Below are 53,314 nucleotides of genomic sequence, written 5' to 3' on the forward strand. Positions count from 1 at the left end.
CCGTCGGCGCCGACGGCCGAGGTGGTGTAGCTGAGCGCCACGCTCGGGCTCGGCTGCGACGTCGCCTCGATCGCCGACGTGGCGCCGCCGCATCCGGCCAGGGCGGCTCCGGCGAGGAGCAGCGGGACGGCGACGAGAGGCGTACGACGGCGGGGCACGCGGATTTCCTACCCGACCGATCGACGCGGTTTCCAACCGGAAGCGCGGTCCTAGCGGCTGTTCATCCGATCGTCACGACCTGCTACCGCACCGTGCCCGAACCCGACGATCGAGGTTCCCCGTCCATTCACCCGGTGTCGAGAGTGTCCTGACGTTTGCCTTCGTCCAAGGAAAGGGAACCGCTTCCATGCACCTCCACCTCACCCGCCGCCGTCTCGGCGTCGGCATCGCGACCGCGTCGCTGGCGGCCGCGGCCGTCGCAGGCACCGGCGTGAACCTCGCCGCCAACGCGGACGGCACCCCCGCGGCCTTCACCGGCCTCATCCTCGGCGTGGGCGAGGACGAGACGTCCCGCACGCTGGCGTGGTACTCCTCGACCAACCCCACCGGCGGCGAGTCGGTCCAGCTGGCCACCGCGGCCGACTTCAGCAACGCCACGACCGTCACCGGCACGGTCGCGGCGAACACGACGGCCGAGTCGATCACGGCCCTGACGCCGTACAACGGCAAGGCCCTGCTCGACGGCCTCGCCGCGAACACCACCTACTACTACCGCGTGCTGGAGACCGGGACGTCGAACGCGTCGCAGGCCTACTCCTTCACGACCGGCACGTTCGGCGGCGGCGACTTCCAGTTCCTGTTCTTCGGCGACCCGCAGATCGGCTCGTCGGGCGACCCCGTGGCCGATGGCGAGGGCTGGGACTTCACGCTCGACCAATCGAGGGTCCAGAGCCCGAAGGCCGAGCTCTACGTCTCCGGCGGCGACCAGGTCGAGACCGCCAACAACGAGACCCACTGGAACAACTTCCTCAAGCCCGACGAGCTCCGCTCGATCCCCTGGGCCGCCACCATCGGCAACCACGACAACGGCGGTCGCGGCTACGACCAGCACTTCGCCCTCCCCGACACGAGGGACGACGCCAACGCGCTCTACTCGAACAACAACAGCGCCGGCACCAACACCGGTGGCGACTACTGGTTCACCTACAAGGGCGTGCTGTTCATCGACCTGAACTCCAACGCCTACAACGCGGCCAACGGCTCCGACCCGGCACACGTGCAGTTCGTCACCGACACGATCAACGCGGAGAAGAAGGGCGACATCACCCACGTCGTCCTCGTCTACCACCACTCGATCTACTCGCCGGCCGACCACGCCAACGACACCGACAACCAGCAGCGCCGCACCGACTTCACCACGGCGTTCTCCGACCTGGGCGTCGACCTCGTGCTCCAGGGCCACGACCACTCCTACTCGCGGACCTACGCGCTCAAGGGCACCACGACCGACGGCACCGCCACGACCGCGAAGGCCGACGCCACCGAGCACCCCGGCCAGCCCACGGTCGTCGAGGGCCCCGGCGGCGTCGTCTACGTCACCGCCAACTCGGCCTCCGGCTCGAAGTACTACGACCTGACGACGCCGGACTCCAGCAAGGGCGGCTACGGCGCCGACACGACGTACGTCGGCGGGCCGGAGACACTCGACACCACCACCGGCACGACGCTCGCGCACACGCGGCACTGGGCCAACTCGGTCGAGAACCAGGAGCACGTCCAGACCTACGTCGAGGTCACGGTCAACGACAAGGGCCTCCAGGTCAAGAACATCCGGGCCAACGACGACACCGGCCCCAACCCGGCGTACGACCTCGGCAAGGTCAAGACGCGCGGCGTCGACCTCTCCGGCAACCTCGCGCCGATCGGCTCGGTCCAGGACCAGTTCAGCCTCTTCCGCGACGACGCCGACATCTCGCCGATCGTGCCGCCCGCGGACGTCGAGAAGGTGACCGAGACGGTGACCGCCGAGCCGACGGCCACGCCGACGGTCACGGTCACGCAGACGACGACCGCCACCGCCACCGCGACGGCCACGACGACCGCGACGGCCACGGCGACCGCCACGGCCACGGTGGTGCCGCCGGCGCTCAAGCAGAAGGTCGCCGCGAAGATCGCCTCGCTGCAGAAGCAGATCAAGAAGGCCAAGGGCACGAGGAAGAAGATCCTCAAGGCCCAGCTCGTGGTGGTCCGCTCGCTCCAGAAGAGCCTGGGCTGACCATCGACGCCCTCGCACGACAGGCCCCGGGCTCGCGCCCGGGGCCTGTCCTCACCCTGCTCCTGCTCCTGGCCGCTCTCGGCTCGGCCGTCCTCTCCCTCGGTCTCGCCGGACCGGCGACGGCGCACGGCTTCAGCACGGTCGTCTACCTCGACGCGTCGGCGGCCGGCGACGACCACGTCCGCACCCGCGTGGGGCTGGAGTACGACCTGCTCGTCGTCTCGGTCGCCGACGCGCAGCGGGACGACCCGCTGTTCGAGACCGGCCAGCCCGCCTGGGAGGACGGCGACTTCGACGGCATGACGCGCGCCCTCGAGCAGCACGCCGACTCCGTCCTGGCCTACCTCTCCGACCGCCTGTCCATCGCGTACGCCGGCAGCCCCTGCGCGCCGAGCCTCGAGCCCGGGATCGCGGTCGCCATGAACGACGACCAGGGGGTGCCCTACGCGACCCTCGCGATCGACTGGGCCTGCCCGCACGACGCCGACGCCGACGTACTCGAGTCGGGGCACCGGATCCGGGCGGCGCTCTTCCCCGACGACGAGGGCTACGTGACGAGCGCCAAGACGATCGTGACCTACGACCTCGACGGCCGGACCGGCAGCGCGGCGCTCGACGCGAGCCATCCCGCCTTCTCGACCGCGCAGTCGGCCGCCCAGCGGTTCGCCGAGTTCTGGAGGCTCGGCGCGGAGCACCTGCTCAAGGGACTGGACCACCTGCTCTTCCTCACGGCGCTGATCGTCGGGTCCCGCCGGCTCCGCGAGGTCGTGCTGGCCGCCACGACCTTCACCCTGGCGCACTCGACGACCCTCATCCTGGCCGCCTTCGGGGTCGTGCACCTCTCCGCCGACGTGGTCGAGCCGCTCATCGCGCTCTCCATCGCCGCGACGGCGGCATGGTTCCTCTGGCGACTGTGGCGCCTCGGCCCGGGCGCCCTCGAGCTCGACGTGACGAGCACGAGCCACCTGGCGCTCGACCGCGCGGGCTGGTCGCGGCTGGGAGTCGTGTTCTGCTTCGGGCTCGTCCACGGCATGGGGTTCGCCGGAGCGCTGGGCATCGACCACGCCTGGTCGTGGACCCTGCTCTGGTCGCTGCTGGTCTTCAACGTCGGCCTGGAGACGGTCCAGATCGGCCTCATCATCCTCCTCTTCCCCGCGCTCGCCCTGCTGCGCCACCGGGCGCCGCGCACGGCCGCCTGGGTCGCCGGGCTGATCGCCCTCGCGGTCTCGGTCGTCGGGCTGGTCTGGTTCTGCCAGCGGGTGTTCGGCTTCACGCTCATCGGCGAGGGAGGCTGAGGGGCCCCTCCGGGGCGATGTCATTTCGGCGCCGCCGTACGCCGGATGGGAGACTGGACGCGTGAGCGAGGAGATCGGCGGGGCGGGCGCCAGGACGCCGGGCGAGACGCCCGAGGACGCGGCGATGCGCGGCCGCGCCATCCCGCTGGTCCTCACCCCGCCGAAGGGTCGCGGCAAGCCCCCGCGCCACCTCGCGGACCTGTCCCTCGCCGAGCGCGCCGCGGCGGCCGCGGAGCTGGGCCTGCCCGGCTTCCGGGCCAAGCAGCTCTCGGTGCACTACTTCGAGCGGCTGGTGCACGACCCGGCGCAGATGACCGACCTGCCGGCCGCGCAGCGCGCCGAGCTGGTGGCGGGCTTCCTGCCCGAGCTGCTCACGCCGGTCCGCACCCAGACCGCCGACCGCGGCACCACGGTCAAGACGCTCTGGAAGCTCTTCGACGGCGCGCTGGTCGAGTCGGTGCTGATGCGCTACACCGACCGCGCCACCATCTGCATCTCCTCCCAGGCCGGCTGCGGCATGGCCTGCCCCTTCTGCGCCACCGGCCAGGGCGGCCTGCAGCGCAACATGTCGACCGCCGAGATCGTCCACCAGGTCGTCGTCGCCGCCCGCGCGATGGCCACCGGCGAGGTGGCCGGCGGACCCGGCCGGCTCTCCAACGTGGTCTTCATGGGGATGGGCGAGCCCCTCCACGCCTATGCGGCCACCCTCGGTGCCGTACGCCGGCTCACCGATCCCGCGCCGGACGGACTCGGCCTCTCCGCCCGTCACGTGACGGTCTCCACCGTCGGTCTCGTCCCGCGAATGCGCCAGCTCGCCGACGAGGGCATCCCCGTCACGCTCGCGCTGTCGCTGCACGCCCCCGACGACGAGCTGCGCAACGAGATCGTCCCGATCAACACCCGCTTCTCGGTTGCCGAGACCGTCGACGCGGCCTACTACTACTTCGAGCGGACCGGCCGCCGCGTCTCGATCGAGTACGCCATGATGCGCGGCATCAACGACCAGGACCACCGCGCCGAGCTCCTCGCCGACGTCCTCTCCGCCGACGGCCGCGGCACCGGCTGGACGCACGTCAACCTCATCCCCCTCAACCCCACGCCCGGCTCGAAGTGGACCGCCTCGGACCCCGCTGACGAGCGTGAGTTCGTCCGCCGCCTCGAATCCCGCGGCATCTCCACCACCGTCCGCGACACCCGCGGCCGCGAGATCGACGGCGCCTGCGGCCAGCTCGCCGCCGCCGAGTCGTGAGCGTCCGCGCCGCGTTCGAGGCGACCGTGCAGCGACTGGTCGGGCTTCAGGTCCTGTCCGTGGACTACCGGGATCTCGACCCGCTGGACGGGGAGCTCGAGCACTGGGATCACGGCGACTGGCACAACGCGGTGATGGGCATCGAGCTCCACACGAGCGAGGGCACGCGCACCGTGACCTGGGGCTCGACGTTCGAGTGCTACGGGATCGAGATCATCGAGGGCGAGCTCGGGGAAGACCTGTGCCGCAACGGCCCCGAAGGCGACTCCTTCTGGAGCCGGGCCGCGGGTCAGCGGATCGAGGCGGCGACCATCGGTTGGCAGCGGTGGAAGGTCGGCGCGTCGTCGTGGGGGCCCATCCGCAGATGGTCCGACGTCGACGTGCCTATCGCATTGCGCCTCGACTTTGCCGCCGGCCCGGTGTGGCTCCTCGTCGCGGTGCCCGAGGAGAGCGGTGGTGCCTCCGTCGGCGGTGACGAGATGATGGTCGTCCTCTCCGGCGCGCTGATGCGTGACCTGGCATCGTTCGACGACCGCTCGTTCGCGCGGTGACGGGTCCCGATCGGGCAGCGGCTCCGCTTCACCGACGCGCGATCTCTTGCTGCTCACGCCATGTCTCGGGTGCAACCCGCAGCTGGCGGCCCTTCACCAGGACGCCGCGGCTGCGACGATGCGGTCGAGGGTTCTGTTGCCCCACTGGCTCATCGGTGGGTTGCTGAGCCGGTAGTACCAGACCAGCCCCATGGCCTGCTGGAATGCCCAAGCCATGCCTCGGAGCCATTGGTTGTCGAAGGTGGCGAGTTCGGAGCGAAACACGTCCCGCGGTGTTGCGGACAGCAGGTGCCAGCCTGCGACGAGGTCCAACGCGGGGTCCGCGGGGGCGAATCCTCCTGTGTCGAGCACGCCTGTCAGCCGCCCTTGGCCGACCAGGACGTTCGGTGGAGTGATGTCGCGATGGGACATCACGTCGGAGTCGACTCGTGGAAGCGTGCGCAGGTCCGCCCAGAGTGCCCGCAGGATTGGCACGTCGAGGAGGTCGACGCTCTCGTAGAAGCACTCGTCCATCCACGCGTCGTGATCGGGTAGATGGCCACCGCGCCCGCTGCCGTCGTACGTCCTGCCAGCAACACCGGTCCGGCGCAAGGACCCGATGAGGGCGGCCAGATCGACGGCGAACGGAATCGAGTTCGAAGCATCGTTCGCGACAGCGTCAGCGCCGACGACCCATGTCTGCACGCTCCAGGGAAGCGGATAGTGGGTGTCTGGCGCGCCGATCTCCACCGACTCTGGGCAGGGGAATGGGCAGTTCGAAGCGAACTCCGCCATCGCCGACGCCTCGTTCTCCAACTCGGCCTGGACGGCTATCGGGTCTGTTCCGAGCATCGGCAGACGAACAGCAAGCTCCTCGCCGAGGCGGAAGGTCCAGTTGACGGTTCCACCGCTTTCGACGGGTCGCACAGGAAGGCTCCGCCATTGCGGGAACTGCCGTCGGACCATGGCCCGCACGGATTCGAGACTGACCGTGTGCTGACCCGCGTGCATCACGAAGAACCTACCGACAGGGCAAGCCGGTGACGAACGACTATCTGAGTGCCGTCGGGGGCCTCCGTCAGAAGTGCGGATGGGCTATCTGCTCGTCGCTGTCGCCTGCCCTGACGAGCGTGTTCGCGAGCTTCGAGCGTCGGGCATCGCCAGCGATCGGGTGCTCGACCTCACCGTCTCCGGCGACGAGGTGACCGAGCACGGGAGCTGGTGGCGCGCGACGGTCTACTGGTCGGAGGACGACGCCTAGCCTGTCCGGCGCCGGAAGCCGATCGCGACGGCAGCGGCGAGGACGATGCCCGCCGTGCCCGTGAAGGCGGCCCAGGCGAAGCGGCTGCGGCCGGCGTCGCGGCAGCGGGCGGCGATGTCGCTCGCGTTCGACGGCGCCTCGCCGCCGGGGTAGTTGTCCGCGTGATTGAGCACCGTGTCGTACGGCGCGAGGCACTGGTAGCGGTCAACCCTGGGGGAGGCCGGTGCCGTGGCGCTGGAACTCCACCAGCCGCTCGTTCTCGTAGTCGATCCGGTCCAGGGTGCCCTCGAGGTGGCGGAACATCTCCTTGAGGTTGCGGATCCCCGGCGCCGACTGCCGTGCGACGGCCTCGGCGAGCTCGATCGCGGTCGCCTCCGCCTCATCCGTGGGCACGGCCCGGTGGGCGAGGCCGCTGGCGAGCGCCTCTGCGGCGCCGATCGGGCGGCCGAGGTAGACCAGCTCCTTCGCGCGGGAGAGGCCGATGAGCGTCGTGAGCCGTGCCGGCCCCACGGGTACGCCGAGGCGTGCCCCGGCCCACGCGAGCTTGAGGTTCTCTCCGGCGACCCGCAGGTCGCAGCCGGCGACGATCTCGGCGCCCGCCCCGACGCAGTTGCCGACGCACACGGCGATCGTGGGCACCGGCACCTCCTCGATCCGGCGGTACAGCTCCGCGAAGGCCTCCATCCGCCGCACCCCGCCGGCCGCGTCGAGCGTCTCGCCGACGTCCGCGCCGGCGCACAGGGCGGTGGTCGAGGTGGTCGACACCACCACGGCACGGACGTCCGGATCCGCCGCGAGCTCGGTCAGGGCGGAGTTCAGCAGCCCCAGCGTCGCCGTGTCGAGCGCGTTGCGCTTGGCCGGCCGGTCGATCCGCAGCACCTCGATGCCGCCGGGACGTCGTTCGCGAAGAAGGCTCATGGCAGTGAGTATCGCGGCTGCCGACGCGCGACATTCACCGGCAGGTCACTTTCGCCAACCTCGCTCGTCAGCCGCGCCGCCGACGCTGGAGGCATGAGCGATCTCCGCGTCCTGGTGGTGACCGAGTCCTTCCTCCCGCAGATCAACGGCGTGACCAACTCCGTCCGCCGCGTCCTCGAGCACCTCGAGACCGAGGGTCACGAGGCCGCCGTCGTCGCTCCCACCGGCCCGCCGGAGTACGCCGGCGCGCCGGTGCTCCGCGTACGCGGAGCGAGCCTGCCCTTCTACCGCGACTTCCGCGTCGGCCTGGAGACCCGCCGCCGGCTCCGGGCGATCTTCCAGCGCTTCGGCCCCGACGTTATCCACGTCGCCAGCCCGGCCACGCTCGGCTACCAGGCGATCAAGGTGGCCGAGGAGATGGGCATCCCCACGGTCGCGATCTACCAGACCGACCTGGTCGGCTTCGCCGAGCGCTACCCGCTGCTCGGCCACGCCGGTGGCGCGCGTGCCGCCGCCGCCCTCACCCGCGCGATCCACACCCGCGTCGACCGCACCCTCGCGCCCTCCACCGCCAGCCTCGCGCAGCTCGACGAGCTCGGCGTCGGCAACACCGCCCTGTGGCCACGGGGCGTCGACACCGAGCTCTTCGCCCCCGCCAAGCGCGACCACCGGCTGCGGCTGCAGCTCGGGGGAGGGGGCGAGACCATCGTCGGGTACGTCGGCAGGCTGGCGCCCGAGAAGGAGCTCGGCCTCCTCCAGGTCATCGACGAGGATCCGCGCTACTCGCTGGTCCTCGTCGGCGGAGGTCCCGAGGAGGAGCGGCTGCGGCGACTGCTCCCGAACGCCCACTTCCTGGGCGTGCTCCACGGAGAGCGGCTGGCGTCGGCGTACGCCTCGCTCGACATCTTCGTGCACACCGGCCGGCACGAGACCTTCTGCCAGTCGGCGCAGGAGGCGCTCGCCTCGGGCGTCCCGGTCGTCGCGCCGCGCCAGGGCGGCCCGATCGACGTCGTCGACGACCTCAAGTCCGGCTACCTCTACGAGCCCGGATCCGCGCCGGACCTGGCGCGCTACGTCCGGACGCTGCACGGCAACCCGCGGCTGGCCCGCCGGATGGGTCGCTTCGGCCGGGCCCGCGTCGAGGGCCGCTCGTGGCCCGCGATCAACGCCCTGCTCGTCGAGCAGTACCGCGACGTCATCGCCTCCCGCCGCGCGGCGACCGCCCGCCGCACCGCCGCCTGAGCCCTACCGGCCGGCGCTCCCGGGCAGCTAGGGTGTCGGCATCCTCTCGGTGACAGGACTCCGCGATGCGCGCCATCTCCCGCCTCCTCGTTGCAGCATGCGTCTGCGCCGGCCTCGTGACCTTCGCGCCGGCCGCGCAGGCCGCCGTGGGGTGGACGGCCATCGCCACCGGCGTGAGCGAGGACATCACAGCGGTGGACTACACCCCCACCCGGGTCGTCTTCGCCACCGGCAGCGGCAGGCTGCTCTCGGGGCCGCCGAGCGGGCCGTTCACCGTCGACGCCGACTACCCCGGGACCACGTTCACGGACATCGAGCTGAGCCCGGACGGCAAGCACGGCTACGCCGTCGGATCGCAGGGCGGGTCCGGGGCCGTCTACTACTGGGACGGCAGCACGTCGACGCCGAGCTGGGCGTTCGACGACCTGAGCGGGTCGACGTACGACGACAACGGCGCGTCCGCCGGGATCGGCCAGTGCACGCCCGGGACGCCCGGGACGAGCGCGGCGCCGCGACAGCCCCTCGTGGGCATCACCTGGGTCAGCAACTCGATCGCCTATGCCGTGGGGCTCGACGAGGGCGTCGTGCTCAAGGGCGGCCCCGGGTCGGTGTGGAAGGACGTCGGACGGCTGTCGTCGGGCGGCTGCCAGATCGACAGCGTCGTCACCGACGTGGTCGCCTCGCCGGGCAGCCTGTGGTTCGCCGACCAGAACTTCGGCTTCCTCTGGCGCAGCAACGACGGGCTCGCCAGCCCCGCCGTGCGGCTGACCGACGGCATGGTGAACCACTACAAGGGCCGGATGTCGCTCGCGGTGGACCCGACCAACACGTCGCACCTCCAGATGGTCGCCGACGACCCCACGGGCGGGCTGAGCTGGGGATACAGCACCGACGGCGGCGGCACGAGCAGCTTCGTGGAGCTGGCCGGCGGCGCCTCCACGCCGGCGCTGCGCAGCGTGGCGGGGTACGGCGGGACCTTCCTCGCGGTGGGTGACGGCGGCGCGATCCTGCGCTCGATCGACGGGGCGGCGGCCGAGGCGATCGGCGACGGGACCACGACCTCGTGGAAGGACGTCGACATGATCAGCGCGACGCAGGCCGTGGTGGTCGGCTCGGGCGGACGCCTCGTCATCACCGCCGACGCCCTCGGCGCCGCCGGGACCACGAGTGCGACTGCTCCGAAGCCGGGACCGCTCTCCGCGAGCGGCGCGGTCCCCGTCGTCGGAGGCGCGGCGTCGGCCTCGAGCCGCTCCGTGGTGGTCAGGGTGAGGGGCAAGCTCGGCCTGCCGTCCGGGGTCTCGGCCAAGGCGGGGTGCAAGGGCGTGGTGAGGCTGACCCTGGCGAAGAAGGGACGGACGATCGCCCGCAGCTCCGCGAAGGTCAAGAAGAGCTGCGTGTACACCAAGAAGATCCGGGTGCGGCGCTCGAAGGTCGGCGGCGCGACCCAGCTCGTGCTGAGGCTGAGGCTGACCGGCAACAAGGCGCTCGGCCGGGTGAGCGCGAGCTACGCGATCGGCGTCCGGAAGGCACGCTGAGGCTCGCCGGGCCTATCCCGGCGCCTTCCCGGTGAGGAGCCCGGCAGCCCCGGCGGCGCCGTCGACGAGGTGCACGTTCCCCTCCATCGGCGTCCCGCGGGAGAGCGACAGGAGCAGCGGCCAGACCGGCAGCTCGTGGGTCCAGTAGCGCTCGCCGACGAGCACCATCGGCGCCACGGACTCGGGCGTCGCGTAGTAGTTCTCGCACGCGTCCTGGAAGACCTCCTGCACCGTCCCGGCAGCACCGGGCAGGAAGACGATGCCGGCGTCGCAGATCTCCAGCAGGATCGCCTCGCGAGTGGCGTTGCGGAAGTACTTCGCGATCGCGTCGCAGAAGACGTTGGGCGGCTCGTGACCGTAGAACCACGTCGGGATCCCGAGCGAGGACGCCTCCGGCCGCTCGCCGCCCTCGCGGACGACCTCCAGCGCGGGCGCGGCCCAGGCCTCCACGGACGGCACGAACCCCGGTACGACGGCCAGCCGGTCGATCACCGCGGTCACCTCGTCCCACGGCCGGCTCCTCAGGTAGGCGCCGAGGTTGGCCGCCTCCATCGCACCCGGGCCGCCCCCGGTCGCCACGACGTGGGTCGAGCCGAGCGCGTGCCCCAGCCGCGCCGCCGCGACGTAGCCGGCGGAGCCGCGCAGTGCCGCGTGGCCGCCCATCACGCCCACCAGATGCCGCCCCGCGATCCACCCGTCGAGCGCCTCGTCGATCGCGAAGTCGTGCAGCGCCCTCACCTTCGCGCGCTCGTGGTCCTTCGGCAGGCGGGACCAGGCGTAGGCGCGGGCGTCCAGCGACTCGGCGTACGCGGGCGTGTCGTAGAGCTCGGTCGCGGTGTAGAGCGAGGAGCGCTCGGGATCGACCGGGCAGGTCGGCTCGGGGGCGGCGACCGGCTCGGGCCGGCGCCGGACGTGACGTCGGCTCACCCGCCCGACTGTAGGACCGGCCTCACCATGCCGCCGCCATCAGCTCGCCGAAGAGCGCCTCCTCGTCCGCGACGGCCGGATCGAGTCCGCGCTGCCGGAACCACGTGCAGACGTTGACGCAGTCGCGGTGGAGGAAGTCCGGCCCGGCGGCGTTGCCGGCGAGGTCGACGACCTGCGGGAGGTCGATGATCACCAGCCGCTCGCCGGCAGCGAGGATGTTGTAGGGCGACAGGTCGCCGTGCGCGAGTCCCGCCTCGGCCAGGGTCAGCATCGCCGAGCGGACCTGATCGAAGTAGGACGCCAGCAGGCCGGCGTCCGGGCGGGTCTGCGCCAGCCGCGGGGCGGTCTCCCCGTCGGCCTCGATCCACTCCATGAGCAGCTCGGTGCCGTCGATCTGGACGGGGTACGGGACCGACAGCCCGAGCTGCCAGCACCGGACCAGGGCGTTCCATTCCGAGGCGGCCCACTCGGACTTCGCCACCTCGCGTCCCCACGTCGACCTGCGTTTGAGTGCGCGCTCGTCGCGGGACCGCTTGGTGCTGCGGCCTTCGGTGTAGGTCGCGGCGCGGTGGAAGGAGCGATGCCGGTCGTCGCGGTAGCGCTTGGCCACCATCACCGCCGACTGCGCGGGGTCGTGCGGGTCGGTCCGATCGAGCAGGAAGGCGTCGGCCTCCTTGCCGGTCTTGAGGATGCCGAGCTCGGTGTCGACCGCACCCTGGGAGGTCACCACCCAGTCAGGTCGCGGCTCCGGGCCTCGGCACAGCGGCTCGACGGAGAGCCAGGTGGACCACCGCTGCCCGTCGCCGAGACGGTCGTAGGTGCGGAAGTCGAAGGTGAAGCGGGGGTCGATCCCCTGATCGGGGCGATCAGGATCGAAGGAGGCGTGCTCCTGGGTCATGCATGCTCCCAGTGTTCGGAGAGAGGGTGTCTGCGGGCAGGCCGATGACAACGACGGTCATGTGACGACTCCTCTCTCCGACGGCAGCGCGTGTCCGCGCCGCTCCGCGACACTCTCTCCTCGGCCCGGTGGGCGCGCAACCGAATATCGGGTCAGTGGCCGCCGAGCAGCGGCGCCATCAGCCGCGCGAGGACCGACGGGCGCCCGGTGATCCGCTCCTCGGTGTCGGCGAGGGTCATCGCGCGCAGGCCGGCGTTGACGCCCAGCCAGCGAAGGGGCTCGGGCTCCCAGCGGGGCGAGCGGTGGTCGACCCACGGGAGCACGGTGAGCGCGGACGGGGTGCCGAGGATGAGATCGCGCAGGGTGCGTCCGGCCAGGTTGGTGGTCGTGACCCCGTCGCCGACGTACCCGCCCGCCCAGGCCAGTCCGGACGCGCGGTCGAGGCCGACCGAGGCGCACCAGTCCCGCGGGATGCCCAGCGCCCCACCCCACGCGTGCGTCACGCGGGTGCCGCGCAGCACCGGGAACATCTCGACGAGCGTGGCGTAGAGCGAGGCGAACACCCGCGGATCGCGGTCGTTCTCCGGCGCGATCCGCGAGCCGAAGTGGTAGGGCGCGCCGCGGCCACCGAAGACGAGCCGGTCGTCGGCGGTGCGCTGTCCGTAGACGATGAGGTTGCGGTAGTCGCTGAACGTCTCGCGCCGCCCGAGCCCGATCTCCGCCCACACCGAAGCCGGCAGGGGAGCGGTGGCGATGACGAGGGAGTAGACCGGGATGACGTCGCGCTCGAAGCCGGGCAGGGTCGCGGTGTACCCCTCCGTGGCACGGACGACGACGTCGGCCGCGACCGAGCCGCCCGGCGTCGTGACGACGTGATCGGCGATCGACGTCACCGGGGAGGACTCGTGGATCGTGACCCCGCGCGCCTCGGCGGCCCGGGCGAGCCCGCGCACGAGCTTCGCCGGGTGGATCGCCGCGCAGTCCGGCGTCCAGGTGCCGCCCAGGGTGCCGGTGGCGTTGAGCAGCGCCCGGGCGGCCGGCTCGTCGAGCAGCTCGGCTCCGGAGTGGGCCGCGTCGGCCTTCGCCCGCTCCCACTGGGCGGCCGAGCGGGCGAGGACGACGGTGCCGCCCTTGGCGATGTCGGCGTCGATCCCCTCGGCTCCGGCGACGGAGATGACCTCGTCGATCGAGGCCCGCATGGCGTCGTCGAGTGCGGGGGAGCCGAGATCCCGCGGGAAGAGCGCCGAGAGCCAGCCGCCGTTGCGGCCGGACGCGCCGAAGCCCGCGATCTCCTTCTCGACCACGACGATCCGCAGGTCCGGTCGCGCGGAGGCGAGGTAGTAGGCCGTCCACAATCCCGTGTAGCCCGCGCCGACCACGCAGACGTCGGCGGTCAGGTCGCCCGCGAGCGCCGGTCGCGGGGTGAGCGGATCGCCGGCGGTCGCGTGCCACAGCGACAAGCCGGCGTACCCCGGAGAGGGCATCAGCGCACGCCCCAGTTGTAGACCTGCTTCGTGAGCTTGAGGTACATGAACGTCTCGGTGCTCAGGACTCCTGGGATGGCCCGGATGCGGGTGGAGAGGAGCTCGAGCAGGTGGTCGTCGGACTCGCAGACCACCTCGACGAGGATGTCGTACGGCCCGGCGGTGATCACGACGTAGTCGACCTCGTCCAGGGCGCCCAGGAGATCGGCCACCTCCTCCAGTGGGCCGGTGACCTTGAGCCCGACCATGGCCTGGCGGGCGAAGCCGAGCTGGAGGGGGTCGGTGACCGCGACGACCTGGAGCACGCCGGAGTCGACGAGCCGCTGCACCCGCTGGCGCACGGCCGCCTCGGAGAGCCCGACGACCTTGCCGATCGCGGCGTAGGAGCGGCGGCCGTCCTGCTGGAGCTGCTCGATGATCGCCTTGCTGACGTCGTCGAGGACGACGGCCGGGCGTGCGGTTTCCCTGGTCATGGGCGCCATTGTGGACGATGGTTTCCATTGTTTGGCACACCCCAGGCGACGCAGTTCGTTGCGTTTGTGTTTCCAGACCACGGATTCCCTTGTTTGCGTCCTTTGCTCCGTGACACGATCCGAGGCATGCGTCGACGGACCCTGATCACGGCCGGCGGGACCGGCCTCGTCGGCGCGGCCGCGCTCGGGTCGCTGCCGCTCTTCTCCACGCCGGACCGCCACCAGGACCCGGCCAAGCTCGTCGCCAAGGACCTCTCGGCCACCGACCCGGTCCTCACGATCAGCAACTGGCCGCTCTACATCGACGAGGATCTGCCCGACGACGACTACGTCTCGACGCTGACGGAGTTCAAGAAGACGTACGGCGCCCGGGTGAACTATCACACCGACGTGACCGACAACGTGGTCTTCTTCAACAAGGTGGTCAACCAGCTCGGGTCGGGCGCCTCGACCGGGCGGGACATGTTCATGCTCACCGACTGGATGGCCGCGCGGATGATCGGGATGGGCTGGATCCAGCCGCTCGACGCGGCCAAGGTGCCCAACCTGCACGCCAACATCATCAGCTCGCTCGAGGCCCCGGCCTGGGATCCGGAGCGGAAGTACTCCGCCCCCTGGCAGGCCGGCTTCACCGGGCTGGCCTACAACGCGAAGTACCTCGACAAGCCGCCGAGCACGATCGTCGAGCTGCTGACCCGCTCCGACCTCAAGGGCAAGGTCGCGGTGATGACCGAGATGCGCGACACCATGGGACTGGTGCTGCTCGGCCTCGGCTACGACCCGTCGGACTTCACCCAGGACCAGTGGGACGAGGCCATCGAGCTGCTGGAGAAGGCCAAGAGCTCGGGGCAGATCCGCGCCTTCTCGGGGCAGGAGTACACCGACGACCTCACCGCGGGGAACACCGTGGCCTGTCTCGCCTGGTCCGGCGACATGGCCGCCTCGGAGGACCCGAACCTCCACTTCGTCGTGCCCGACGAGGGGATGATGGTCTGGGCCGACAACATGCTCATCCCCAACCTGGCGCAGCACCAGGCCCTCGCCGAGAAGTGGATCGACTACTACTACCAGCCCGAGGTCGCGGCGAAGCTGGCCGACTACAACTACTACGTCAGCCCGGTCCAGGGGATCGAGAAGTACATCGAGGAGCTCGATCCCGACGTGCTCGAGGACGACGCGCTCCGGAACCTGATCCTGCCCGACGACTCCTACCTCGCGAAGACCCATGGCTTCATGGCGCTCGACGAGGTCAAGATCCGCGACTACGAAAGCGACTTCTCCCATGTCTCTGGCGTCTGAGCCCAGCGCACCTGCCACCTCCGGCGACCGCGACCTCACGCTGTCGCAGCTGGAGAAGACCTACGCCAACGGCTTCACCGCCGTGCACCCGCTCGACCTCGTGGTGCCGCAGGGGAGCTTCTTCGCGCTCCTCGGGCCCTCGGGCTGCGGCAAGACCACCACGCTGCGGATGGTCGCCGGCCTGGAGATCCCGACCGCCGGGTCGATCGCGATCGGCGACATCGACGTCACCTACGAGAAGCCCTACAAGCGCCCGGTCAACACCGTCTTCCAGAGCTACGCGCTCTTCCCGCACCTGACGATCGCCGAGAACGTCGCCTTCGGTCTCAAGCGCCGGCGCATCAAGGACGTCGCCAGGCCCGTGGCGGAGATGCTCGAGCTCGTCGAGCTCAGCACCCAGGCCGGCAAGAAGCCCACCCAGCTCTCCGGCGGCCAGCAGCAGCGGGTCGCGCTGGCCCGGGCGCTGATCAACCAGCCGGAGGTGCTGCTCCTCGACGAGCCGCTCGGCGCGCTCGACCTCAAGCTCCGCCGCGGCATGCAGATGGAGCTCAAGCGGATCCAGACCGAGGTCGGCCTCACGTTCGTGCACGTCACCCACGACCAGGAGGAGGCCATGACGATGGCCGACACCATCGCGGTGATGAACGCCGGCCGGATCGAGCAGCTCGGCTCGCCGGCGGAGCTCTACGAGAACCCCCAGACCACGTTCGTGGCGAACTTCCTCGGCCAGTCCAACCTGATCAAGGGCGTCGTCAAGGGCTCCGACGGCTCCGGCGACGGCGAGGTCGTGAAGGTCGACATGCAGGGGACGCTCGTCTCGATCCCGCGCGGCCGCGCCCACGTCGCCAGCGGCGCCGGCTGGGTCGGCATCCGGCCGGAGAAGGTTCTCGTCGCCCCCGTCGGGGAGCCGCTCGACGCCCCGGGCAACCACTTCACCGGCGGCACGATCGTCGACACGAGCTTCATCGGCGTCTCCACGCAGTACGTCGTGCGCACCTCATGGGGCCAGGAGATCCAGGCCTTCGAGCAGAACACCGGCGCCCGCGGCGTACTCGCTCCCGGGACGGCCGTCGACTTCACCTGGCGGCCGGAGTTCGCGTTCCTGCTCCCGGCCGACCAGGACGCGACCGCGGGCATCGAGGAGGACTGATGCGACAGAGTCGGCTGCTGCCGTACTGGCTGATCGCGCCCATCGGGATCTGGCTGCTGCTCTTCTTCCTCATCCCGTTCCTGTCCCTCGTCGCCACCAGCCTCTACGACCCCGAGGGGTCGGTGCTCACGGGCTACGACATGACGTGGCACGTGCAGAACTTCTGGCACGTCATCAAGGAGTACGGCCCGCACCTGTGGCGCTCGCTCTGGTGGGCGCTCATCGCCACCGCCTTCTGCCTCGTCCTCGGCTACATCCTCGCCTACACGATCGCCTTCAAGACCGGGCGCTGGAAGAACGTCGTGCTGGTCCTCGTCATCGCGCCGTTCCTCACCAGCTTCCTCATCCGCACCAACGCCTGGAAGCTCGTCCTCGGCGACCAGAGCTGGCTGGTCCACACCCTGCACTCGCTGCACCTGCTCGGCGCCGACGACCGCATCCTCGCCACGCCGGTGGCCGCCATCGCCGGCCTGACCTACAACTACATGCCGTTCGCGATCCTGCCGCTCTACACCAGCATCGAGAAGATCGACCGACGACTCCTCGAGGCGGCCGGCGACCTCTACGCCGGCGGGTTCACCACCTTCCGCAAGGTGACCCTGCCGCTGACGCTGCCGGGCGTCGTGAGCGCCACCCTGCTGACCTTCATCCCGGCGGTCGGCGACTACATCAACGCCCAGCTCCTCGGCTCGACCAGCGACCGGGTGATCGGCTCGGACATCCAGGCGCTCTTCACCTCCCAGGCCGACTACGCCTCGGCCGGCGCCCTCTCGGTGCTCCTGCTGCTGCTCATCCTCGCCTCGACGATCCTCTACGTCCGCAAGGCCGGGACGGAGGAGCTGCTGTGACCTCCTCCGTCTCCGTCAGCGAGCGCAAGCCGGTCAGCCTCGTCGTCGGCGTCGAGCTCGCGCGCCTCATGTCCGGCGTCGCCCTGCTCGGGCTGGTCCTGGCCGTGCTCGGCTTCTCGATCTACCGCTACTCCGTGCCCGACACCGCGCTCAACTTCGCCGGGCCGCCGTTCGCGTTCCTCATGCTCGTGCTGCTGGCGCTCGCGCTCGTGGCGGGCGTCGCGATCAAGGCCGCCGCCCGGACGCTCGACGCCGACGACACCGGAGCGCGCGACCGGCTCTTCGGCCTCGGGGCGGGTGGGGTCGTCGCCTCGGTGCTCGTCGCCGCCAAGCTCTTCGCCTCCGGCCCGGTGGCCGCGGGGTGGGTCGCCGTCGGGTGGGCGCTGCTCGGCGTCGTCTCGCTCGTGCTGATGTCGACCGCCGCGGCCAACACGTGGCTCGAGGGCCGCGCCCCGGCGCTCAACGTGCTGCGCTGGATCCGCGCCAACGTCATCGCCTTCATCGGGCTGCTCGTCCTGGTCTTCCTCTACATCCCCAACATCGTCGTCGCCGCGATGAGCTTCAACATCGAGCACGGCAAGAAGACGACCTACCAGTGGTACGAGTTCGGCGTCGGCAACTGGACGAACCTCTGCGCGCCGTCCCAGATGTGCGGCTCGGTCGTCACCTCGCTGTGGATCGGCGCGGTGGCGACGGTGATCGCGACGCTCATCGGCACCCTCGCGGCGTTCGCGCTGATGCGGCACCGCTTCGCCGGCCGCAGCGGCGTCAACACCGTCCTCTTCCTGCCGATGGCCACGCCCGACATCGTCATGGGCACCTCGCTGCTCGCGTTCTTCATCGCGCTGCGGATGGGCGGCCACCTCGGCTACGTCACGATCGTCATCGCCCACGTGACGTTCTGCCTCTCCTACGTCGTGGTGACGGTCAAGGCACGTCTCGCCGGGATGGACGCCACGCTGCAGGAGGCGGCGATGGACCTCTACGCCGACGAGCGCACCACCTTCTGGCGGGTCACCTTCCCGCTGGTGTTCCCCGGCATCCTGTCCGCGTCGCTGCTCTCGTTCTCGCTCAGCTTCGACGACTACATCATCACCAACCTCAACGCGGGCACGGTGACGACCTTCCCCATCTTCGTCTGGGGCGCCGCGCTGCGCGGCCTGCCGATGCAGGTCAACGCGATCGGCACGATCATGTTCCTGCTGGCGATCGCGATCGTCCTGGGCGGCGAGCTGCTGTCTCGCCGCCGGGCTGGCCGCGATGCATGAGTCCCTGCGGGACGCCGTCCGGACGTCGTACTGGCTCGAGGACGCGAGCCGTCCGGCGCCACTGCCGCCGCTGATCGGGGCCGCGGAGGCCGATCTCGTGGTCGTCGGCGGCGGCTACACCGGGCTCTGGACGGCGCTGCTGGCCCGCGAGCGGTTCCCCGACCGGAGCGTGACGCTGCTCGAGGCCGGGCAGTGCGGCGACCAGGCCAGCGGGCGCAACGGCGGCTTCGCGTCGGCCTCGCTGACCCACGGCTTCGCCAACGGGCTCGAGCGGTGGCCGGCCGAGCTGGAGGTGCTCGACCGGCTCGGGGCGGAGAACCTGCGCGAGATCGGCGCGACGATCGAGCGGCTCGGCATCGACTGCGACTGGCGGATGAGCGGCGAGCTGGCCGTCGCGACGCAGCCGCACCAGGTCGAGGAGCTCCACGAGCTGGCCGCGACCCTGAGCCGGCACGGCGTCGAGCACGACGTCCTCGACGCCGCGGCCGCGCGCGCCCGCGTCGACTCGCCGACCTACCTCGGCGCGCTGGCCCTCCCCGACGAGACGGCGCTGGTCGAGCCGGCCCGGCTGGCCTGGGGACTGCGCGCGGCCTGCCTCGACGCGGGGGTGGTCGTCCACGAGGGATCGCGGGCGACCTCGCTCGAGCGCGACGGCGCCGGCGGTGCCGGTGTGCGGGTCACGACCGACGCCGGCTGGGTGCGCGCGGGCCGGGTGGCGCTCGGCACCAACGCCTTCCCGTCGCTGCTGCGGCGGCTGCGGCTGATGACCGTGCCGGTCTACGACTACGTCCTCATGAGCGAGCCGCTGTCGGACGCCCAGCTCGCCTCGATCGGGTGGGCCGGCCGCGAGGGGATCGGCGACTCGGCCAACCTGTTCCACTACTACCGCCTGACGCGGGACAACCGGATCCTGTGGGGCGGCTACGACGCGGTCTACCACTACGGGTCCCGCATCTCGCCGGTGCTGGAGTCGCAGGGGAGGACGCACGGGCTGCTGGCCGAGCAGTTCTTCGAGACCTTCCCGCAGCTCGCCGGGCTGCGCTTCACCCACCGCTGGGCCGGCGTCATCGACACCTGCACCCGCTTCTCCGCCTTCTTCGGGACCGCGTACGCCGGCACGGTGGCCTATGCGCTCGGCTACACCGGCCTCGGGGTGGCCGCGACGCGCTTCGGCGCCCAGGTGATGCTGGACCTGCTGTCGGGGGAGTCGACCGAGCGGACCTCGCTGGAGATGGTGCGGTCCAAGCCGCTGCCGTTCCCGCCCGAGCCCTTCCGCTACGCGGGCATCAAGGCGATGACCGCCTCGCTCGAGGCCTCCGACCGCCACGAGGGCAGGCGCAACCTCTTCCTCCGCAGCATGGACCGGCTGGGCTTCGGCTTCGACTCCTAGGGTGCACCGAGGCGGGGGTAGACGCGGCGGACGTTCTCCTCGAAGACCTGCCGCCTGCCCGCCTCGTCCAGCGCCGAGGCCTCCACGTAGCGGCGGGTGTCGTCGAAGTGGTGCCCGGTCCGGGGGTCGATGCCCCGGACGGCGCCCACCATCTCCGAGCCGAAGAGCACGTTGTCCACGTCGACGACCGAGAGCAGCAGGTCGATCCCCGGCTGGTGGTAGACGCAGGTGTCGAAGAAGACGTTGCGCATCAGGTGCGTCTCCAGCGGCGGCTGCCCGAGCATGTCGGCCAGCCCGCGGTAGCGGCCCCAGTGGTAGGGGACCGCGCCGCCGCCGTGGGGGATCACCAGGCGCAGCGTGGGGAAGCGGGCGAAGAGGTCGCCCTGCAGCAGCTGCATGAACGCGGTGGTGTCGGCGTTGAGGTAGTGCGCGCCGGTCGCGTGGAAGGCCGGGTTGTCGCTCGCCGAGACGTGCACCATCGCGGGGACGTCCAGCTCGCACATGGCCTCGTAGAGGCCGAACCAATGCGGGTCCGTGAGCGGGGGCGACGTCCAGTGGCCGCCGCTCGGGTCGGGATCGAGGTTGAGCGCGACGAACCCCATCGTCTCCACGCAGCGGCGCAGCTCGGCGATGGCCGCGTCGAGCGGCTCGCCGGCCGCCTGGGGCAGCTGGCAGGCCGGGACGAACGCGTCGGGGAAGAGCCCGGCGACCCGCGCCACGAGGTCGTTGCAGGCGCGCGACCAGGCGACCGATGCCTCGAGCCCGCCCTCGTGGTGGCCCATCGCCGAGGCCCGGGGCGAGAAGACCGTCAGGTCGATGCCGCGCTCGCGGGCCAGGCGCAGCTGGTTGGACTCGATCGACTCGACGATCTCGTCGTCGCCGATGAGCGGGTACGCCGGAGCCGGCCTGCCCTCGCCGACCGCGGCGAGCTGCTCCTCGCGCCACCGGGTGTGCGCCGCGGGAGCGGTCGTGTAGTGGCCGTGGCAGTCGATGATCACGAGAGGTCTCCGTCGGGCTGGGTCTGCGGCTGGGTCTGCGGCTGGGTCTGCGGCTGGGGCTGGAGGTGGAGGGCGCGCCGGGCGTCGGGATCGGCGTGCCGGCGTACGGCGTCGAGGAGGTCGCCGAGGGCGGGCAGGTCCTCGGCCCGCTCCGGCAGCGGTACGCCGAGGGCCGCGGCCCACTCCTCGCGCCGGGCGGTCGCCGTCGCCATCCACGGGTCGACGCCGGTGTCGGCCACCATGCCGGCCGCCTGCTCCATCTCCTCGGCCCGCCGCCGGCCGTGGTGCAGTGAGCGCTCGACGAAGTAGGCCGCGATCCGCTCCCAGTCGGCCTCGGGGAGAAGTCCCGGGAGCGAGGCGAGGACCGCCCGCTCGACGCCGTGGGCCCGCGCGGTGAGCAGCGACTCGGCGAAGAGCGCCTCGAGGCCCTTGATGAGCACCGAGCGGGAGAGCTTGGTCGCCGCCGCCGTGCCGATCGGGCCGTCGACGACGGTCACATCGCTCATCCCGAGCTCCGCCGCCTCGGTGGCGAAGGCGGCGGCGCGCGGGCCGCCGACCAGGAACGGCGAGTCGAGCCGACGCGCTCCGAAGGCCGACATCAGCGCCGTCTCGACGTACCGGCCCCCGGCCGCCTCGACCGCGCGGGCCGCCGCGGCCTTGTGCCCGGGCGCCGAGGAGTTGAGGTCGATGAACCAGGCGTCGCGGGGGAGCGCGGGGGCCGCCGCCTCCGCCGCCCGTACGGCGGAGCCCGCCGTCACCGCGCAGAGCACCGCGTCCGCGTCGGCGAGCGCCTCGGCCAGGGCGCGAGGAGGATGGAGCGCGAGCCTCCGGGCGGTGCGCGCCGGGATCGAGTCGGGATCGGTGCCGGCTGTGTCGAACCACGTCACGCGGTGCCCGCGAGTGAGAAACTCCTCGGCAGCGAGGCCTCCGACCTCGCCCAGACCGATCAAGGCGATGTGGGCCACAACACCTCCCGCGATTGTTCACAACATTGTTGGCAGTTAGCATAGCCGGAAGCGCGAGAGGACAGACGGATGGCTGAGGCAGGACTGGAGACCGGCGTTCCGGACTCGGTGGCGGAGGCCATCCGCGCCGACATCCTCGCGGGCGAGCTCGTCCCCGGCCAGCGCCTCGTCGAGGCCGACCTGACGGAGCGGTACGCCGCCAGCAGGGGAGCCGTCCGCAACGCGCTGGCGCGACTCGACCACGCCGGCCTGGTCGAGCGCGTCGCCAACCGGGGAGCCCGGGTGCGGAGCGTGAGCGTGGAGGAGGCCGTCGCGATCACCGAGGTCCGGATGGTCGTCGAGGGGCTCTGCGGCGCGAAGGCGGCCGAGAACATCGCCGACGACGAGATCGAGGAGCTCCGCGAGATCGGCCGCCGGATGCAGGACGCCGTGGCCACGGGGGAGATCTCGACCTACTCGGCGCTCAACAGCCGGCTGCACGACCGGATCCGCGCCATCGCCGACCAGCCCGCCGCCACCGAGGTGCTCGAGCTGCTGCTCGCCCGCAACGTGCGCCACCAGTTCCGGCTCGCCATGCGCCCCGGCCGCCCGGCGGTCTCCCTGCCGCAGCACCTCGCGATGATCGAGGCGATCACCGCGCGCGACCCCGAGGGTGCCGAGCGCGCTGTCCGGGCCCACATCGCCAGCGTCATCGAGGCTCTGCGCGACCTCGCCTGATCGCCGAATGGGGCCTTGGGTCGGTCGATTGGGGCCTTGGGTCGAGCGAGTGGGGGCTCCCGCGAGCCGGAGCCCCTACTCGGCGGGATCGGAGGCCCTACTCGGCGGGATCGGAGGCCCCATTCGCCTGGAACGTGCCAATTTTCACGCCAATTTTGTTCTTCACATTGTCAACAATCTTCTGTAACGTCGGTCACACCGAGCCGGAGGGACGCGTCCGTCCTCCCGGCCCCTCGCCCCGAAGGAGTGACCCATGCAGCACACCCCCCGTCCCGGCGTACGGCGTCGCGCCGTCCTGGGCCTGGCTCTCGCCCTCCCGCTGGCGTTCGCCGGCTGCGGCGGCAGCGACGGCGGCGACTCCGCCGACGGCACCACCTCGATCTCGGTCGGCGTCATCCCGATCATCGACGTCGCCCCGATCTACCTCGGGGTGAAGCAGGGCTTCTTCTCCGACGAGGGGCTCGACCTGAAGCTCACCACCGCCCAGGGCGGCGCGGCGATCGTGCCCGGCGTGACCTCCGGTCAGTTCCAGTTCGGCTTCTCCAACGCCGTCTCGCTCATGCTCGCCCAGAGCAAGGGCATCGATCTCGACATCGTCGCCGCGGGCGTCGCCTCGACCGGCAAGGACGGCGAGGACTTCGGCGGCATCGTGGTGCCGGCGGACAGCGCCATCGCCTCGGCCAAGGACCTCGCGGGCAAGAAGGTCGCGGTCAACACGCTGAGCAACATCAACACCGTCACCACCAACGCGGCCGTGACCGCCGACGGCGGGGACCCGTCGTCGATCGACTACGTCGAGCTCGGCTTCCCCGACGCGCTCGCGGCGGTCAAGAGCGGCGACGTGGACGCCGCCCAGCTGGTCGAGCCGTTCCTCACCGCCGCTCTCAACGCCGGCGACAAGCTGGTCTCCTCCAACTACGTCGCCACCGCGCCGGACCTCCAGTTCGCCGACTACTTCACCTCGGCCGACTACGCCAAGGACCACGCCGACGTGGTCACGAGGTTCACCACCGCGATGAACAAGTCGCTCGACTACGCGCAGCAGAACCCCGACGCCGTACGCGCCATCCTCAGCACCTACACCGACCTCGACGAGGCCACCCAGGCGGCAGTGATCCTGCCGACGTGGTCGAGCGAGATCAGCACCGACTCGCTCACCACCCTGGCCGGGTTGATGCAGAAGGACGGACTCACCTCCACCGAGGTCGACCCGTCCACCATGCTGCCGTGACCGCTGCCCACCTCTCCACCCGCCGCGGGTACGACGCCGGCCTGGGCGTCGCGGGCCTGGCCTGCGTCGTCCTGCTGGGGGAGCTGCTGCCCCGCCTCGGCCTGGTCAACGAGGAGTTCCTGCCGCCGTCGAGCACGATCGCCCGCGCCCTGGGGGATCAGCTCGGCACGGCGGAGTTCTGGACCGCGCTCGGCCAGACCCTGCGCGGCTGGCTGATCGGCCTGTCGATCGCGATGGCGGTCGGCGTCGCGGCCGGCGTGGTCATCGGCAGCAGCCGCCTCCTGCGCGAGTACACCGCCTCGACGATCGAGTTCCTCCGCCCGATCCCGTCGGTCGCGCTGATCCCGCTGGTGGTGCTCGTCTACGGGACCCAGCCGTCCTCGGCCCTCGTCCTCGTGGTCTACGCGGCGACCTGGCAGGTGCTGGTGCAGGTGCTGTACGGCGTGGCCGACGTCGATCCGGTGGTGCGCGACACCGCCCGCTCCTACCGGTTCTCGCGGGTGTCGATCCTGCGCACCGTCGTCCTGCCGACGGCCCTGCCGTACATCGTCACGGGCTTCCGGCTCGCCGCCGCGGTGGCGCTCATCCTCGAGATCACCGCCGAGCTCGTGATCGGCGTGCCGGGGCTGGGCCAGCGCATCGGCGTCGCCCAGTCCTCCAACGCGGTCGCGATCACCTACGCGCTCGTCGTGGTGGTGGGCGTCGTTGGCGTCGGCGTCAACCTCGCGGCCCGAGCGGTCGAGCGCCGCGTCCTGCGCTGGCACCCATCGGTCCGGAGGGAGCAGTCATGAGCGTGCTGCGGAACGTGGCCGGCCACGCGCTGCGCCTGCTCGCGCTGCCCGTGGTCCTCGTCGCCGCCTGGTGGGTCCTCTCGGCGGACAACACCGACGTCTTCTGGCCCTCGCTGGAGACGATCGTCAAGGCCTTCCCCGACACCTGGACGCCCGACCGGATCCAGCACGACATCGTGCCGAGCGTCGTCCGGCTGGCCATCGGCTACGGCATCGCGCTCGTGGCCGGGGTCCTGCTCGGCGTCGCGATCGGCCTCAACCGCACCCTGCGCGCCTTCCTCGAGCCGACGCTGGAGTTCTTCCGCGCGGTCCCGCCGCCGGTGCTCGTCCCGATCATCGCGCTCTTCTCCGGCTACACCGGCTGGACGGCCAAGATCGTCACGATCGCGCTCGGCTGTCTGTGGCCGATCCTGCTCAACGCGGTCGAGGGCGTCCGCGGCCTCGACGAGGTGCTGGTCGACACCGCCCGCAGCTACCGGATGAGCCGGCGCACGCGGTTCGTCCAGGTGGTGCTGCGCGGTTCGAGCCCCCAGGTCGCCGCCGGCGCCCGCCAGGCGCTGTCGATCGGCGTGATCCTCATGGTGATCAGCGAGCTCTTCGGCGCCAACCGCGGGCTCGGCGCCTCGATCGTGCAGTTCCAGCGCAGCTTCGCCATGCCCGAGATGTGGACCGGGATCATCCTGCTCGGCCTGCTCGGCTTCGTCCTCTCGATGATCTTCCGGGTCGTCGAGCACTACACCCTCGCCTGGTACCGCGGCCTGCGCCAGGCCGACCGAGGAGCCTGACATGACCTCTCCCGTCCCCGTCCCCGCGAGCGGCCCCGGCGCCATCCTCGACGTCCGCGGCCTCCGCAAGGTGTACGCCGGCCAGGGCCGCTCCGTCGAGGCGGTGCGCGACCTCACCTTCGGCGTCGCTCCCGGCGAGCTGGTCTGCATCGTCGGCCCCTCGGGCGCCGGCAAGACGACGCTGCTGCGCTGCATCGCCGGCCTGCTCGACCTCACCGCGGGCAGCGTGGAGCTGTCCGGAAGGAAGGTCGCGGGGCCGCCCGAGGGCATGGCCGTGGTCTTCCAGGAGTACGGCCGCAGCCTGTTCCCGTGGCTCACCGTGCGGCAGAACGTCGAGCTGCCGCTCAAGGAGAAGGGCTTGGCCAAGGCCGACCGGCGGGCCAAGGTCGCCGAGGCGCTGGAGGCCGTCGGGCTGACCGACTCCGCCGGCGCCCACCCCTGGCAGCTCTCGGGCGGCATGCAGCAGCGCGTCGCCATCGCCCGCGCGGTGGCGTACGAGCCGCAGGTGCTGCTGATGGACGAGCCCTTCGCCGCCGTCGACGCCCAGACCCGCGCCGACCTCGAGGATCTCGTCCGCACGCTGTGGCAGCGGCTCGGGGTCACCGTCCTGTTCGTCACCCACGACATCGATGAGGCGGTCTACCTCGGCCAGCGCGTGCTGGTCCTCTCCAACCGCCCCACGGTGATCCTGGAGGACGTCAAGGTCGACCTGCCCGACGAGCGCGACCAGCTCAACACCCGTGCCACGCCGCGGTTCGCCGAGCTCCGGCACCACGTCTACGAGCTGATCCAGCAGGCCAAGCAGGGCAGGCGCCCCGACGGCGAGGAGGCACCGTGAGACGACTCGTCGTCACCGACGTCCCCCGCCCCGACGCCGAGCAGGTCGCCGCGCTCCAGGGCTTCGGCGTCGCGACCGTGCACGAGGCGCAGGGCCGTGTCGGCAGTCTCGGCGCCGCGCTGCGACCGATCCAGCAGGGCACCGCGATCGCCGGCCCGGCCGTCACGGCGCTCTGCTGGCCGGGAGACAACCTGATGATCCATGCGGCCGTCGAGCAGTGCCGGCCCGGCGACGTCCTGGTCGTCGGCGTCGCCGCCGCCAGCACCCACGGCTTCTTCGGGGACCTGCTGGCCACCTCGCTCGCCTCCCGTGGCGTCGCCGGGCTCGTCATCGACGGCGGCGTCCGCGACACCGAGGTGCTGCGCCGGATGGGCTTTCCGGTCTGGTCGCGTCACGTGAGCGCCGAGGGCACGGTGAAGGCGACCGCCGGCAACGTGAACCTCCCCGTCGTCATCGCCGATCAGGTCATCTCCGCGGGAGACGTGATCGTCGCCGATGACGACGGGGTCGTCGTCGTCCCTCGCCTCGAGGTGCCGCAGACCGTCGAGGCCTCCCGCGCCCGGGAGGAGAAGGAGACGGCCACCCGCGACGCGCTCGCCGGCGGCCAGCTCGGCCTGGACCGCTACGACCTGCGGCCCCTGCTCCGCGACCTCGGTGTGGAGTACGTCCGCTGGGATGAGCTGGCCGAGCAGGGCGGCGCTTGATGACCGGTCCCGGAGTGCGCGGTGCCCTGATGCGCGGCGGGACCTCCAAGGGCGGGGTCTTCCTCGCCTCCGACCTGCCTGCCGATCCGGCCGAGCGGGACGCTCTCATGCTCCGGATCATGGGCAGTCCGGACCCACGCCAGATCGACGGCCTCGGCGGCGCCCACCCGCTGACCAGCAAGGTCGCCGTGGTCTCGGCGAGCGAGCTCGACGGCGTCGACGTCGACTACCTCTTCCTCCAGGTCGTGGTCGACCGCGCGGTCGTCTCCACCGGACAGACCTGCGGCAACATGCTCGCCGCGGTCGGTCCGTTCGCCGTCGATCGCGGGCTCGTGCCCGCCGTCGACCCGGTCACCGAGGTCAGCGTCCGGCTGGTCAACACCGGCACCACCGCCCTGCTCCGCGTCCAGACGCCCGGCGGCGTCGTCACGTACGACGGCGACACCACCCTCACCGGGGTCCCCGGCACCGCGGCTCCCGTCGAGGTCGTCTCCACCCCCTCCGAGAAGCCGCTGCTGCCCACCGGCAAGGCCCTCGACGCCGTCGACGGCGTCGAGGTCACCTGCATCGACAACGGCATGCCGTCGGTCCTGATCCGCGCCGCCGACCTCGGCGCTCGCGGCGACGAGCCGCCCGAGGAGCTCGAGCACGGCCCGCTCGCGGACCGCGTGCGCGCGCTGCGGGCGGCGGCGATGCCGCTGATGGGGATCGACGAGGACCCGGATGCCACCACAGTGCCGAAGATGGTCCTGCTCGGTCCCCCGGGAGAGGGTGGTTCCGTGACCACCCGCAGCTTCATCCCCGAGCGGGTCCACCAGGCGATCGGGGTGCTCGGCGCGGCCTCGGTGGCCGCGGCCGTGATGATCCCCGGCACGATCGCGGACGGCATCGCCCTACTGCCCGAGGAGGGGCAGCCGCTGCGGATCGAGCACCCCACCGGCTTCCTCGACCTCCTGGTCACCCCTGGCGACGGGGACCACCCGATCGCCTCGACCTCGGTGCTCCGCACCGCCCGCATGCTCATGGACGGGGTCGTCTACCCGGGCCCCGACCGCCACCAGAAATCGGAGGACTCCTGATGTCCGGACGTCTGGGCGACATCGCCCACATCGGCAACGTCGAGCTGCTCACCCCGGAGCTGGAAGGGTCGGTGTGGTTCTTCACCGAGATCCTCGGGCTGACCGAGGTCGGTCGCGAGGGCGACTCGGTGCTGCTGCGCACCTTCGACGACTACGAGAGGACCAGCGTCATCCTGACCCCGCACGACCAGCCGGGGATCCGACGCTCGAGCCTGCGCGCCTCCAGCCCCGAGGCGCTGGACCGGCGGATCGAGGCGATCCGTGCCGCCGGCGGCGACGGCAGCTGGGAGGAGGGGCGCGCCGGCATGGGCCGCACCTTCGTCACCGTCGACCCCGACGGTCACGAGTTCGGCCTCTACGTCGACACTGAGTGGTATGTGGCGCCGGAGGAGCTGCGCCCCTCGCTGAAGAACCAGCCGCAGGCCAAGCCCAACCGCGGCGTCGGCGTACGCCGGCTCGACCACCTCAACTTCCTCGGCGCCGACGTGCTCGCCAACGCGGAGTTCCACGAGCACGTGCTCGGCGCGATGCCGACCGAGGAGATCAAGCTCGACAGCGGCCGCGTGGCCGCCCGCTGGCTGACCTACAGCAACAAGTCCTACGACGTCGTCTACACCGAGGACTGGACCGGCTCGCAGGGCCGGCTCCATCACATCGCCTTCGCGACCGACGAGCGCACCGACATCCTCCGCGCCGCCGACCTGTGCATCGACCAGGGCGTCGTCATCGAGACCGGGCCGCACAAGCACGCGATCCAGCAGACCTTCTTCCTCTACGTCTGGGAGCCGGGCGGCAACCGGATCGAGCTGTGCAACCCGCTGACCCGTCTCGTGCTCGCCCCCGACTGGAAGCTCGTCACCTGGACCGAGAGCGAGCGGAGGAAGGGCCAGGCCTGGGGGCTCAAGACGATCGACTCCTTCCACACGGTCGGCACCCCGCCCGTCTCGGGCGACGGCGCGCGCTGACGTCTCCGCCACTCTCACGGCGAACTCAGCGAGGGATCACGACGTACTCACCTTGATTGTGAACAATAAGGTCATGACAATCGCGAACAAGACCGGTGAGCCCGGCGCCTTCTCCCGACGAACTCTGCTGCAGGGCTCCGCCGCCGCCGTCCTCGGCGCACTCGCCCTGGCCGGCTGCTCCTCCTCGGACTCCTCCTCGAGCTCCGGGGCGTCCTCGGGCACGTCGGGCACGTCGAGCGCGACCGCCGACGGCGCAGCGGCGGCGGGCTCCGTGGCCGCCCTCGCGCAGGCCTTCTACAACACGCTGGACGACGACCAGAAGGCCGCGACCCTCCTCGACTACAGCCTCAGCAACGCGCAACGCTGGTCGAACCTCCCGCAGGGGCTGCTCACCGGCGGCGCCGGAGGAGCGGGCGGCGGCAGCATGCCGAGCGGCGGCACCGAGTCCGGCGGCACGCCGCCCAGCGGCGCCTCCGAGGGCGGTGGCACTCCGCCCACCGATGCCACCGGCGGCGGCGCGACCGCGTCGAGCGGTGGTGGCAGCAGCCAGGGCCGGCTGGGCATCAACCTGGGCGAGCTGAGCGACGACCAGCTCGCTGCCTTCACCGCCCTGCTGAAGGCGGCGACCGGCACCACCGCCGGACTCGGCTACGACGAGATCACGATGCATCTCGACGCCGACGACTACCTCGGTGAGAACGGCGGCGGCGACACCTACGGCCGCGAGAACTTCTACGTCGCCATCCTCGGCAGTCCGCAGGACTCCGGCACCTGGGAGTTCCAGTTCGGCGGTCACCACCTGGCCGTCGCCAACACCTACACCGACGGCGCCCTGGTCGGTGCCACCCCCTCCTTCCGCGGCATCGAGCCGTTCGGCGACTTCACCTGGGACGGCGAGACCGAGAACGTCTTCAAGGTCAAGGCCGCTGCCCTCACCGCACTGCTCGCCGGCCTCTCCGACGACCAGCTGGCCAGTGCGGAGCTCGCCGACGTCTACACCGACCTGGTGCTCGGTCCCGGCAACGACTGGGCGTTCCCGACCGACTACGAGGGCGTCAAGGTCTCCACCCTCTCCGCCGACCAGAAGAAGCTCGTGCTGGCCGCCATCGCGACGTACGTCGACGATGTCGCCGACGACGACGCGGCGACGATCCTGGCCTCCTACGAGGACGAGCTGGACGACACCTACGTCGCCTACTCCGGCACCACCGCGCTCACCGAGAAGAACGACTACATCCGGATCGACGGGCCGTCGGTCTGGATCGAGTTCTCGATGCAGAACGGCATCGTGCTCTCCGGAAACCACCCGCACTCGGTGTGGCGCGACCGGCAGGCCGACTACGGCGGCACGCAGAGCTGACGCCGGTGGTCTCGACACTCCCACGGGTCGGGCGTGCCCTCGCCGGGGCGGCGGCCGCGATGGTCGCCGCCCTGGTGGCGACCATCGCGCTCGCCCTCCCGGCGTCGGCGCACGTCGTCCCCACCTCGTCCATCCAGCTGGCCGTCACCGACGCCGCCATCGTGGCGACCGTCGACATCCCGCTCGAGGACCTCGAGGCGGCCAGCGGGATCGACCTCGGCGAGGGTACCCAGAGCGACGTCGACGCGCAGGCCGACGCGATCGAGGCCTACCTCCTCGACCACTTCGCGCCGACCTCCGACGACGGCGCGGCCTGGACGGTCACCGAGGGCGACCTCGTCGTCTCCGATGCCGGCAACACCGCGACCACCGGGATCTACGCCCAGCTCGAGACCACCTTCACGCTCACCCCGCCGGCCGGGAGCGACGTCGAGGAGGAGGGCTCCTTCGACCTCGGCTACGACGCGGTCGTCGACCGGATCGCGACCCACACGATCATCGTCACCGTCGACTCCGACAGCACCGACGAGGACTTCAGCGGGGCCTACGAGGTCGGCACGGTCAAGCGGAACACGGTGACCAACGAGGTCGCCGACCTGCACGTCGACCTCGGCGAGAGCGGCGGCCACACCGGCCTCGCCGACATGGTCGCCCTCGGGATGCAGCACATCCGCGAGGGCACCGACCACCAGCTCTTCCTCCTGACGCTGCTCCTGCCCGCGCCGCTGCTGGCTCGCGCCCGTCGCTGGTCCGGCGCGGTCGGGATCCGCGCCGCCGTACGCCGGATCGCCACCGTGACCCTGGCGTTCGCGCTCGGACACTCGGTCACCCTGGCGCTCGGCGCCCTCGGCGTCCCGGTGCCGCAGCAGCTGGTCGAGGCGGCCATCGCCCTCAGCATCCTGGTCGCCGCCGTGCACGCGATCCGGCCGGTCTTCCCCGGCCGGGAGGCCCTGGTCGCCGGCGCGTTCGGGCTGGTCCACGGCCTGGCCTTCTCCGAGGCGCTGCGGGCCCTGAACCTCGGTGGCGTGCACCTGGTCCTCGCGCTGCTCGGGTTCAATCTCGGCATCGAGCTGATGCAGCTGCTGGTCGTGGCGCTCGTCCTGCCGCCGCTCGTGCTGCTCGCCCGGACACGCCACTACGCGCGGCTCCGGGTGGCCGCGGCGACGCTCACCGGAGCCGCGGCGGTGGCATGGCTCGTCGCCCGGCTCGGCCACCCGAACCCCGTCGCCACCCTCGCAGACGGGCTGGGCGAACTGTCGATCCCCGTCGTCGCGGCGCTGTGGCTGGCGGCAGCGGTCCTCCGGCTCGGCGGGCGAGACCGCCCGGGACTCAGAGCATCGTCGAGGCCTTCTCCAGGACCACGCGGAGGATGGACTCGATCTCGTCGAACTCTCGCTGGCCGATGATCAGCGGGGGCGAGAGCTGGATGACGGGGTCGCCTCGGTCGTCGGCGCGGCAGTAGAGGCCCTCGTCCCACAGTGCCTTCGACACGTAGCCGTAGAGGATGCGCTCGCACTCCTCCTCGGTGAAGGTCTCCTTGGTGGCCTGGTCGCGGACCAGCTCGATGCCGTAGAAGTAGCCCGAGCCGCGCACGTCGCCCACGATCGGGATGTCGCGCAGCTTCGACAAGGTGGCATGGAACGCCGTCTCGTTCTCGGTCACGTTCGCGAGCAGACCCTCGGACTCGAAGAGGTCCAGGTTGGCCAGCGCGACGGCGCAGGAGACGGGGTGACCGCCGAACGTGTAGCCGTGGTAGAACACCTCGCCGCTCTCCTTGAACGGCTCGAAGAGCCGCTCGGAGGCGATCATCGCGCCGAGCGGGGAGTAGCCCGAGGTGAGGCCCTTGGCCGAGGTGACGATGTCCGGCACGTAGTCGAACTTCTCACCCCCGAACATGGTGCCGAGGCGGCCGTAGGCGCAGATGACCTCGTCGGAGACCAGCAGGACGTCGTACGCGTCGCAGATCTCGCGCACCCGCTGCCAGTAGCCGGCCGGCGGAGGGAAGCAGCCACCGGCGTTCTGCACCGGCTCGAGGAAGACCGCGGCGACGGTGTCGGCGCCCTCGTTGAGGATGGCGATCTCGATCTGGTCGGCGGCCCAGCGGCCGAACGCCAGTTCCGAGGCCGCGTCGGTGACATCGAGGAGTCCGCCAGTGATCTCCTCCGCGCGGTAGACGTTGGTGTTGGGCACCCGGAAGGTTGAGGGCACGAGCGGCTCGAACGGCGCCTTGAGGCCGGGGATGCCGGTGATCGAGAGGGCGCCCTGGGTGGTGCCGTGGTAGGCGATCGCGCGCGAGATCACCTTGTGCTTGCCGGGCTTGCCGGTGAGCTTGAAGTAGTTCTTGGCCAGCTTCCAGGCCGACTCGACGGCCTCGCCGCCGCCGCTGGTGAAGAAGACGCGATCGAGGTCGCCCGGTGCCGCGTCGGCGAGGCGGTCCGCCAGCTCGATCGCCGTCGGGTGGGCGTAGGACCACAGCGGGTGGAAGGCCAGCTGCTGCGTCTGGCGAGCCGCGGCCTCGGCGAGCTCGGTGCGACCGTGGCCGACCTGGTTGACGAAGAGGCCGGCAAGCCCGTCGAGCACCTTCTTGCCGGTCGCGTCCCAGATGTAGGCACCCTCGCCCTTGACGATGATGGGGACGTCGGACTCGGCGTAGGTCGAGTGCCGGGTGAAGTGCATCCAGAGATGGTCCTTCGCGGCGCGCTGCATCTGGTCGTAGTCGAGTGCCATGAGAGCGAGGCTACCGATTCGGTGGCAAATGTTCGACAAGCCAACGAAATCAGTTGTTACAACTACGTCACACGGTGCTGATGCGTAGCCTGGCTCGCTCTGATAGACAGCATCCATGAGCACGACGCTGTTCGCGAACGGGCCGGTCTTCGACGGCCGCCACTACCTCCTCGGGGTGGGCGGCGTCCTCGTCCGCGACGGTGTGATCGAGGCCGTGCTCTCGGCCGACGACCCGCTCCCCGGGCCCGGGGAGGTGGACGAGATCGTCGACCAGGCCGGCGGCCTGCTCACCCCCGGCTTCACCGACGCGCACGTCCACGCCGTCCAGGGCGGCCTCGAGCGGATCCGCTGCGACCTCTCCCAGCTCTACAGCCGCGACGACTACCTCGCCACCGTCAAGGCGTACGCCGACGCCCACCCGGACCTGCCGTGGATCGTCGGCGGTGGCTGGGCCATGGCGTGCTTCCCGGGCGGCGCCCCGCTCGCTGCGGACCTCGACGCGGTCGTGCCCGATCGGCCGGTCTTCCTGGTCAACCGCGACCACCACGGCGCGTGGGCCAACACCCGGGCGTTCGAGGTCGCCGGTGTCACCGCCGCGACCCCCGACCCGCCGGACGGCTACCTCGAGCGCGACGCCGACGGCGCCCCCACGGGCACCCTGCACGAGGGCGCGATGGCGCTCGTCGCCGACCACCTGCCCGAGACCACCGACGAGGAGCTGATGGCCGGGCTGCTCGAGGCGCAGGCCTACCTCCACTCCGTCGGCGTGACCGGCTGGCAGGACGCGATCGTCGGCGCCTACGCGGGCATGACCGACCCCGGCCCGACCTACGCCGCCGCGACCCGCGACGGCCTGCTCACCGCCGACGTCGTCGGCGCGCTGTGGTGGGACCGCGACCGCGGCGTCGAGCAGATCCCCGACCTGGTGGCGCTCCGCGCGTCCTACGACAGCCAAGCGGGCGGACAACCCGGATCGGCTCGTCCGGGCTTTCGCGCCACCAGCGTGAAGGTGATGCAGGACGGCGTGCCGGAGAACGGCACGGCCTCGATGAGCACGCCGTATCTCGACCGCTGCCACGGCCACCTCACCGCCAACTCCGGCCACTCCTTCGTCGACCCCGCCGTGCTGCGCGAGGCCGCGCCGCTGCTCACCGCCGAGGGGTTCCAGATCCACATCCACGCCATCGGCGACGGCGCCGTGACCGAGTCGCTGGACGCTCTCGAGGCGGCGATCGAGGCCTATCCCGGTGCCGACCGGCGCCACCACGTCGCGCACCTGCAGTTCGTCCGACCCGAGGACCAGCCGCGCTTCGGCGCCTCCGGCGTCGCGGTGAACATGCAGACGCTGTGGGCCTGCCACGACGACCAGATGGTCGACCTCGTCATCCCGCAGGTCGGGACCGAGCGGGCCGCCTGGCAGTACCCCTGGGCCACCATGCTCGCGGCCGGCGCCCGGCTCGTCGCGGGCAGCGACTGGCCGGTCAGCACTCCCGACCCCTGGCAGGCCCTCCACGTCGCGGTCAACCGGACCGACCCCGGTCGCGGCGGCGACATCAACCCCGATCCGCTCAACCCCGATCCGCTCAACCCGGAGCAGGCGATCCCGTTGGAGGCCGCGCTGACGGCGTACACGAGCGGGAGCGCGTGGGTGAACCACCGCGACGACGCCGGCCTCATCGCGCCGGGCATGACCGCCGACCTCGTGGTCCACGACCGCGACCCCTTCGCCACCGAGCCCGACGGCATCGCCGACGTCACCGTGGTCTCCACGTGGGTCGGCGGAGTCAAGGTCTACGACAGCACGGAGAAGTGATGAGATGCAGCAGCTGAGGAACGTCATCGACGGCGAGCTCGTCGACGCCGCCGACGGCACGACGTACGACGTCGTCGACCCCTCCACCGGCACGGTCTACGCCGCCGCGCCGATGTCGGGCGCCGAGGACGTCGACCGCGCCTTCAGGGCCGCCGAGCGGGCCTTCGAGACGTGGGGCGAGACCACCCCGCGCGAGCGCTCGGAGATGCTGTTGCGCCTCGCGACGCTCATGGAGGAGCGCGCCGAGGACCTGCTCGCCGCCGAGGTGAGGGACACCGGCAAGCCCTACGCGCTCACCAAGAGCGAGGAGATGCCCGCGACGATCGACCACCTCCGCTTCTTCGCCGGCGCCGCGCGCGTGATGGAGGGGACGGCCGCGGGGGAGTACCTCGCCGACCACACCTCGATCATCCGCCGCGAGCCGATCGGCGTCGTCGCCCAGGTCTGCCCCTGGAACTACCCGCTCAACATGATGGCGTGGAAGATCGGCCCGGCGCTGGCGGCGGGCAACACCATCGTGCTCAAGCCGTCGGACACCACGCCCGCCGCCTCCCTGCTCCTGGCCGAGCTCGCCCAGGAGATCCTGCCGCCCGGCGTGCTCAACGTGATCGCGGGCGACCGGGCCACCGGCGCCGCGATGACGACCCACCCCACGCCGCAGCTGGTCGCGATCACCGGCTCGGTCCGCGCGGGCATCGAGGTCGCGAAGGCCTCCGCCGAGGACGTGAAGCGGGTCCACCTCGAGCTCGGCGGCAAGGCGCCGGTGATCGTCTTCGACGACCTCGACGACGCGGGCATCGAGCGCGCGGCGACCGCGATCGCGGAGGCGGGCTACTTCAACGCCGGCCAGGACTGCACCGCCGCCACCCGGCTGCTCGTCCAGGACGGCATCCACGACGAGTTCGTCGCCGCGCTCGCCGAGGCCGCCCGCGCGACGCGTACCGGCCTGCCGTACGACGAGGACGTCTTCTTCGGCGCGCTCAACAACTCCGGGCAGCTGGAGCGGGTCGCCGGCCTGGTCGACGCGCTGCCCGACCACGCGAGCGTCGCCGCCGGCGGCCGACGTGCCACCGTGCCCGGGGGAGAGGGCGGCTACTTCTACGAGCCCACGGTGCTCGCCGGACTGCGCCAGGACGACGCCCTCGTCCAGGACGAGATCTTCGGCCCCGTGATCACCGCCCAGCGGTTCGGCGACGAGGCGCAGGCGCTCGCCTATGCGAACGGCGTGCGCTACGCCCTCGGCTCCTCGGTGTGGACGAAGGACCACGGCCGCGCGATGCGGGTCTCCAAGCGCCTCGACTTCGGCGTGGTGTGGATCAACACCCACATCCCCTTCGTCTCCGAGATGCCCCACGGCGGCTTCAAGCACTCCGGCTACGGCAAGGACCTCTCCCGCTACGGCTTCGACGACTACACCCGGATCAAGCACGTGATGTCGTACATCGGGGAGTGACCGGGTCAGGGGACGACGACGGAGAGCGGCAGGCCCGCGCACGCGTACGTCGTCCCCGGGCCCACCCGGTCGCCGGGTCCGATGTGGGGGTCGGCGGAGACGACGGCTCGGCCGTGCTCGCTCACCAGCGTGGCGCCGCTCGCCCGGAGTCCGGGCAGCAGCATCCGCTCGAGCGTCTCGACGAGGGTGTCGGCGCCGACCACGCCCACCATCCGCCCGTCGACCGTCACGGGCGCGGTGGCGGTCACGGTGTACTCGTCGGTGCAGACGAAGTCGACGTACGGCCCGGTCAGATGTCGGCGCCCGGTGCGCTCGGGCACCGTGAACCACGGCCGCCGGGTGTAGTCGAAGACCTCGGTGGCGGGGCCGCTGGGCTCGGCGAGCAGGGCGCGGTTGTCGCCCTGCCACCACGCGAGGTAGAGCGGACGGTCGGCGAGCGCGTCGCGAGCGGCGACGAAGCCGCCGCCGACCAGGCTGTGCGGGCCGTCGAGGAAGGCGAGCGCCCGGCCGATGATCGCGGTCGAGGCCATCGCCGCGGTGACCGGACCCGCCGAGAAGAGCTCGACCAGCGTGTCGGACCACACCGCGAGCTCGTCGTAGATCCGATGGAAGTGCCGCTCGACGGCGCCGACGGTCTCCTCCACCGTCGACACGGGCACGAGGGCGGGTCGCATGGGCGTCATCATCGCACCGCCGCATGGAGGTCGGCCAGACGCTCGAGCGCCTCGTGGAGCTGCTCCCGGGTGGTCTCCCGCGCCGTCGCGGTGTCGCCCGACTCCAGGGCGTCGGCCATGCGGGCCAGCCTCCGGCGGGTGGCCTCACGATGCTCGGCGTCGGCGAGTGGGAGGCGCAGCAGAGAGCCGAAGTCGGCCTCGAGCCGGATCACCTCCCGGGTCAGCCGGGCGGACTGCGTCAGTGCGGCCACCGCGAGGTAGAGCTCGGTCTCGGCGCGCCGCCAAGCGCCCACGTCGGCCTCGCCGCCGGGCTCCTCGGGCCGCGGGACGATGCCCCGGACGTACTCCACCTCCGCCGGGTCCACCCGCCCGGCCGCCAGCTCGGCGCACCCGGTGAGCACCACCACGTAGTGGCTGCCGCGGTCGCGCAGCTCGAGCCGCGACATCGACGCGAGCCGCGCCCCGGCCTGGTCCTCGCCGCTCTGGGCGGTGACGAAGCTGCCCCCGTTGCGGCCGCGCGTCGTCCTGACGAGGCCCTGCCGGCGCAGGGCGACCAGGGCCTCGCGGGCCGTCACGAGCGCCACGCCCAGCCGATGCGCCAGCTCGGCCTCGCTGGGCAGCCGCTCGCCCTCCACCAGCAGTCCCGAGCGGATCGCCTCGGCGATGCGCCGCTCCACCAGCAGGGCGCGACCCCCGTCGCCGAGCGGGGCGAAGATCGCGGCGCGTGCCGGGCTCGCCTCGTGGCGATGTCCGCCGGTGCCGGTCATCCGCGTCCTCCTCTCCCCGGTCCTACCGTCTCAGTTTTTACGACCCGCTGACACGAGACACGTCCAGAATTAACATATGACTCCATATGATTTCCGGACTCACAACGATGAGGAGGAGCCGATGACCGGCACGGCCATCCGGCTGAGCGGACTGAGCAAGACGTACGGCGACACCGCGGCGGTCGACGGGCTCGACCTCGAGGTGGCCGACGGGGAGTTCTTCTCGATGCTCGGCCCGTCCGGCTCGGGGAAGACCACCGTGCTGCGGCTCATCGCCGGATTCGAGCGACCGACGGCCGGCACCATCGAGCTCGCCGGCGCCGACGTCACCGCCGTCCCGGCGCACCGGCGCGACGTGAACACGGTCTTCCAGGACTACGCGCTCTTCCCGCACCTCACCGTCGGCGGCAACGTGGAGTACGGCCTCAAGGTGAAGAGGGTCCCGGCCGCCACGCGCCGGGCCCGCGCCGAGGAGGCGCTCGCCCAGGTGCGGCTGGAGGGGTTCGCGGGCCGCAAGCCGGGCCAGCTCTCCGGAGGGCAGCGGCAGCGGGTCGCCCTCGCCCGTGCGCTGGTCAATCGGCCCACGGTGCTCCTGCTCGACGAGCCGCTGGGCGCCCTCGACCTCAAGCTCCGCCGGGAGATGCAGCTGGAGCTCAAGGAGATCCAGCGCGAGGTCGGCATCACCTTCGTGTTCGTCACCCACGACCAGGAGGAGGCGCTGACGATGAGCGACCGCATCGCCGTCTTCAACGCCGGCCGGATCGAGCAGCTCGCGACGCCCGTCGGCCTCTACGAGCAGCCGGCCAACGCATTCGTCGCCGGATTCGTCGGCACCACCAACCTCCTCGACGGCGCGGAGTTCGCCCCCGCGTCGAGCGGCATCACCGGCCCGGTCGCCGTACGCCCCGAGCGGCTGCACCTCGGGACGCCCGCCGGAGGAACGCAGAGCGCGGACGGCGTGATCGCCGAGGTGGTCTATCTCGGCGCCGCGACCCACACCGTGGTCGCCCTCGATGTCGGCCCGACCGTCACGGTCTCCCAGCCCAACTCCGCCAGCGCCCACCTCGCCGCGCGCGGCGATCGCGTCACCGTCAGCTGGCGCCCCGACGACCTCGTCCCGCTCACCCACCACACCAGGAGTTGAAGATGCAGAAGTCACATCGCATGCGGGCCGGCGCCCTGGCGGCCGTCGGCGTGCTCGCCCTGTCCGCCTGCGGGTCCTCGGACTCGTCGGGGTCCTCGTCGTCGGGAGGCTTCGAGGCACCCGACGTCCCCATGGTGAAGTCCCTCGGGGAGAACGAGGGATCGGTGAGCATCCTGGCGTGGCCGGGCTACGCCGAGGACGGGAGCAACGACCCGGCGTACGACTGGGTGACGCCGTTCGAGCAGGAGACCGGCTGCGAGGCGACGGTGAAGTACTTCGGCTCCTCCGACGAGGCGCTCAACCTGATGAAGACCGGCGACTACGACGTCGTGTCGGCGTCGGGCGACGCCACCCTCCGGCTCATCGCCGGCGGCTACGTCCAGCCGGTCAACACCGACCTGCTCGAGAACTACGGAGACATCCAGTCCTTCCTCAAGGACACCGACTACAACTCCGTCGACGGCCAGATGTACGGCATGCCGCAGGGCTGGGGCGCCAACCTGCTGACCTGGAATCCCGACGTCGTCACCACCGCGCCGACCAGCTGGGCCGACATGTTCGACGCCGACTCGCCGTACGCCGGCAAGATCTCGGCCTACGACAGCCCGATCTACATCGCCGACGCGGCGCTGGTGCTCATGCAGACCAAGCCGGAGCTCGAGATCACCAACCCCTACGCGCTCGACCAGGACCAGTTCGACGCGGCGGTGTCGTTGCTCAAGACCCAGCGCAAGGTGGTCGGCGAGTACTGGTCGGACTACGCCGCCCAGCAGCAGGCCTTCGAGAAGGGCGACGACGTGCTCGGCACCTCGTGGCAGGTCATCGTCAACCTCGTCGACGCCGACAAGAAGCCGATCCAGAGCATCGTCCCCGAGGAGGGCGCCACAGGCTGGTCGGACACCTGGATGATCAACGCGAAGTCCGAGCACCCGAACTGCGCCTATGCCTGGCTGGACTACATCGGCGGGCCCGAGGGCAACGCCGCCTCGGCCTACTACTTCGGTGAGGCGCCGGCCAACGCCAAGGCGTGCGACACCATCGCGACCGTCGACGACGACGCGACGTTCTGCGACACCTTCCACGCCTCCGACGAGGCCTACGCCAAGAAGATCTGGTACTGGACCACGCCCATCTCCGACTGCCTCGACGGCCGTGACACCGAGTGCGTGCCGTACTCGGAGTGGGCCAAGGCCTGGACCGAGATCAAGGGCTGACGCATGGGTGACCGGTCAGGGTCTCGAGGTTCGCGACGTCCCGGGGGAGTGACGCTGGCACTCCTCACGCCGCCGATGCTGTGGCTCGGCGTCGCCTACCTCGGGGCCCTGGCCGCGCTGCTGCTCACGGCGTTCTGGACCGCCGACGAGTACACCGGCGCCATCGTCCGCACGTTCACACTCGACAACATCACGTCGCTGCTGACCGACGGGGTCTACCGCACGGTGGCGCTGAGGACCGTGGGCGTCGCGCTCCTCGTGACGGTCGTGGACGTCGTACTGGCGCTGCCGATCGCGTTCTTCATGGCCAAGATCGCGACCGCTCGCTGGCAGCGGGTGCTCGTCATCGCGGTGCTGATGCCGCTGTGGGCGTCCTACCTGGTCAAGGCCTACGCCTGGCGCGCGATGCTCTCGGAGTCGGGCCCGCTCGCCTCCCTCGGCATCCACCTCGGCTACGGCCTCAGCGGGCTGGTCATCACGCTCGCCTATCTGTGGCTGCCCTACATGATCCTTCCGGTGTGCGCCGGGTTCCAGCGGCTGCCGGGCTCCCTGCTCGAGGCCTCGGCGGATCTGGGGGCCTCTACGGCGACCACCTTCCGCAGGGTGATCGTCCCGACCGTGTTCCCCTCGATCGTCGCCGGATCGATCTTCACCTTCTCGCTGTCACTCGGCGACTACGTCGCGGTCAAGATCGTCGGCGGTCCGACGCAGGTGCTCGGCGGGGTGGTCTACCAGTCGGTCGGCACCGCCAACGACCTGCCCTTCGCGGCCGCGCTGGCGTTCGTCCCGGCCGTCGTCATGCTGGTCTACCTGTGGGCCGTGCGACGCACCGGCGCCCTCGAGAGCCTGTGAGGGCCCGATGATCTCGACCCGTCTCCGCGTCCTCTACGGCGCCGCCACCACCGTCGTGCTGGCGGTGATCTACCTGCCGCTGATGCTGGTGGTGCTCAACTCCTTCAACACCTCCAAGACCTTCGCCTGGCCGCCCACCGGCTACACCGTGGACTGGTGGTCGCGCGCCTTCCACTCCGACGGCGTGCGGCACGCGCTGCTCGTCTCCGTCGAGGTGGCGCTGCTTGCCACGCTGGTCTCGCTCGTGCTCGGCACCCTCGCCGCGCTCGGCCTGCAGCGGGGCCGGTTCTTCGGCCGCACGGCCGTGTCGCTGCTGATCATCCTGCCGATCGCCCTGCCCGGCATCGTCACCGGCGTCGCGCTCAACAACATGTTCCAGTCGGTGCTCGGGCTGCGGCTCGGCTTCCTCACGATCGTGATCGCGCACGCCACCTTCTGCATCGTGACGGTCTTCAACAACGTCCAGGCGCGGCTGCGGCGGCTCGGCGGCTCCCTGACGGAGGCCTCGGCGGACCTCGGCGCGTCGCCGCTCATGACGTTCCGGCTGGTCACCTTTCCGCTGCTGCGCTCGGCACTGCTCGCCGGGGCCCTGCTGGCCTTCGCGCTCTCCTTCGACGAGATCGTGGTGACGACCTTCACCGCGGGCGCCCGGGACCAGACCCTGCCGATCTGGATCTTCGCCAACCTCTTCCGGCCCAACCAGGCCCCGGTCGTCAACGCCGTCGCCGCGTTCCTCGTCGTCGTCTCGATCGTCCCGATCTGGCTCGCCCAGCGGCTCTCCGGCTCCGACGACCCGGTCCGCTAGGTCCTCAACCGTCGAGCGGCAAGATCATGAGCTCGGTCGCGCTCCGGAGTCCCGCCCGCTCGTAGAGCGGCACCGACCGCTCGCTCGGCGCCAGCACGACGCGGGCGAAGTCCTGCTCCCGCGCGTACGCCGTGCACGCCTCGATCAGCTCCCTGCCGATCCCGCAGCCCCGGTGAACGGGGTCGACGAAGAGGTTGCCGACGTAGCCCCAGGCGCCCTTGACGTCCGTGCCGGTCGGATAGGGCATCCGGGTGAACGTCGTCAGGTTGACCATCCCGACGGCCGCGCCGTCGACCTCGGCCAGCCAGAACCGCCGCCGCTCGCCCTCGGCCGCGAGCCACGCCGCGAACCTCTCGCCGAACCCGGGCTCGTCGGTCGGAGCGCCCTTCTCCGCCGCCCACCCCCGCCGCAGCCGGATCAGTGCCCCGACGTCGTCTCCGGTCGCCGCACGGACCCGCTCGCTCACCGCCGCGAGGCGCCGCGACGTGCGAGGGAGACCATCACGGTCGCCGCGAAGCCGGCCAGGGCGAGCGCGGCCGCGGCATGCCAGACGCCGTCGCCGGCGGAGAGGAGGCTCAGCGCGAGCGCACCGAGCAGCCCGAGCGCGACCCACGCCGCCGCTCCGCCGAGCACCGCGCCGGCGATGTCGAGAGTCCGCTCGTCCCGCTCCGCCTGAGTCCGCATGCGCTCCATTCTCCGCAGCGGCACCGCTCGGCGCTACCGGTCTCGGCGCGCGGGTCGGGCCAGGATGGTCGCGTGACCCGGATCCTCCACCTCTCCGACCCGCACGTGCCCGCGACCGGCCCCGACATGGACGGCGTCGACGCGATCGGCTCGCTCGAGCGGATCCTCCACGACGTGCGCCATGTGCCCGACCTGGACCTCATCGTCGTCAGCGGCGACATCGCCGACGACGGATCGGCGGCGGGATGTGAGGCCGTCCGCGAGCGGGTCGGCGCCTTCGCGGCCGAGCGCGGCATCCCGCACGTCTACAGCACCGGCAACCATGACGACCGCGACGCCTTCGCGGCCGCGCTGGGCACCGGCCACCTCGGCGCCGGCGGCGCCGACCGCGGCACGCTCCTCGACCCGGACGGAGGCACGCGTGCGGCGGTGAGCGACCTCGGCGGGCTCCGCGTCGTCACCCTCGACAGCCTCGTGCCCGGCCAGGGGCACGGTGTCATCGGCGAGCGCCAGCTCGCCGCGCTCGCCACCGTCCTGGCCTCGTCCGCGCCCCGGGGGACCGTCCTCGCCTTCCACCACCCGCCGCTGCGCATCCCCGCCATCCCGTACGCCGAGCGTGCGGTGCTCCAGGACATCGACGCGCTCGCCGACGTGGTCCGGGGGACCGACGTGCGCGTGATCCTGACCGGCCACCTCCATCTGCAGGCGAGCGGCTTCCTCGCCGGTGTGCCCGTCTGGGTGACGCCGGGCATCGTCACCCGGATCGACACCTCCGCCGCACCCGGCATCGTCCGTGGCGTCCTCGGCGCGAGCGCCTCCGTCGTCGACCTCTCCGGCGACAGCAGTGGCGACAGCAGTGGCGATGGACCGACCTTCCACGTGATCCACGCCCGCGATCCGCGCGCCGGCGAGGAGGTCTACGCCTACGACGCCCTCACCGGCCAGGACGTGACCGAGCCCGCCTGACGAGGGAGGCGTCGCCAAACGTGGTGCCCGGCAAGGCGCCGACGCGAAGGCGGCCTGGGAGCGAAGCGGGCCGTCGAGCGGCGTGCAACGCCGCCGGGTGCCGCGTTTCGCGACGCCTCAGGCGGTGGCGGCGAAGGCCTCGGCGATGACGTCGAAGGCCTCCTCCAGCAACTCGTCGCTGATCGACAGGGGCGGCAGGAAGCGGAAGACGTTGCCCCACGTCCCGGCCGTCAACACCACGACGCCCTGCTGGTGGCAGTGGGCCGCCACGGCGTTCGTCCGCAGCGGGTCGGGCTCGAGCGTGCCGGGCTTGCACAGCTCGATGGCCAGCATCGCGCCGCGGCCGCGGATGTCGGCGATGACGTCGAACTCCTCCCGCAACGCCCGGAGGCGACGCTCCATCAGCGCGCCGATCGCGGTCGCACGCGCGGCCAGGTCGCCGGTCTCCATCTCCTCGATCGCGCCGAGGGCGCCGGCGCAGGCCACTGGGTTGCCGGCGTACGTGCCGCCGAGGCCGCCTGCGTGGACGGAGTCCATCAGCTCGGCGCGGCCGGTGACGGCGGACAGCGGCAGGCCGCCGGCGATGCCCTTGGCCGTCGTGATCATGTCCGGGACGACGCCCTCGAAGTCGACCGCGAACCAGGCGCCGGTGCGGCAGAAGCCGGACTGGATCTCGTCGGCGATGAAGACGATGCCGTTCTCGGCGGCATAGGCCGCGAGCGCGGGGAGGAAGCCGGGTGCGGGGACGACGAAGCCGCCCTCGCCCTGGATCGGCTCCACGATGATCGCCGCGACCTGGTCGGCGCCGACCTGCGAGGCGATCACGTCGATCGCCCGCGCCGCCGCCTCGGCTCCCGTCAGCCCGTCGCGCACCGGGTAGGACATCGGCGCGCGGTAGACCTCGCCGGCGAACGGGCCGAAGCCGTGCTTGTAGGGCATCTGCTTCGCGGTCATCGCCATCGTCAGGTTGGTACGCCCGTGGTAGGCGTGGTCGAAGACGATCACCGCGTCGCGGCCGGTCGCGTGGCGCGCGATCTTGATCGCGTTCTCGACCGCCTCGGCGCCGGAGTTGAACAGCGCCGACTTCTTCGCGTGCTCGCCGGGGGTGAGCTCGGCCAGCTTCTGCGCGACGTCGACGTAGCCGTCGTACGGCGTCACGGTGAAGCAGGTGTGGGTGAACGCGGCGAGCTGCTCGGCCGCGCGGGCGACGACCCGCTCGGCGGCGTTGCCGACCGTCGTGACCGCGATGCCGGAGCCGAGGTCGATCAGCGCGTTGCCGTCGACGTCGACGAGGATCCCGCCGCCGGCGGCCTCGACGTAGACCGGCAGGGTGGTGCCGACGCCGTCGGAGACGAACGCCTTCTTGCGCTCGTGCCGCTCCTGGGAGAGGGGGCCGGGGATGGCCGTGACGAGGTTGCGCTTCTGGGGGATCGTGGGGCCGCCGCTCATGTACGCCAGGATATGGCCCATGCGCGATGTGGTCATCCTCGGCTCGACGGGCTCCATCGGCACCCAGGCGCTGGACCTCGTGCGGGCGAGCCCCGACCGCTTCCGGGTCGTCGGCCTGACCGCCGGGGGAGGCAACCCGGCGCTGTTCGAGGCCCAGGTCGAGGAGTTCGCGCCGGCCGTCCACGGTCTCGGCGAGCAGGCGTCCGTCGACGCCGCCGCGACCGCGTGCGACGTGGTGCTCAACGGCATCACCGGCGCGGTGGGGCTCCGCCCGACGCTCGCCGCCCTCGAGGCCGGCAACACCCTGGCGCTGGCCAACAAGGAGTCGCTGATCATCGGCGGCCCTCTGGTCAAGCAGGCGGCGGGGCCGGGCCAGATCGTGCCGGTGGACTCCGAGCACAGCGCCATCGCCCAGTCGCTGCGCGCGGGCCGCGCCGAGGAGGTACGCCGTCTGGTCGTCACCGCGAGCGGCGGACCGTTCCGCGGGCGCACCCGCGAGCAGCTCGCCCGCGTGACGCCGCAGGAGGCGCTCAAGCACCCCAACTTCGCGATGGGCCGGGTCATCACCACCAACTCCGCCACCCTGGTCAACAAGGGCCTCGAGGTGATCGAGGCCCATCTGCTCTTCGACGTCCCGTTCGACCGCATCGACGTGGTCGTGCACCCGCAGCAGATGATCCACTCGATGGTCGAGTTCGCCGACGGCGCCGTCGTCGCCCAGCTCGGCCTGCCGACGATGATGGTGCCGATCGCGATGGGCATGGCGTGGCCCGACCGCGTGCCCGGCGCCGAGACCCCGATCGACTGGACGAAGGCCTCGGACTGGCGCTTCGAGCCGGTCGACGACGTCGCCTTCCCGGCGGTGCGGCTCGCCCGCGAGGTGGGGGAGCGCGGCGGGACGGCGCCCGCCGTCTACAACGCGGCCAACGAGGTGTGCGTCGACGCCTTCCACGACGGCGGCATCTCCTTCACCGGCATCGTGGACACCGTCGCCGCCGTGGTCGCTCAGGCCGACGACGTACGCTCGGATGGGCTCACGGTCGAGGACGTCCTCGCGGCCGACGCATGGGCCCGCGAGACAGCCCAGACCCTGATCGGACGTTGAACACAGCGGTGACCGCACTTCTCTACACCCTCGGCCTCGTCGCCTTCTTCCTGGCGATCCTGGCCTCGATCGGGCTGCACGAGCTCGGGCACCTCATCCCCGCCAAGCGCTTCGGCGGCAAGGTCACGCAGTTCTTCGTCGGCTTCGGCCCCACCCTCTGGTCGCGCAAGCCGCGCGCGGGCCAGGAGACGGAGGTCGGCATCAAGGCGTTCCCGCTCGGCGGCTACGTCAAGATTGTCGGGATGCTCCCGCCAGGCCCGAGCGGCGAGCAGCGCGACTCGAACACGGGCATGTTCACCCAGCTCATCTCCGACGCCCGCCAGGCCGAGTGGGAGCACGTCACGCCGGCGGACGAGCCCCGCCTCTTCTACAAGATGGCGTGGTGGAAGAAGGTCATCGTGATGGCCGGCGGGCCGACGGTGAACCTCCTCATCGCCTTCGTCTGCTACCTCGCGATCTTCGGGCTCTACGGCGAGCGCACGACCGTGGCCGACGCCGGGCGCCCGGTGCTCGCCGAGGTCACCCAGTGCGTCATCCCCTACGTCGAGAACCGCACCACCTGCCAGGCCGGCGACCCCGAGTCGCCCGCCGCCGTCGCCGGGCTGGAGGCGGGCGACGAGATCACCTCCTTCAACGGCACGGCCGTCACGTCGTGGGCGCAGCTCAAGGCGCTGGTGCAGGCCAACGACGACGGCGCCGCGACTCTTCGCTTCCTGCGCGACGGCGTCGAGCAGGAAGCGACCACCAACACCACCGTCGAGGCGCGTCCCACCGGAACGAGCTCGACGACCGAGACACTCCGCCAGGTCGGCTTCCTCGGGGTCACGCCGACCTCGCACACCGAGGTCACCCACGGCGGCCCGATCTACACGCTGAGGCAGATGGCCGGCATGGCCAAGGACTCCGTGGTCTCCTTCGTGCACCTCCCGGCGAAGGTCTGGGGCGTCGCGAAGGCGATTGCCGGGGTCGAGGACCGCGCCGCCGACAGCCCCGTCTCGATCGTCGGCGGCAGCCGGTACGCCGGCGAGGCGGTCTCCAGCAGCGACTTCCCGCTCACCGAGAAGCTGGTCTTCCTCGCCAGCCTGGTCGGTGGCTTCAACCTCTTCATCGGCCTGTTCAACTTCATCCCGCTCCTCCCGCTCGACGGCGGCCACATCGCCTCCGCGCTCTGGGAGGGCCTGCGCCGCGGCGTCGCCCGCCTGCTCGGCCGCCCCGATCCCGGGTTCGTCGACGCCGCCAAGCTCCTCCCGATCGCGTACGTCGTCGCGTCGGCCATGCTCGTCATGGGAGTCGTCCTGATCGTCGGCGACCTCGTCGTCCCGGTTCACCTCACGGCCGAGTGAGGTCTACGGCTCGATCAGGCCGGCCCTGATCGCGTAGCGGGTCACCTGCGTCCGATCGCGCATGCCGAGCTTGGCGAGGATGTTCGCGCGGTGCCGCTCCACCGTCTTCGCGCTGATCGTCAGCGCACGGGCGATCTCGCGCGTCGAGAAGCCCTCGGCGATCAGCTTGAGCACCTCGTCCTCGCGCGCGGTCAGCACGCTGGTCGGCAGCTGCTCGCCGCGGCGCATGCGCTCGAGCAGGTCGCGCACCAGCGTCCCCACCGCACCGGGATAGACGAACGCCTCGCCGCGCATCGCCGCCCGGCACGCCCCGACGAGATCCTCGTCCGCGACCGACTTCAGCACGTAGCCGCTGGCGCCCGCCTTGAGAGACTCGAAGAAGTACTGCTCGTTGTCGTGCATGGAGAGCATCAGCAGCTTCGGCGGGTTCGGGCGGCGGGCGATCTCGCGCGCCGCCTGCAGGCCCGTCATCCGCGGCATCGCGACGTCGAGGACGACCAGGTCGACCTCGACCCGACGCAGCAGCGCCAGCGCCTCGGACCCGTCGCCGGCCTCGGCCACGACCGCTATGTCGGGCTCCTGCTCGAGGATGAGCCGGACTCCGCGGCGTACGAGCGTGTGGTCGTCGGCGAGGAGGATCCGCGTGGTCACGGCGAGTGCTCCGCCGCCGGGATCGGCAACGACAGTCGAACCCGGGTCCCGTGCCCGGGCAGGGTGGCGACCTCGAGGTCGCCACCGACGAGCCGGGCTCGCTCGTGCATCCCGACGATGCCGGCGCCGGGCGTCAGGTCTCCTCGGCCGGCGCCGTCGTCGACCACCTCGAGCACGACCCGTTCGCCGAGGCGGGTGAGCGAGACGGCGACGCTCGCCGTGCCGGCGTGCCGGACGACGTTGGTGAGCGCCTCCTGTGCCACGCGGTAGACGACCAGCTCGGTCTCCCGGTCCAGGGCGGGCAGCCCGCGCCCGAAGGTGCGGGTGACCCGCACGGTGCCGGCCGCGGAGACATCGCTGCACAAGGCGGCGAGAGCGCTGTGCAGCCCGAGATCGTCGAGTACGCCCGGTCGCAGCCGCCGTGCGACGCGGCGGATGTCGTCCAAGCCGTGGCGCGCCGAGTCGCGGAGCACCCCGACCTCCGCGACCACGTCGGGCGGCGCGACCCCGTCGAGCTGGTCGGCCAGCCGCTTGAGCCCCAGCAGCACCACCGTCAGGCTCTGCCCGATCTCGTCGTGGAGCTCCTGGGCGATCCGGTGTCTCTCCGCCTCCTGGGCCGAGAGCTCTCTGGCCGCGCTCGCGGCGCGTTCGCGCTCCAGTCGGTCGAGCATCGCGTTGTAGCTCTCCACGAGCAGCGCCGCCGGGCCGCTGCGCGGCGAGGGCTGGCGCTGACCCGTGTTGGCGAGGCGCACGCTGTCCATCGTCCGGATCAGGCGGTCCACCGGCGCCAGGCTGCGGCGCAGCAGCAGTCCGTTGAGCGCGATGATGACGGCGAGTCCGACCGCGAGGACGACCGCCTCGGAGGCGAGCACGTCCTCCGACACCCGGGCGGGAGAGAGCGCCAGGACCAGCGTTCCCGCCAGGAACACCGCCCCGTTGGTCGCGCACACCTTCCAGAACAGCGACAGCGATCTCACGCCCACCGTCCCAGCGTCCCATGTGCCCGCTACGTGTGGGCGCTGCGGCGAATGGGTGCTAGCACCCATTCGCCCCCGGCCCTCCGTCGACTTGACTTGAGCCCGAGGCGAGCAGGACGAACGGGACCGGAGGTCGGAACATGTCGGAGGCGATGGTGGCAGTGCTCCTCGTGGCCGTCGTGGGCCTGCTGGTCCCCGCCGTGGTGCGTCTCGCGCCGTCGCGGCACCGCGTCACGGTCGTGCGCCGTGGCCGGGTCGTCCGGACGACCCGAGGGCGGCTCGCGGTGGTCGTGCCCGTCCTGGAGTCGGCCCGCGCGTGGCCCGTCGATCCGTGCCAGGTGGCGCTGAACGTGCGGGCGTCGACGCTCTCGGGCCGGGAGGTGCGGGTGCTCGTGGACCTGACCGTCCTGCTCGCCTCCCAGCCTCCCGGCAGGAGGTACGACGACGCGCGCATCCGCCTCGCGACGGTCGCCGAGCAGCGGTTCGTCGCGATGGTCGCCGACCACGAGGCCACCGACCTGGCCGCCTCGGGCCGCGGCGTGGTGGCGGCCCTCGTCGGCATCGCGGTGCCGGGCGGGTCGATCACGGGCGTCGACCTCGCCGGCGTGGAGCTGCTGCTCCACCTTCACCAGCCCACGGGAGGGAGCGGCCGTGATGGGAACCGCTGAGCTGGAGCTGGCCGTCGCGGTTGGCATGATCTGCGCCGCCGTCGGATTCACCGTGGGGCTGGCCATCGGCACCGGCAGGGAGCCGCGCTGGCGGGAGCGGGGGAGCTTCGTCCACAAGGTCTCGATCGGCTTCGCGCCGCTGGACCGGCTCGACGCGCTGATGCTGCGCTTCGAGGTGGAGGAGGGCTCGAGGCTGGGCGGTGTCACGGTCGACGAGCTGCGCCTGCCGGCGGGCTCGGCCGTCGCGCTGGTCACGCGTGGCTCGGAGGTCGTGGTGCCGGATGGGCGGACGGTGCTCCGCGTCGCCGACCACGTGCTTGTGGTCGCCGGCCGGGACCAGGTCGGCCAGGCGGAGGAGCGCCTGCGGTCGGTGAGCCGCCACGGCCGGCTCGCCGGCTGGTGCGGCGAGCTCGAGGTGAGCACCGCGTGATCCTGGCGTCGGCCGCCGTCTCCGTCTTCCTGATCAGCTACGCCCTCATCGCCACCGAGCGAGTCAACCGCGTGGCCGCGGCGCTCGGGGGCGTCGCCGGCATGACGGTGATCGGGCTCGTCGACGCGGAGACGGCCTTCTTCGACCCCGAGACCGGTGTCGACTGGAACGTCATCTTCCTGCTGTTCGGGATGATGGTGATCGTCGGCGTGCTCAAGCAGACCGGCCTCTTCGAGTTCCTGGCGCTGTGGGCCGCTCGCCGATCGGGTGGCCATCCCTACAGGCTGCTCGTGCTGCTCGTCCTGGTCACCTCGGTGGTCGCGCCGATCCTCGACAACGTGACGTGCGTGCTGCTGGTCGCGCCGGTCACCCTCTCGGTGTGCCGCCGGCTCGGGCTCTCGCCGATGCCCTACCTCGTCTCCCTCGTCCTCGCCGCCAACCTCGGGGGGCCCTCGACGCTGATCGCCGATCCGCCGAACATCATCATCGGCAGCCGGGCCGGGCTGACCTTCGACGACTTCCTGATCCACTCGCTGCCGCTGAGCGTCGCCCTGCTGGCCGGCTACTGCCTCCTCGCCCGGGTCCTCTTCCGCTCCTATCTGTCCACGCCCGTCGACCTGGACGGTCTCGGCGACCTGCGCCCCCGCGACGCCATCGTCAACATGCGACTGCTGGTGCGCTGCCTGGTGGTCCTCGCGCTGGTGATGGTCGCCTTCAGCCTCCACACGGTCGTCCACCTGGACCCGTCGGTCGTCGCGATGATGGGCGCCGGCGTCACCGTCCTGGTCTCGCGGACCACGCCGGAGGAGTTCCTCGAGGAGGTGGAATGGGGCACCCTCGCCTTCTTCATGGCCCTCTTCGTGCTGATCGGCTCGCTGGTGGAGGTCGGCGTGATCGGAGAGCTGGGCCGACTCGCCGCGGACTGGATGGGCGACCGCGAGCTGCTGGGCGCGACCGCGCTGCTGTTCGGCTCGGGGGTCTTCGGGGCCTTCGTCGACAACATCCCGTACACGACGGCGATGGTCCCGATTGTGGAGGACATGGTGGCGGTGACCCCACACGGCGGGGCCGAGAGCCCCCTGTGGTGGGCGTTCGTCTGGGGCGCCGATCTCGGCGGCAACGCCACGGCGGTCGCGGCCGGTGCCAACGTGGTGGTCCTCGGCATCGCGGCCAAGGCGGGGCAGCCGATCAGCTTCCTGGGCTTCACCAAGTACGGCGTCGTGGTGACCGTGCTGTCGCTGGCGATCGCCTGGCTCTACCTCTACCTGCGCTACTTCGCCCTCGCCTGACGGCACCACCTAGAATCGGTCGTTGTGACCGCTGTTTCGCTCGGCATGCCGGAGGCACCGCCGCCCGTGCTCGCCCCCCGCCGCACCACCCGCCAGATCAAGGTCGGCAAGGTGGGGGTCGGCAGCGAGTCGCCGATCTCGGTCCAGTCGATGTGCACGACGCTGACCGCCGACGTCAACGCGACGCTCCAGCAGATCGCCGAGCTGACCGCGTCGGGCTGCGACATCGTCCGGGTCGCCTGCCCGAGCCAGGACGATGCCGAGGCGCTGCCGGCCATCGCCCGCAAGGCGCAGATCCCGGTGATCGCCGACATCCACTTCCAGCCGAAGTACGTCTTCGCCGCCATCGAGGCGGGCTGCGCCGCCGTACGCGTGAATCCGGGCAACATCCGCGCCTTCGACGACCAGGTCAAGGAGATCGCGGCGGTCGCCAAGGACCACGGCACGTCGATCCGGATCGGCGTCAACGCCGGGTCCCTCGACAAGCGCCTGCTCGAGAAGTACGGCAAGGCCACGCCCGAGGCGCTCGTCGAGTCCGCGGTGTGGGAGGCGGGTCTCTTCGAGGAGCACGACTTCCACGACTTCAAGATCTCGGTCAAGCACAACGACCCCGTCGTCATGGTGCGGGCCTACGAGCTGCTCGCCGAGGCCGGCGACTGGCCGCTGCACCTCGGCGTGACCGAGGCCGGCCCGGCGTTCCAGGGCACGATCAAGTCCGCGACGGCGTTCGGCGCCCTGCTGTCCCAGGGCATCGGCGACACGATCCGGGTCTCGCTGTCCGCGCCGCCGGTCGAGGAGGTCAAGGTCGGCCTCCAGATCCTCGAGTCGCTCAACCTCCGGCCGCGCCGCCTGGAGATCGTCTCCTGCCCCTCGTGCGGCCGTGCGCAGGTCGACGTCTACACCCTCGCCGAGCAGGTCACCGCCGGCCTCGACGGTCTCGAGGTCCCGCTCCGCGTCGCCGTCATGGGGTGTGTGGTCAACGGCCCCGGCGAGGCCCGCGAGGCCGACCTCGGCGTCGCCTCCGGCAACGGCAAGGGCCAGATCTTCGTCAAGGGCGAGGTGATCAAGACCGTCCCCGAGCACGCCATCGTCGAGACCCTGATCGAGGAGGCGATGAAGATCGCCGAGTCGATGGAGCCCGCCGAGGGCGCCGCACCGGCCGTCACCGTCGGCTGACGGGTCGCTGACGTGGCCGGCGCGCCCGACGTACCCCTCCAGCGGTTCCCGCTCCCCTTCCCGGTCAAGCCCTACGAGCTCCCCTCCGCCCGCGCGCCCTGGCGCGACGGCGACCGGACCGTCTGGAGCCAGGTCGTCTACGCCAACGTCGAGGGCTGGCGGCCGCAGGCGATGGACCTCTACGTGCCCGACGCCGACGGCCCGGTCCCGGTGGTCGTCTACGTCCACGGCGGCGCGTGGCTGGGCGGCTCGCACCTGCCCGCCTGGGACGACATGGTCGACTGGGCCACACTGTGGCGCCGGCTCAACGACGCCGGCATCGCGGTCGCGTCCATCAGCTACCGTCACTCGGCCGAGGCCCCCTTCCCCGCGTGCCTGTACGACGTCAAGGCGGCCGTCCGCTGGCTGCGGACCTTCGGATCCCGGCTCGGCGTCGATCCCGATCGGATCGGGCTGCTCGGCGACTCCGCCGGGGGCCATCTCGCGACGCTCGCCGCGCAGCCCGGCAGCGCCGAGGGCGACCTCGGAGCCGTCGGCGTGAGCAGCGCGGTGTCCGCCGTCGTCGGCTGGTACCCCGTGACCTCGCTCGAGGACATGCCCGGCGCCGATCCGCAGGCGCCCCACGTCCGTCTTCTCGGCGGCACGCCGGCCGAGCGCCCGGAGCTCGCCCGCGCCGCCAGCCCCGTCGCCCACGTCGGCCCGGCGTCGCCCC

General features: G+C 71.6%; 53 protein-coding genes. 36 read left to right on the forward strand and 17 right to left on the reverse strand.

Annotated features, from left to right (window positions below):
* Positions 1 to 346 precede the first annotated feature (346 nt).
* From QM572_RS09125 to QM572_RS09140, 4 genes are all read left to right on the forward strand, one after another.
* The gene (locus QM572_RS09125; RefSeq protein ID WP_415092269.1) at positions 347 to 2,215 is read left to right on the forward strand and encodes a fibronectin type III domain-containing protein; all 1,869 of its coding nucleotides are present in this window, start codon (positions 347 to 349) and stop codon (positions 2,213 to 2,215) included.
* A 191-nt stretch (positions 2,216 to 2,406) separates the two neighbouring features.
* On the forward strand, positions 2,407 to 3,510 hold the full coding sequence (locus tag QM572_RS09130) for a HupE/UreJ family protein (protein WP_415092271.1): 1,104 nt from the start codon (positions 2,407 to 2,409) through the stop codon (positions 3,508 to 3,510).
* Positions 3,511 to 3,634: 124 nt separating this feature from the next.
* Positions 3,635 to 4,759 (forward strand): 23S rRNA (adenine(2503)-C(2))-methyltransferase RlmN, encoded by a 1,125-nt coding sequence (rlmN, locus tag QM572_RS09135; RefSeq protein WP_415092369.1) that lies wholly within the window; start codon positions 3,635 to 3,637, stop codon positions 4,757 to 4,759.
* A complete protein-coding gene (locus QM572_RS09140) occupies positions 4,756 to 5,310 on the forward strand; it encodes a hypothetical protein (RefSeq protein WP_415092273.1) in 555 nt (184 codons plus the stop codon). Before rlmN ends, QM572_RS09140 begins: the two co-directional genes overlap by 4 nt.
* A 93-nt stretch (positions 5,311 to 5,403) precedes the next feature.
* Here QM572_RS09140 and QM572_RS09145 read toward each other — a convergent pair whose 3' ends face one another.
* Positions 5,404 to 6,300 carry a phosphotransferase gene (locus QM572_RS09145; RefSeq protein ID WP_415092275.1) on the reverse strand — a complete coding sequence of 299 codons (897 nt, stop codon included), beginning with the start codon at positions 6,298 to 6,300 and terminating at the stop codon, positions 5,404 to 5,406.
* Between the two features lie 79 nt (positions 6,301 to 6,379).
* Between QM572_RS09145 and QM572_RS09150 the strand changes: the two genes are divergently transcribed.
* Entirely contained in the window at positions 6,380 to 6,550 is a 171-nt protein-coding gene (locus QM572_RS09150; protein WP_415092277.1) for a hypothetical protein, read from the forward strand.
* On the opposite strand, the gene QM572_RS09155 is transcribed toward QM572_RS09150, so the two are convergent.
* Complete coding sequence (locus QM572_RS09155) at positions 6,547 to 6,723, reverse strand: hypothetical protein (protein ID WP_415092279.1); 177 nt, start codon at positions 6,721 to 6,723, stop codon at positions 6,547 to 6,549. The two genes, QM572_RS09150 and QM572_RS09155, sit on opposite strands and share 4 nt — an antisense overlap.
* A 31-nt stretch (positions 6,724 to 6,754) precedes the next feature.
* Positions 6,755 to 7,468, reverse strand: a complete 714-nt coding sequence (locus QM572_RS09160) for an enoyl-CoA hydratase/isomerase family protein (RefSeq protein ID WP_415092281.1) — start codon at positions 7,466 to 7,468, stop codon at positions 6,755 to 6,757.
* Between the two features lie 93 nt (positions 7,469 to 7,561).
* Between QM572_RS09160 and QM572_RS09165 the strand changes: the two genes are divergently transcribed.
* Together QM572_RS09165 and QM572_RS09170 are read left to right on the forward strand one after the other, a co-directional pair.
* Positions 7,562 to 8,710, forward strand: a complete 1,149-nt coding sequence (locus tag QM572_RS09165; RefSeq protein ID WP_415092283.1) for a glycosyltransferase family 4 protein — start codon at positions 7,562 to 7,564, stop codon at positions 8,708 to 8,710.
* A 65-nt stretch (positions 8,711 to 8,775) separates the two neighbouring features.
* A complete protein-coding gene (locus QM572_RS09170) occupies positions 8,776 to 10,245 on the forward strand; it encodes a hypothetical protein (RefSeq protein WP_415092285.1) in 1,470 nt (489 codons plus the stop codon).
* A gap of 12 nt (positions 10,246 to 10,257) precedes the next feature.
* On the opposite strand, the gene QM572_RS09175 is transcribed toward QM572_RS09170, so the two are convergent.
* The 4 genes from QM572_RS09175 to QM572_RS09190 form a co-directional block, all read right to left on the reverse strand.
* Positions 10,258 to 11,172 (reverse strand): LOG family protein, encoded by a 915-nt coding sequence (locus QM572_RS09175; protein WP_415092287.1) that lies wholly within the window; start codon positions 11,170 to 11,172, stop codon positions 10,258 to 10,260.
* 22 nt (positions 11,173 to 11,194) lie between these two features.
* Complete coding sequence (locus tag QM572_RS09180; protein ID WP_415092289.1) at positions 11,195 to 12,070, reverse strand: serine protein kinase RIO; 876 nt, start codon at positions 12,068 to 12,070, stop codon at positions 11,195 to 11,197.
* A gap of 152 nt (positions 12,071 to 12,222) precedes the next feature.
* Positions 12,223 to 13,554 (reverse strand): NAD(P)/FAD-dependent oxidoreductase, encoded by a 1,332-nt coding sequence (locus QM572_RS09185; protein WP_415092291.1) that lies wholly within the window; start codon positions 13,552 to 13,554, stop codon positions 12,223 to 12,225.
* Positions 13,554 to 14,027, reverse strand: coding sequence for an Lrp/AsnC family transcriptional regulator (locus tag QM572_RS09190; RefSeq protein ID WP_415092293.1), 474 nt, complete (start codon positions 14,025 to 14,027; stop codon positions 13,554 to 13,556). Before QM572_RS09190 ends, QM572_RS09185 begins: the two co-directional genes overlap by 1 nt.
* 126 nt (positions 14,028 to 14,153) lie before the next feature.
* Between QM572_RS09190 and QM572_RS09195 the strand changes: the two genes are divergently transcribed.
* From QM572_RS09195 to QM572_RS09215, 5 genes are read left to right on the forward strand one after another with little or no spacing between them, the layout of a single operon-like run.
* Entirely contained in the window at positions 14,154 to 15,326 is a 1,173-nt protein-coding gene (locus QM572_RS09195; RefSeq protein WP_415092295.1) for a spermidine/putrescine ABC transporter substrate-binding protein, read from the forward strand.
* Entirely contained in the window at positions 15,310 to 16,476 is a 1,167-nt protein-coding gene (locus QM572_RS09200) for an ABC transporter ATP-binding protein (RefSeq protein ID WP_415092297.1), read from the forward strand. Before QM572_RS09195 ends, QM572_RS09200 begins: the two co-directional genes overlap by 17 nt.
* On the forward strand, positions 16,476 to 17,324 hold the full coding sequence (locus QM572_RS09205) for an ABC transporter permease (protein WP_415092299.1): 849 nt from the start codon (positions 16,476 to 16,478) through the stop codon (positions 17,322 to 17,324). The genes QM572_RS09200 and QM572_RS09205 overlap by 1 nt, the downstream gene beginning before the upstream one ends.
* Complete coding sequence (locus QM572_RS09210; RefSeq protein ID WP_415092301.1) at positions 17,321 to 18,592, forward strand: ABC transporter permease; 1,272 nt, start codon at positions 17,321 to 17,323, stop codon at positions 18,590 to 18,592. Before QM572_RS09205 ends, QM572_RS09210 begins: the two co-directional genes overlap by 4 nt.
* The gene (locus QM572_RS09215) at positions 18,585 to 19,982 is read left to right on the forward strand and encodes an NAD(P)/FAD-dependent oxidoreductase (RefSeq protein WP_415092303.1); all 1,398 of its coding nucleotides are present in this window, start codon (positions 18,585 to 18,587) and stop codon (positions 19,980 to 19,982) included. The genes QM572_RS09210 and QM572_RS09215 overlap by 8 nt, the downstream gene beginning before the upstream one ends.
* Here the strand turns inward: QM572_RS09215 and QM572_RS09220 are convergent.
* Together QM572_RS09220 and QM572_RS09225 are read right to left on the reverse strand one after the other, a co-directional pair.
* Positions 19,979 to 20,980, reverse strand: a complete 1,002-nt coding sequence (locus tag QM572_RS09220) for an amidohydrolase family protein (RefSeq protein ID WP_415092305.1) — start codon at positions 20,978 to 20,980, stop codon at positions 19,979 to 19,981. The two genes, QM572_RS09215 and QM572_RS09220, sit on opposite strands and share 4 nt — an antisense overlap.
* On the reverse strand, positions 20,977 to 21,945 hold the full coding sequence (locus QM572_RS09225; RefSeq protein ID WP_415092307.1) for a DUF1932 domain-containing protein: 969 nt from the start codon (positions 21,943 to 21,945) through the stop codon (positions 20,977 to 20,979). Before QM572_RS09225 ends, QM572_RS09220 begins: the two co-directional genes overlap by 4 nt.
* Positions 21,946 to 22,014: 69 nt before the next feature.
* Between QM572_RS09225 and QM572_RS09230 the strand changes: the two genes are divergently transcribed.
* From QM572_RS09230 to QM572_RS09275, 10 genes are all read left to right on the forward strand, one after another.
* Entirely contained in the window at positions 22,015 to 22,662 is a 648-nt protein-coding gene (locus tag QM572_RS09230; RefSeq protein ID WP_415092309.1) for a GntR family transcriptional regulator, read from the forward strand.
* Positions 22,663 to 22,915: 253 nt separating this feature from the next.
* Positions 22,916 to 23,893 carry an ABC transporter substrate-binding protein gene (locus QM572_RS09235; RefSeq protein WP_415092311.1) on the forward strand — a complete coding sequence of 326 codons (978 nt, stop codon included), beginning with the start codon at positions 22,916 to 22,918 and terminating at the stop codon, positions 23,891 to 23,893.
* Complete coding sequence (locus QM572_RS09240) at positions 23,890 to 24,684, forward strand: ABC transporter permease (RefSeq protein ID WP_415092313.1); 795 nt, start codon at positions 23,890 to 23,892, stop codon at positions 24,682 to 24,684. Before QM572_RS09235 ends, QM572_RS09240 begins: the two co-directional genes overlap by 4 nt.
* The gene (locus QM572_RS09245; RefSeq protein ID WP_415092315.1) at positions 24,681 to 25,469 is read left to right on the forward strand and encodes an ABC transporter permease; all 789 of its coding nucleotides are present in this window, start codon (positions 24,681 to 24,683) and stop codon (positions 25,467 to 25,469) included. The genes QM572_RS09240 and QM572_RS09245 overlap by 4 nt, the downstream gene beginning before the upstream one ends.
* A 1-nt stretch (position 25,470) precedes the next feature.
* A complete protein-coding gene (locus tag QM572_RS09250) occupies positions 25,471 to 26,307 on the forward strand; it encodes an ABC transporter ATP-binding protein (RefSeq protein WP_415092317.1) in 837 nt (278 codons plus the stop codon).
* Positions 26,304 to 27,011: a 4-carboxy-4-hydroxy-2-oxoadipate aldolase/oxaloacetate decarboxylase gene (locus QM572_RS09255; RefSeq protein ID WP_415092319.1), complete on the forward strand. Its 708-nt coding sequence runs from the start codon at positions 26,304 to 26,306 to the stop codon at positions 27,009 to 27,011. Before QM572_RS09250 ends, QM572_RS09255 begins: the two co-directional genes overlap by 4 nt.
* Complete coding sequence (locus QM572_RS09260; protein ID WP_415092321.1) at positions 27,011 to 28,090, forward strand: PrpF domain-containing protein; 1,080 nt, start codon at positions 27,011 to 27,013, stop codon at positions 28,088 to 28,090. Before QM572_RS09255 ends, QM572_RS09260 begins: the two co-directional genes overlap by 1 nt.
* A complete protein-coding gene (locus QM572_RS09265; protein WP_415092323.1) occupies positions 28,090 to 29,055 on the forward strand; it encodes a VOC family protein in 966 nt (321 codons plus the stop codon). The genes QM572_RS09260 and QM572_RS09265 overlap by 1 nt, the downstream gene beginning before the upstream one ends.
* Before the next feature lie 73 nt (positions 29,056 to 29,128).
* Positions 29,129 to 30,415, forward strand: a complete 1,287-nt coding sequence (locus QM572_RS09270; RefSeq protein WP_415092325.1) for a DUF3500 domain-containing protein — start codon at positions 29,129 to 29,131, stop codon at positions 30,413 to 30,415.
* Positions 30,416 to 30,420: 5 nt separating this feature from the next.
* Complete coding sequence (locus QM572_RS09275; RefSeq protein WP_415092327.1) at positions 30,421 to 31,821, forward strand: HupE/UreJ family protein; 1,401 nt, start codon at positions 30,421 to 30,423, stop codon at positions 31,819 to 31,821.
* On the opposite strand, the gene QM572_RS09280 is transcribed toward QM572_RS09275, so the two are convergent.
* A complete protein-coding gene (locus QM572_RS09280) occupies positions 31,745 to 33,142 on the reverse strand; it encodes an aspartate aminotransferase family protein (protein WP_415092329.1) in 1,398 nt (465 codons plus the stop codon). The genes QM572_RS09275 and QM572_RS09280 overlap by 77 nt on opposite strands.
* Before the next feature lie 115 nt (positions 33,143 to 33,257).
* Here QM572_RS09280 and QM572_RS09285 point away from each other — a divergent pair, with 115 nt between their 5' ends.
* Entirely contained in the window at positions 33,258 to 34,955 is a 1,698-nt protein-coding gene (locus tag QM572_RS09285) for an amidohydrolase (protein ID WP_415092331.1), read from the forward strand.
* Positions 34,956 to 34,959: 4 nt separating this feature from the next.
* Positions 34,960 to 36,408, forward strand: a complete 1,449-nt coding sequence (locus tag QM572_RS09290) for an aminobutyraldehyde dehydrogenase (RefSeq protein ID WP_415092333.1) — start codon at positions 34,960 to 34,962, stop codon at positions 36,406 to 36,408.
* 5 nt (positions 36,409 to 36,413) lie between these two features.
* Here QM572_RS09290 and QM572_RS09295 read toward each other — a convergent pair whose 3' ends face one another.
* Positions 36,414 to 37,082, reverse strand: a complete 669-nt coding sequence (locus tag QM572_RS09295) for a cache domain-containing protein (RefSeq protein WP_415092335.1) — start codon at positions 37,080 to 37,082, stop codon at positions 36,414 to 36,416.
* Positions 37,083 to 37,090: 8 nt separating this feature from the next.
* Positions 37,091 to 37,849: a FadR/GntR family transcriptional regulator gene (locus tag QM572_RS09300; RefSeq protein WP_415092337.1), complete on the reverse strand. Its 759-nt coding sequence runs from the start codon at positions 37,847 to 37,849 to the stop codon at positions 37,091 to 37,093.
* A gap of 121 nt (positions 37,850 to 37,970) precedes the next feature.
* On the opposite strand from QM572_RS09300, the gene QM572_RS09305 reads away from it, so the two are divergent.
* From QM572_RS09305 to QM572_RS09320, 4 genes are read left to right on the forward strand one after another with little or no spacing between them, the layout of a single operon-like run.
* Positions 37,971 to 38,993, forward strand: coding sequence for an ABC transporter ATP-binding protein (locus QM572_RS09305; RefSeq protein WP_415092338.1), 1,023 nt, complete (start codon positions 37,971 to 37,973; stop codon positions 38,991 to 38,993).
* Between the two features lie 2 nt (positions 38,994 to 38,995).
* The gene (locus QM572_RS09310) at positions 38,996 to 40,207 is read left to right on the forward strand and encodes an ABC transporter substrate-binding protein (protein ID WP_415092340.1); all 1,212 of its coding nucleotides are present in this window, start codon (positions 38,996 to 38,998) and stop codon (positions 40,205 to 40,207) included.
* Positions 40,208 to 40,255: 48 nt separating this feature from the next.
* Positions 40,256 to 41,059 carry an ABC transporter permease gene (locus QM572_RS09315; RefSeq protein WP_415092342.1) on the forward strand — a complete coding sequence of 268 codons (804 nt, stop codon included), beginning with the start codon at positions 40,256 to 40,258 and terminating at the stop codon, positions 41,057 to 41,059.
* Between the two features lie 7 nt (positions 41,060 to 41,066).
* Positions 41,067 to 41,864: an ABC transporter permease gene (locus QM572_RS09320; RefSeq protein WP_415092344.1), complete on the forward strand. Its 798-nt coding sequence runs from the start codon at positions 41,067 to 41,069 to the stop codon at positions 41,862 to 41,864.
* A 4-nt stretch (positions 41,865 to 41,868) separates the two neighbouring features.
* On the opposite strand, the gene QM572_RS09325 is transcribed toward QM572_RS09320, so the two are convergent.
* Together QM572_RS09325 and QM572_RS09330 are read right to left on the reverse strand one after the other, a co-directional pair.
* Positions 41,869 to 42,330, reverse strand: a complete 462-nt coding sequence (locus QM572_RS09325) for a GNAT family N-acetyltransferase (protein ID WP_415092346.1) — start codon at positions 42,328 to 42,330, stop codon at positions 41,869 to 41,871.
* Complete coding sequence (locus QM572_RS09330) at positions 42,327 to 42,548, reverse strand: hypothetical protein (protein WP_415092348.1); 222 nt, start codon at positions 42,546 to 42,548, stop codon at positions 42,327 to 42,329. The genes QM572_RS09325 and QM572_RS09330 overlap by 4 nt, the downstream gene beginning before the upstream one ends.
* 72 nt (positions 42,549 to 42,620) lie before the next feature.
* Here QM572_RS09330 and QM572_RS09335 point away from each other — a divergent pair, with 72 nt between their 5' ends.
* Positions 42,621 to 43,514, forward strand: coding sequence for a metallophosphoesterase family protein (locus QM572_RS09335; RefSeq protein WP_415092350.1), 894 nt, complete (start codon positions 42,621 to 42,623; stop codon positions 43,512 to 43,514).
* Between the two features lie 117 nt (positions 43,515 to 43,631).
* Here QM572_RS09335 and gabT read toward each other — a convergent pair whose 3' ends face one another.
* Positions 43,632 to 44,963: a 4-aminobutyrate--2-oxoglutarate transaminase gene (gene gabT / locus QM572_RS09340; RefSeq protein WP_415092352.1), complete on the reverse strand. Its 1,332-nt coding sequence runs from the start codon at positions 44,961 to 44,963 to the stop codon at positions 43,632 to 43,634.
* Positions 44,964 to 44,982: 19 nt separating this feature from the next.
* Between gabT and dxr the strand changes: the two genes are divergently transcribed.
* Both dxr and QM572_RS09350 read left to right on the forward strand, forming a co-directional pair.
* A complete protein-coding gene (dxr, locus tag QM572_RS09345) occupies positions 44,983 to 46,068 on the forward strand; it encodes a 1-deoxy-D-xylulose-5-phosphate reductoisomerase (protein WP_415092354.1) in 1,086 nt (361 codons plus the stop codon).
* Between the two features lie 8 nt (positions 46,069 to 46,076).
* On the forward strand, positions 46,077 to 47,411 hold the full coding sequence (locus QM572_RS09350; protein WP_415092357.1) for a M50 family metallopeptidase: 1,335 nt from the start codon (positions 46,077 to 46,079) through the stop codon (positions 47,409 to 47,411).
* Between the two features lie 3 nt (positions 47,412 to 47,414).
* Here QM572_RS09350 and QM572_RS09355 read toward each other — a convergent pair whose 3' ends face one another.
* A complete protein-coding gene (locus QM572_RS09355; RefSeq protein WP_415092359.1) occupies positions 47,415 to 48,062 on the reverse strand; it encodes a response regulator in 648 nt (215 codons plus the stop codon).
* Complete coding sequence (locus QM572_RS09360; RefSeq protein ID WP_415092361.1) at positions 48,059 to 49,039, reverse strand: histidine kinase; 981 nt, start codon at positions 49,037 to 49,039, stop codon at positions 48,059 to 48,061. Before QM572_RS09360 ends, QM572_RS09355 begins: the two co-directional genes overlap by 4 nt.
* Positions 49,040 to 49,191: 152 nt before the next feature.
* On the opposite strand from QM572_RS09360, the gene QM572_RS09365 reads away from it, so the two are divergent.
* The 5 genes from QM572_RS09365 to QM572_RS09385 form a co-directional block, all read left to right on the forward strand.
* Complete coding sequence (locus QM572_RS09365; protein ID WP_415092363.1) at positions 49,192 to 49,707, forward strand: hypothetical protein; 516 nt, start codon at positions 49,192 to 49,194, stop codon at positions 49,705 to 49,707.
* The gene (locus tag QM572_RS09370) at positions 49,694 to 50,137 is read left to right on the forward strand and encodes a TrkA C-terminal domain-containing protein (RefSeq protein WP_415092371.1); all 444 of its coding nucleotides are present in this window, start codon (positions 49,694 to 49,696) and stop codon (positions 50,135 to 50,137) included. The genes QM572_RS09365 and QM572_RS09370 overlap by 14 nt, the downstream gene beginning before the upstream one ends.
* Entirely contained in the window at positions 50,134 to 51,426 is a 1,293-nt protein-coding gene (locus QM572_RS09375) for an SLC13 family permease (RefSeq protein ID WP_415092365.1), read from the forward strand. The genes QM572_RS09370 and QM572_RS09375 overlap by 4 nt, the downstream gene beginning before the upstream one ends.
* A gap of 45 nt (positions 51,427 to 51,471) precedes the next feature.
* Positions 51,472 to 52,602: a flavodoxin-dependent (E)-4-hydroxy-3-methylbut-2-enyl-diphosphate synthase gene (ispG, locus tag QM572_RS09380; RefSeq protein WP_415092373.1), complete on the forward strand. Its 1,131-nt coding sequence runs from the start codon at positions 51,472 to 51,474 to the stop codon at positions 52,600 to 52,602.
* A gap of 12 nt (positions 52,603 to 52,614) precedes the next feature.
* A partial coding sequence (locus QM572_RS09385; RefSeq protein WP_415092367.1) for an alpha/beta hydrolase fold domain-containing protein occupies positions 52,615 to 53,314 on the forward strand: 700 nt, incomplete at its 3' end.

It is taken from the genome of Nocardioides sp. (assembly GCF_047607365.1).
Lineage (GTDB): Bacteria > Actinomycetota > Actinomycetes > Propionibacteriales > Nocardioidaceae > Nocardioides.

Bases quoted from the DNA above. Each gene is read 5' to 3' on its own strand.
- QM572_RS09125 (WP_415092269.1), top strand. From the start codon at position 347: ATGCACCTCCACCTCACCCGCCGCCGTCTCGGCGTCGGCATCGCGACC.
- rlmN (WP_415092369.1), top strand. From the start codon at position 3,635: ATGCGCGGCCGCGCCATCCCGCTGGTCCTCACCCCGCCGAAGGGTCGC.
- QM572_RS09145 (WP_415092275.1), bottom strand. From the start codon at position 6,300: ATGCACGCGGGTCAGCACACGGTCAGTCTCGAATCCGTGCGGGCCATG.
- QM572_RS09150 (WP_415092277.1), top strand. From the start codon at position 6,380: ATGGGCTATCTGCTCGTCGCTGTCGCCTGCCCTGACGAGCGTGTTCGC.
- QM572_RS09160 (WP_415092281.1), bottom strand. From the start codon at position 7,468: ATGAGCCTTCTTCGCGAACGACGTCCCGGCGGCATCGAGGTGCTGCGG.
- QM572_RS09165 (WP_415092283.1), top strand. From the start codon at position 7,562: ATGAGCGATCTCCGCGTCCTGGTGGTGACCGAGTCCTTCCTCCCGCAG.
- QM572_RS09170 (WP_415092285.1), top strand. From the start codon at position 8,776: ATGCGCGCCATCTCCCGCCTCCTCGTTGCAGCATGCGTCTGCGCCGGC.
- QM572_RS09180 (WP_415092289.1), bottom strand. From the start codon at position 12,070: ATGACCCAGGAGCACGCCTCCTTCGATCCTGATCGCCCCGATCAGGGG.
- QM572_RS09185 (WP_415092291.1), bottom strand. From the start codon at position 13,554: ATGCCCTCTCCGGGGTACGCCGGCTTGTCGCTGTGGCACGCGACCGCC.
- QM572_RS09190 (WP_415092293.1), bottom strand. From the start codon at position 14,027: ATGACCAGGGAAACCGCACGCCCGGCCGTCGTCCTCGACGACGTCAGC.
- QM572_RS09195 (WP_415092295.1), top strand. From the start codon at position 14,154: ATGCGTCGACGGACCCTGATCACGGCCGGCGGGACCGGCCTCGTCGGC.
- QM572_RS09200 (WP_415092297.1), top strand. From the start codon at position 15,310: ATGTCTCTGGCGTCTGAGCCCAGCGCACCTGCCACCTCCGGCGACCGC.
- QM572_RS09205 (WP_415092299.1), top strand. From the start codon at position 16,476: ATGCGACAGAGTCGGCTGCTGCCGTACTGGCTGATCGCGCCCATCGGG.
- QM572_RS09215 (WP_415092303.1), top strand. From the start codon at position 18,585: ATGCATGAGTCCCTGCGGGACGCCGTCCGGACGTCGTACTGGCTCGAG.
- QM572_RS09230 (WP_415092309.1), top strand. From the start codon at position 22,015: ATGGCTGAGGCAGGACTGGAGACCGGCGTTCCGGACTCGGTGGCGGAG.
- QM572_RS09235 (WP_415092311.1), top strand. From the start codon at position 22,916: ATGCAGCACACCCCCCGTCCCGGCGTACGGCGTCGCGCCGTCCTGGGC.
- QM572_RS09245 (WP_415092315.1), top strand. From the start codon at position 24,681: ATGAGCGTGCTGCGGAACGTGGCCGGCCACGCGCTGCGCCTGCTCGCG.
- QM572_RS09250 (WP_415092317.1), top strand. From the start codon at position 25,471: ATGACCTCTCCCGTCCCCGTCCCCGCGAGCGGCCCCGGCGCCATCCTC.
- QM572_RS09260 (WP_415092321.1), top strand. From the start codon at position 27,011: ATGACCGGTCCCGGAGTGCGCGGTGCCCTGATGCGCGGCGGGACCTCC.
- QM572_RS09265 (WP_415092323.1), top strand. From the start codon at position 28,090: ATGTCCGGACGTCTGGGCGACATCGCCCACATCGGCAACGTCGAGCTG.
- QM572_RS09270 (WP_415092325.1), top strand. From the start codon at position 29,129: ATGACAATCGCGAACAAGACCGGTGAGCCCGGCGCCTTCTCCCGACGA.
- QM572_RS09280 (WP_415092329.1), bottom strand. From the start codon at position 33,142: ATGGCACTCGACTACGACCAGATGCAGCGCGCCGCGAAGGACCATCTC.
- QM572_RS09285 (WP_415092331.1), top strand. From the start codon at position 33,258: ATGAGCACGACGCTGTTCGCGAACGGGCCGGTCTTCGACGGCCGCCAC.
- QM572_RS09290 (WP_415092333.1), top strand. From the start codon at position 34,960: ATGCAGCAGCTGAGGAACGTCATCGACGGCGAGCTCGTCGACGCCGCC.
- QM572_RS09295 (WP_415092335.1), bottom strand. From the start codon at position 37,082: ATGCGACCCGCCCTCGTGCCCGTGTCGACGGTGGAGGAGACCGTCGGC.
- QM572_RS09300 (WP_415092337.1), bottom strand. From the start codon at position 37,849: ATGACCGGCACCGGCGGACATCGCCACGAGGCGAGCCCGGCACGCGCC.
- QM572_RS09305 (WP_415092338.1), top strand. From the start codon at position 37,971: ATGACCGGCACGGCCATCCGGCTGAGCGGACTGAGCAAGACGTACGGC.
- QM572_RS09310 (WP_415092340.1), top strand. From the start codon at position 38,996: ATGCAGAAGTCACATCGCATGCGGGCCGGCGCCCTGGCGGCCGTCGGC.
- QM572_RS09320 (WP_415092344.1), top strand. From the start codon at position 41,067: ATGATCTCGACCCGTCTCCGCGTCCTCTACGGCGCCGCCACCACCGTC.
- QM572_RS09330 (WP_415092348.1), bottom strand. From the start codon at position 42,548: ATGCGGACTCAGGCGGAGCGGGACGAGCGGACTCTCGACATCGCCGGC.
- gabT (WP_415092352.1), bottom strand. From the start codon at position 44,963: ATGAGCGGCGGCCCCACGATCCCCCAGAAGCGCAACCTCGTCACGGCC.
- dxr (WP_415092354.1), top strand. From the start codon at position 44,983: ATGCGCGATGTGGTCATCCTCGGCTCGACGGGCTCCATCGGCACCCAG.
- QM572_RS09365 (WP_415092363.1), top strand. From the start codon at position 49,192: ATGGTGGCAGTGCTCCTCGTGGCCGTCGTGGGCCTGCTGGTCCCCGCC.
- QM572_RS09370 (WP_415092371.1), top strand. From the start codon at position 49,694: ATGGGAACCGCTGAGCTGGAGCTGGCCGTCGCGGTTGGCATGATCTGC.
- ispG (WP_415092373.1), top strand. From the start codon at position 51,472: ATGCCGGAGGCACCGCCGCCCGTGCTCGCCCCCCGCCGCACCACCCGC.